Origin of the sequence: Coraliomargarita sinensis, assembly GCF_003185655.1 — a bacterium.
GTDB classification, from domain to species: Bacteria; Verrucomicrobiota; Verrucomicrobiia; order Opitutales; family Coraliomargaritaceae; genus Coraliomargarita_B; species Coraliomargarita_B sinensis.
Genome location: NZ_QHJQ01000004.1, coordinates 57,410 through 115,080 on the forward strand (window position 1 = coordinate 57,410; position 57,671 = coordinate 115,080).

Genomic DNA, 57,671 nt, shown 5'->3' on the forward strand with positions numbered 1-57,671 from the left:
CGCTTGATGGCTGCTTCGGCACTCAGCAGGGCATCCCGGTGGGTGCGGGCAACGAGCCTGCTGTCCGAGGTGTAGGCACGGTCGGCGAAACCTTCGGCCCAGACCCGAATTCCGGCGTTTTGCGCTTTCTTCTTAAAACTGCCGCCTGCCAAAGCGAAAACTCCCAGCGGTAATTCCAACGAAGCCAGCACCTCCAAATAAATGTCAGCATAGTCATGATCCGCTTCCACAGCATGATAAAGACTACCATGGAGTTTGACATATTCGACCTCGACACCGTGCGACTCCGCATAAGCGATAAAGTCGCACAACTGGGCGCTGAGTAGATCACGAAAAGCCCCGGGACTGGGTAATATCTCTCCTCGCCCTCCTTCACTTGCCATACCGGGATGCGCGCCGACCATCACGGCGTGCTCAGCTGCCAGTTGCAGCGTCCTCCTGGTTTTGGCGGCGCTGCCGGCATGCACACCACAGCAGATGTTCGCGGCGTCAACCTGAGCGAGCAGCCGCTCCGTCCGCTCGTCGGACTCGTCTTCACCCAGGTCGCAGTTGATTACAATTCGGCCCATTGAAAGCTAATCTGCGTGCCGGGCGCACATTGTGCAAGTCGATCCCTGTCGGCATCCTTGAAGACAGCGATCTTGGGGTAGCCTCCCACCGTGGGGCCGTCCGCCATGGTCACAATCGGTCGCCCGCTACCGGGCACTTGAATACTACCGGGCAGCACCGGTTCACTCTTGATGCAAGCAGGCACATCAATCGAGGGGCCTTCCAGACGATAGCCTGTCCGGTCGGAATGCTGCGACACCGTCCATTCGGAAGCGACCAGTGTGCTTCGGGCTTCTTTGCTGAAATCCTCGTATTGCGGTCCGGGAAGGAGACTGAACAACTGATTGGAGGCATACCGGCGGCACATCTTTTCAACCAGAATACGACGCGATATTCTTTCGGTCGATACCGGGGGCAGCTTTCGACCGAAAACCAGTTCATCCCCCCGCTTCAGGGCGGCGCCCAGCCCGATGCGCAAATCGGCGGACACACTCCCGAACCATCGCTCGGCTTGGAACCCACCCGGAACGGCTAGATAGGCGAAAAGTCCGCCGGCTTTTGCAGAGCATTCGATCACCTCGCCGGCCTTGAGCTCCCTAGCCGTCCAGGCAGGCACGGCAGGACAAACATCCGCACCCGTCAAAGCGACCCAGGCATCTTCCTGCACCCGAAGCTTCGCCCCCTGCATTAAAATTTCCAGCACCGGCGCATCGGGCGGATTCCCCAGCAAGTGGTTGGCGGCACGCATCGCATGTCGGTCGAGCGCTCCGCCCCGGGGCACGCCGTAACGGAGTAAGCCAACCCGGCCCGCATCCTGCAGCGCCATTCCGGAACCCGGTGATAGGATCTTCAGCGACATTAAAAACAATCAACAGGTTTAAAGCGAAGCCGGTCCCCCGGCGTAAAGAAAAAGACCGCCTCAAAATCCGGCGCGTCCCCCTGCGCGGCCTCAGGGTCGAATAAAGCCCTATCGATTCGCCCTAATAAGTGCCAGCCACCCGGACTGGCCACGGAGTAAATACCACCATGCGCCCCACCAATCGCGACTGAGCCCGGATCGATACGCTTTCGCGGCACTTTCCTGCGGGGCAAATGGAGCCGCGGGTCCAGGCCGTCGAGGTAAGGAAAGCCCGGGGCGAAGCCCATCATACGCACGGTGTAGGTCGACGAGCAGTGCATTTCGACCACCTGATCGATACTCAGGCCAATTTGTTTCGCCACCGACTTGAGGTCAGGACCGTCGTAAGTCACGGGGATTTCGACAATGGCACGCCCCACCTGCTTCGCCTCGTTTGGATCGATCGTTTTCAGCCATGCTGCCAGCTCGCTGACCGGTAGCGGCTCTTTGAAAATAAAGAGGACCGTATCGTAGCCCTCAACGTATTCCAAACACCCCCCGGGCATTTGCCCGCGCAGACAGTTGCAGAGCCCAGCGCGTTCCCCCTCGCTCAAGTCATGGGCCAGTATGCCCGTCTCCCCGTAGGCTTTCAGCGCTACATCCATGCTCACGTCAATCCGTTCTCGGCAGGGTTTGAATCGGGCTTTTCGTGTAGGCGATGGTGTTTGCTTTCAGGGTTTCGCGGAAGGACGTGTTGGGCATCACCACCGAGCGTTTGCCGATAATCGAGCCGGGGTTAAGCACCGCATTGCAGCCGACTTCGGCGTGATCGCCCACCAAAGCCCCGAGTTTACGCAAGCCACTGGAGATGCGTGACCCGTCCGCTAGTTGCACCGGCACATCGGCCTGATCGAGGCGCAGGTTCGAGCAAATCACGCCCGCTCCCAGATGAGCCTTGTTCCCTAAGATCGAATCGCCCACGTAGCTGAAATGCGGCACCTGTACCCCGTCAAGGAGCAGACAGTTCTTAAACTCGCAGGAATTGCCCAGCACACAGTTTTTCCCCGCAATGACATTGCCGCGGATAAAAGCGCCCGGGCGAATTTCACAGCCCTCTCCGATGTAGACCGGCCCCGTGATCGAACAAAAGGGCGGCAGCTTGACGCTGGGATGCAGGTAGACCTGCCCCTCAATCGAGCAGCCGGGCGGTATTTCCTGGGAATACTGAAACTCGCTGCCATCAAGCGATGCCAGTGCCTGCTTGATTAATGGCACCCACTCCCAAGGCCCAAGATCCGGTTTGAAAACCGACGCAAATGGAAGGGACCCGGGGAATTCAAAAAGCTCGTTCGCAGTCTGCATGGTACCACGGTAGCATGCTTCGACCCGACGTGAACAATATTTTGCTGGCATTCGCCGGAAATTTTGTATCCCTGACAGGCTTGCACGACGTAAAAGAAAAACCACGCATGGTGGAACGGGCCATGCTGATCGGCATCACCCTTCCGGGCGAAGACAAACAAAACACCCGCGGGTTGCTGGATGAACTGCGCGAGCTCGTCGCCACACTCGAGATCGGGATCGTTCACGAGCGCGAAGTCGCCATCCGCAAACCACAGGCCAAGTATCTCGTGGGCTCGGGTAAGGCGGAAGAGTTGATCGAGGAGGCCAAGTCCCGCGACTGCGATGTCATCATCTTCGATAACGAACTCACCCCGGCTCAACAGCGCAACTGGGAGCAGGCCGCCGAGGACAAGATTCTCGTCATTGATCGCCAGGAGGTCATCCTGGATATTTTCGGACGTCGAGCGCAGACCAAGGAAGCCGTTCTCCAGGTGGAACTGGCGCGGCTGGAATACAACCTGCCCCGCCTGAAGAGCGCATGGACCCACCTCAACCGCCAACGCGGCGGTGGCGCCATCCAGCGTGACGCCGGTGAGACTCAATTGGAACTCGACCAACGTATGGTCCGCACCCAGATCTCCCGGGTGAAGCACCAACTGGAGAGCGTCATTCAACACCGCGAAGTGCAGCGTAAAAAACGGATGACCGTTCCGGTGCCGACCTGCGCCATCGTCGGCTACACCAATGCCGGCAAATCCTCCCTCCTCAACAAGCTGGCCAATTCCGATATTCTCGCCGAGGACAAGCTTTTCGCCACACTCGACCCCACGTCACGCCGCTGTCCCCTGCCCAGCGGGCAACCGCTGGTGGTGACCGATACCGTCGGCTTCGTCCGCAATCTCCCCCACCGCCTGGTCGATGCCTTCAAGGCCACACTGGAAGAAGCCATCGTATCGAATTTTTTAATACATGTTCTCGATGTGAACAGTCCCGACGTCGAAGCGCATGCCGAGACCACACTGAAAGTGCTCGGCGAGCTTGGGGCCAAAGACAAAAAGATCATCACCGTCTTCAACAAGATCGACGCACTCTGGGACGAAAGCACCCGCCATGAACTGGCGCTAAGATACCCCGATGCCTACTTCATCAGCGCCCACACCGGCGAGGGACTGGACAGCCTGATCGACAAGATGGAGGCGATTATCGAGGAGGACTTCGAGCAGCTCAAACTGCTCATCCCCCACGACCGCTACGACCTTGTGGCCCGACTCCACCGTGAAGGTGGCGTGCGAAAAGAGGAGGTGCGCGATGAAGGCACCTACGTGACCGGCTCCGTGCCCGACCGCTTAGTCACTCTGGTCGAGCCCTATGTCGTGAATGACTAATAGATTTGACCAGTTTCGCGATGTCTCTAGCACGAATTTAACGAAGGGCCTTGCTTCTACCTACCCACTGTCTGGCCTATTATACCAGTGCGAGTTTTATTCGGTCAGCCTCATGTTGGCTATAAACATATGAGCAAGAAGAGCAAAGCTGAACGAAGGGCCATCGTGAAGGAGCTTCAGAGAAAAGAAGAAGAAGAGAAGCCACAGCGCTGGGGGAGGAACCGTTCATTGACGTTAATTAACGTCAATGAACGGTTAAAAGTGAACCCATGCGTATACGAGGTAAAGCACTCGACCATGGGACTCCATTTGACCAGACTGGATTACATCTAATCGGAGCTGGTCAACACCATTGTTCGCCGCCCGGTTTTCGACAATCACTTGAAATCCAAAACACACAAGCTCGATTGCCAGTCCTAATCGTTCGCCAAAAAATGAAAAAAGTAGCTATCTTCGGAACTCTTGCTGCGATCATTGCAGGCTTATTCTTTATTATTTCACCCTTAATAAAACGTACCCAGGCCTTCTTCATAGAGGATTCCATCCACGGTCGCTACTTTCCCGTCGTCCGAGCCATACTAGAATTCACAGAAGAGAAAGGTGTCGCACCGAGAGAATTAGCTGAATTGATCCCTGAATACCTGCAGAGTCTCCCGGAGAGCAAACATGTTGACCGTCTAAAGATCATGAGTGAGGGAGAGAATTGGACTCTGACACTTTACAGCGAGGCTACTGGCCAACACCGAACCTATCAAGCGAGACGACCGAACTTCACCGACAAAGAAATTGAATCATCTTTGCTTTTTTATCATGACACATGGCTCGTCGAGGGAGACTAACCATTCGATGTAGAAAAGAATGACGGAGGTCTGCCGGAGATGGCGAAGCAATGAAACCACCCGCTTCCTTCTTCGCTCTTAGAGCTACGCAGGACAGGACGCTGGACATGGAGAATAAAATGAAAAAGGTAATATCCTATTCTTTGATGGCCCTGGGATTTCTTTGGATATTGGGCATCGCTTTGAGTTCTTACCATCACACCGCATGGATGTCTCATTCCCAGAGTCTGGGAACAAACGAAGAAGTCAAAAGAGTTGAAGCGACTCGTGCCATGCGTGAGCTTTCTCTCAACATCAAGGACCACTACAGAATAATCACCGTACCAGCTTCTTTGATTCTTATTGGTGGAATCTTAAACACATCCAGGACTGAAAGGTAGCAACCTCGTCCGGGAGAGGCCGGCGCGCGGCAAACAACGACCTGGCAGCTGTCGCGATTACGCCTTCAGCCTGAAGGCACACATTGCGAAGGGCGGCACATCCAGCTTGATGGAGTACGGACGGCCGTCCCACTCGATCGCCTCGGCTTCGATCCCGCCGCAGTTACCGTAGCCCTGGCCGCCGTAATCCTTGGCATCCGTGTTGATGACTTCTTTCCAGAAACCTGCGTGCGGCACGCCGACGCGATAGCCTTCCCGACGAACCGGGGTAAAGTTACCGACGGCAACGATGCCATCCGTCTTCTTCTTACCTTTTCTCAGGAAGCTGAGCACGCTGTTGTCGCCATCGGTGCAGTTGATCCACTCGAAACCGGCTTCCTCGTTATCCAGTTTCGCGACGGCGGGCATCTTGCGATAAAAATGGTTCAGGTCGCGGATCAGCATCTGAATACCCCGGTGGTCGATGTACTCGAGTAAATGCCAATCCAGGCTGGCGTTGTATTTCCACTCGGCGGACTGACCGAAGTCACTCCCCATAAAGAGGGTCTTCTTGCCCGGCCAGAGCCACATCAAGGCGTAGAGCAAACGCAGCTGGTGCGCCTTGTTCGACATGGGTTCGCCGGGCATTTTCATGATCATGGAGCCTTTGCCATGCACGACTTCGTCGTGGGAGAAAACCTGGGTAAAATGCTCGGAATACTGATAGAGCATCCCGAAGGAGAGCTGCCCGTGCTCATACTTCCGGTAAATCGGGTCCTTGCTGAAATACTGCAGCGTGTCGTGCATCCAGCCCATATTCCACTTCATATCGAAGCCGAGGCCGCCGTCTTTTACCGGCTTGGTCACCCCGGGAAAGGCGGTGGACTCTTCGGCAATCATTAAGGTACCCGGAAACAGTTCATGCGCAAGTACATTGGTTTTCTTGAGAAACTCGATCGCTTCGAGGTTTTCCCGGCCACCGTGTTTATTGGGGATCCACTCCCCTTCTTCCCTGGAATAATCGAGGTAGAGCATGGAGGCCACCGCGTCGACCCGCAGGCCGTCGATGTGATAACGTTCCAGCCAGGCCAGCGCGGAGGCGATGAGAAAGCCGCGCACTTCATCGCGACCGAAGTTGAAAATCAACGTGCCCCAGTCGTGGTGAAACCCCTGGCGCGGGTCCGCATGTTCGTAGAGCGCGGTGCCGTCGAACTGTGCGAGCGCGAAGCTGTCGGTGGGAAAGTGTGCCGGCACCCAGTCCATGATCACCCCGATCCCTTTCTGGTGCAGGATGTCGACCAAATACATGAAATCCTTGGGCGAGCCGAATCGATGGGTGGGCGCGAAGAAGCCCGTCACCTGATACCCCCAAGAGCCATCGAACGGGTGTTCCGAAAGCGGCATGAACTCAACGTGGGTGTAGCCCATCTCCTTGACATAATCGACCAGCTCTTTGGCCATTTCGCGATAGGTCAGGGGGCGATTGGCATCCTCCACCACCAGCTTCCATGAACCGGCATGCAGTTCATAGACCGAAATCGGTTCCTCCATCCAGTTGGTCTTTTCGCGGCGCTTGATCCACGCCGCATCGCCCCACTCGTAGTCGTCGACTTCGCAGATGATGGAGGCATTGTGCGGGGGCGCTTCGAAGAAAGTCGCGTAAGGGTCGGTCTTGAGCTGCGGTATCCCCTGTGCGGTGGCGATCTCGAATTTGTATTTCATGCCGGACTCCAGGCCGGGGATAAAGAGCTCCCAGACACCTGAATTGCCGATACGGCGCATGGGATGGTAACGCCCGTTCCAGTGATTGAAATCACCAACTACGGAAACCCGCTGTGCATTGGGGGCCCAAACGGCAAAGGACGCCCCCTGAACACCGTCGACCTCGCGGAGATGCGAACCCATTTTGTGGTGTACCCGGGTGTCCGTGCCTTCACTGATGAGATAGAGATCGTCGTCGGAAATAGTCGGCAAAAACCTGTAGGGATCGAAGAACTGGCGAATCTCGCCATTGAAACGCTCGATCCGAAGACGGTAGCGGAAAACGTCCTTGCGGTCCTCGATCAAGCCCTCGAAAAAACCGTCCTTGCTGATTTTCTTCAAGGGGTAGCGCGCCCCCTCAGGCTTCGCGACATCGACGACCTCGCAGCTTTTGGCGTCATCCAAGTATGCCCGGACCAGGAGGCACTTCTTACCATCCTTCGTTTTGTGAGGATGCATACCAAGAATGTCGTGGGGCTGGGCGCACTTCACCTTGGTGACGGAATCGAGCTCTGCTTTTGTCGTAATCACGACACAGAGAAAACCACTCTGCCGCGGACTGGCAAGAACCGTTCCTCGTGCAAAACCCTGTCGATCCGAATGGCAGGTTAAGCGGTCGTAGTGTGTTTGTTCTGCTGCTGGACGTAGGTGACCCGCTTTAGCCGGTCACCCGAGCGGGCAAGTGCTGCCGTTTGGCCGATTCAGGTCGCACGGCTTCCGCCTTGGCATATAGATACGGCGGACAGGCAAGCAGGGCGACTACGGTAAATACGCTTAACTCAGTTTCATCGCGGCTGATTCTGCTCCGATCATGCTCGCAGAAGCCCGCAGAACTGCTCGCCATGACGATAAAAGGCTTGTCGATGGAAATACGCCTGCTCATATTCCGCCCCCGTGCGAAAAATTGCCCGGTTAACAACACTTTGTCTCATCACAGCCCTTCCCGGGCTGGATGCTGCCCTACCCGAGCTGAGCGCTCTGGAACCGCTCGAATTCGATGAAGAATCACAACGACTGGTGGCGCGGGGCGATGCGATCCTGAGTTTCGAGGATACCCGTGTGCGGGCCGACAGAATCACTTACTACCAGGAGTACGGCCTTGCCGACGCCGAAGGTAATGTTGCCGTGACTCAGGCGGGCAACCGCCTCATTGCCGACCGCCTGAGCTACGAAGCCGATAAGGATGTTTTTGCCGTGGACCTGCTGCGTACCGGGCAGTGGCCATTTCATATCAGCGGGGTATCCGCAGGTGGCACGACCGATGATATTCTGATCGAAGGGTCGACCCTTTATTACGGAGAACCGGGACCCTTTGCACTCAATGTCAGTTCCGATCAGGTTGAATACGTCAACGCCGAGTCTGAATACGTCAAGATGGACGGCGCCACCTTCCGGGTGGGCAACATCCCCGTTTTCTATATTCCGGGCTACACCTATTACTTAAACAATTCCCCCTACTACCTCGATCTTGATGCCGGTTATGACAGCGAGCTGGGCGCTCACATTCAGAGCACGGCAATGTTTCCGGTAAGTTCCTTCATGCGATTGGGCGCCAACCTCGATCTCTACAGCAACCGTGGCGTCTTGGTGGGACCCGCCGCGCAATATGTCTACAACTCGGAGAACCAGCAGATCGTGGGCGCTCTCAGCACTGGCTGGATTGAAGACCAGGGTGATGACGAAGAGTTGGGCCTGGATATCGTCGGCCAGCAAATCGACTCGACCCGGGGCTTCGCTGAGTGGCGCCATAAGCACCACATCGGCGAGCGTATCAGTATGACCGCCGTGGCCTCCTACTGGTCGGACTCGGAGGTTACTCGCGATTTTCGTGACGATTACTACGACGATAATCAAACCCCCGACAACTTTGCCGAAGCGGCCTACAGCGGTGACAATTTCATCCTCTCGGCCTTTGGTCGCTTTCGCCCCAACGACTTCATATTGACACAGGAACGTCTGCCGGAAGTGCGGTTCGACCTGCTGCCGGTACCGATTTTCAATACCGGTGCCTACCACAAGGCCTCGGCCAGCTATGCCCAGCTCCGGGAGAACTTCGATCTCAATGCACCTCTAATTGAAGGTGAGTCGGATCGTTACGACCTGAGCTACCGGATTGAGCGTCCGATCCACCCGACTTCATGGCTCACCTTTACCCCTCTTGCCGGAGCGCGGTTCACCGGCTACGACAACCAACAGGTGGATCCTTTCCTGCTGCCCGGCGCGGCGCTGGTCGACGATAATTTCACACGGGACATCTACGAACTCGGCTTCGACCTCGAAATGCGGGCCTTCAGCAGCTACGATACGGTCAACCGCACCTGGGATATTAACGGACTTCGCCATATCGTTCGCCCCGTCATTCGCTATCGCTACTACACGGATCCGGAAGATCTCAACGAAATCGCAGCCATCGACCGCAGCGTCTTTGACCTTGAGCGCCCTCTGCTCGACCTGAGCGACCTGCGCAACATCGACCAAATCTCGGAAAGGCACCTGACACGCATCGGCTTTGAAAATTTATTTCAAACACGCGCTAAAGGATACGGCTCGCGCACATTGGCCGCACTCAACTTTTATCAGGACGTCCTTTTCGACAAAGACACCCGCTACGACGGAAGCGACCAGGACACCTTCAACGCTTCCTGGGTCGAAATCGTCATGGAACCTGCCCCCTGGCTGAAGTTCGAACTCGCATCGCGTTTCCGCACCGAATCGATGAGCATGGAGGAGCTGCGCACCCGCACTACCCTGCGCAGCGGCGAGATCTGGGAACTCGGGCTGTCGACCGACCTGCTCAACAAGCGGATCGATCAATACCGCCTCGACTTCATCTACCGGCTTAACGAGCGCAACGCGTTACTGACCGACCTTCGCTTCGACGCTGACAGTGGCGAGTTTACCCGCTTCCGCCTTGGGCTCCGCTCCAGAGTCGGCAGCACCTGGCAAATCATCTACTTCCTCACCTTCCGCGATGGGGCGCGTCGTGAAAGCGATGTTGAATTCGGAATCAACCTTACCCTCGCCGATCCGGAATCGGGCATTTAAGTCATGGAAGAAGCACTTGTTCCCAATAATGATTTTGCGATCCGGCTGCCCGCGTTCGAGGGGCCTTTGGATCTGCTGCTGTACCTGATCCGGAGGAACGAAGTCGATATCTACGACATCCCCATCCAGCGGGTGACCGAGCAGTATATCGAGATTCTGGGATCCATGGAAAAACTCGACCTTGAGATCGCCGGGGAGTTTTTCGTCATGGCTTCGACCCTGATGTATATCAAAAGCCGCATGCTGCTGCCCAAAAAGGACCAGGGAGCCAACGAGGATGTGGAAGACGAAGAGCTCGATCCACGCTGGGAACTCGTCCAACAGCTACTGGAATACCGCAAGTTCAAGGAAGCTGCGGAAGACATCCAGAAACTGATCCTCAACAGCAACGACCTCATTGCCCGCATCGGCCCGAAAGAAGCGGTCGAAGCCGTCGAACGCCCTTTGAAACCCGTCGACCGGGTCGACTTATGGAATACCTTCAATCAGGTGCTACGCCGTTTGGCCGAGCGCATAACCGAGGGGGAAATCCATGCCGAGCAGGTGACGGTGGCCGACCGGATGGAGTTGATCCTGAAACGGATCGAAGAGGAACCGAATTTTCTCTTTTCCGAGCTTTTCGAATCGACCACCACATTGACGACCATCGTCGCCTCCTTCCTGGCCGTTCTGGAACTGACTCGACTCGGTAAAATCCGCCTGCAGCAAGATGTTGCTTTTGCCGATATACGTTGCGAACGTGCGGAATAATTCCATAGCGAAAACCTCTCAATCACCATGAAACGTATACCACAGCAAAACGACCAAAGTCAGCCAAAGGCCAAGGCCCACTTGGTCGGCGTCGGCCTCGACAACTCAGACGGCCACAAGCGTATCACCCAGGCAGAGCGTTTCGCCATTGTCGGGGGATCCGAGGAGACCCACGGCCGCATGACGGAAACCGTCGTCAAAACCTTTGAGACCCTCGACCGAAAGGGAAAAAGTCTCGAAGAAGTTGAAAAACAGGAACTCGCGGAGATCATCCATAAGAATACGCCGAATTAAGCCACTGGCTTGACAGTACGGCTTGCACTTAATATCACACCTACCAATGAGCGATACCCCAGACCCAAACAAACCGCAGTCCGAATCCTCACAGGATTCGGCACCTGAAAGCACCCCTCAGGAGCCGCAGGCTGCGTCTCCAGTCAAAGCGCCTTCCAAACCGGTCAAACCACCCTCGAAGCCGACGCCGAAGCCCATTTCCATCACACCGACGGAAAAGAAGGAAGCGCCTGCCAGCAAGCCCGACACATCCATCACTTTTGATGAGGGGCCGGCAGATGACACCCCGAGCACGGCTATGCTGGTCGTCGACGGCCTGGCGGCCGTCATCGCAATTACCTTCACCGTCCTCATCGTACGGGACGCGATGCCTTTCCTATAAGTAATACAAAATAAGATACGACACATGTCTGATAAAATCACCGAACTCGACAGTTCTAACTTCGAATCTACCGTATCCGCTGGTTCCGCTCCGGTCGTTGTTGATTTCTGGGCGCCATGGTGTGGCCCCTGTAAAGCAATTGCTCCCATTCTCGAAGAATTGGCGGATGAACTCGGCGACGCCGTAAAAATCTGCAAGGTCAACGTGGACAATAACAGCGATATCGCTGGTAAATATGAGATCCGCGCCATCCCCACCATCCTGATTTTCAAGGACGGCAAGGTAGCCGACACCGTTGTCGGCCTTTCCTCCAAAGAAGATCTCAAGGCAAAGCTGGCCTAGTTACGGCACAAGACCGCAGTTCTAAACTTTATCCAAACCGCCGAGCGCAAACTCGGCGGTTTTTTTGGGCACAGCGTCAAAGGATCCGTTGGTGAAATAAACAATCAAACCACCCGGCTCGCTTCGCATATCACTCTGAACCTGTTCCAGAAGAGCTGAATTTTCGTCAAACGCACGGGCGGCAAGACCGCCGGCAGCCAGACGGCTGGCTATGTGACCGGTGTCCAACCGCTCCTCCGGTGGTATGCGTTCCGCGCGATGAACCGGGCCCAGATAGACGCGGTCGGCTCCGCTCAGCGCCTCGGTAAAACCGGATTCAAAGCGTTTGGTCACGGCGCTGTTACTGCGGGGCTCGAAACAAGCGGTCAGAGTCGCCTCCGGGTAAGCCGCGCGCAATGCTTCGATCGCTCCGGCAACGGCTGTCGGGTGATGCGCGAAATCCTCGATCACCGTCCAGGCCGGGGTCCTGGCCAGCACATCCTGTCGCCGCTTGACTCCGTTAAAATGATCCAGACTGGATAAGTCCAGCTGGGTCGGGTCTTCAAGCCCCTCTGCCAGTGCCGCCGCCAGGGCAGCCATCGCGGCATTGCGTGCGTTAAAAAGACCGTGCATCGACCAGCCGACCTGAGCCCACAGCTTTTCCTTCCAGACCAGATCAAAACTTGCCCCCTCGGGACTGTCCCGGAAATTGCGAATCAGCAGATCACTCTCTGGACCAGTACCCACGCGGTGAACTTGGGTCCACGAGACCGGAAGCAGACTGGTCAGATTCTCGTCGTCCGTATTGACCAGCACATGGCCGGAGCCGGGCACAATACGTAAAAAGTGCCGGAAGGTCCGCTTCACATCTTCCAGATCCCGAAAGATGTCGGCGTGATCAAACTCCAGGTTATTCAAGACTGCGACCTGTGGACGATAATGGATGAACTTACTGCGCTTATCAAAAAAAGCGGAGTCATACTCATCCCCTTCAATCACAAAAGGGCGGCCTTCCCCCAGACATGCGCCGCTGGATAAGTCATTCGGCAGACCACCGATCAACCAGCCGGGCCGGGCACCGGTCTGTTTGAGTAAATACGCAGTCAATGTCGAAGTCGTTGTCTTGCCGTGCGTTCCGGCAATCACCACAGGCCTCCGGCCCGCCAGAATCGTTTGATGAAAGAGCTGAGGAAGCGACACATAGGAAATGTCTGATTGATCGAGCACCCACTCGACCTCAACATTCCCGCGGCTCATGGCATTGCCGATCACGATTTGATCGGGCTTGAGCTCCGCCAAACGCTCGGCACTGAAGCCTACCAGGACCTCGATGCCCGCATCGGCGAGAACATCCGACATAGGCGGGTAAATCCCGCTGTCGGCCCCGAGCACTTCATGGCCCTGCTCTTTGAGCAGCAATGCGGCGTTGCCCATGGCCGTCCCGCAAATGCCCATGAAGTAGACGCGCATCAGTTTATCCGGTAATTTCTGCGTACTCCGCCACCTGAGACACATTCAGTGTCTTATCGATGCGTTTGGCAAAGCCGGCCAGCACCTTGCCCGGTCCGCATTCGTAGAAGTCGGACAATTCGTTTTCGGAAGCCATGTTACGCAAACAGTCTTCGAAACGAACGGAGGATACGATCTGCTTGACCAGGCAATCTTTGATGGTGTCCGGTTCCGAGACACGCCCGCCGGTCACATTGGTGTACACTTCGACCGTGGGGGCTTTGAATTCAAAGTCCTCAATGAATTGGGCAAACGCATCGCGCGCCGAAACCATGAGGCGGCTGTGATAGGCACCGGCCACATTGAGCGGCTTGCAAAGCTTGAATCGGCCCTTGGACGCGGCGACCGCTTCCATGACCTTATCGTGCTCACCAGAGATAACGATTTGTCCGGGGCAGTTCAGATTGGCGATCTCGATATCAAACTCCTCGCAGAAAGCGCGCACATCCTCGGCGCTTCCACCGATGACCGCCGCCATGGTGCCCTTGGTGGCATCACAGGCGAGCTGCATCAGACGACCGCGCTCGGCTACAAGCTTCAAGCCGGTGCTGAAGTCGTAAACACCTGCGGCTGCAAGCGCCGTCAGTTCACCCAGGCTCAGGCCGCAGGCCGCTTTGAATTCCTCGAGTTTTCTCTGCTCCTGCAGCAGGGCGAATATCGCGTAGCCCTGTACGTAGAGGGCCGGCTGGCAGACCTTTGTCTCGGTCAGCGCCTCGTCCGGTCCCTCGAAACAAATTTTCTTCAAATCCCATCCGAGCACCTCGTTGGCCTGATCGTAAAGTGCCTCGGCGGTCTTTGAATGTTCACACAGGGAGCGGCCCATGCCGATCTGTTGTGCGCCCTGTCCGGAAAAAAGTAGTCCTATTGCCATAGTTATCTCTGAGCTAGCGTTAATCTGGTTGAAAAGATGCTAGCGAAACGTTCTGGACTGCAAGAGCAACAAGGAAGTCACAAACAGAAAGGAAGCTTTACCTGACTGTCCTCTTGAGGTCTATTCTAACGAAACTTCTGACCTAATTTTTTTGAATGAATTCTATCGACCTTGAAGCCCACTGGACGGAACTGCGTGAGCGTGCCGAACAAATCGTGGCGCAGGAACCCGTTCTGCAAATTCTGCTCAACGAAACCGTGCTGGACCGCAGCAGTTTTGCCGAGTGCCTGACCTATCGCATCACGCGAAAACTTGTGAATCACGGCGCCTCGATCGAGGTTCTCCACAACGTTTTCATGGAGGCCTTCGAGAATTCCCCCTCGATCCTCGAACAGGTGGCCTGCGACATGATTGCCGCCAATGAGCGCGACCCCGCCTGCCCGGACGTGCTGACCCCCCTGCTCTATTTCAAGGGATTCCAGGCGCTGGTCTGCTATCGAATTTCCCACTATCTTTGGAAAGTCGCGCGCAGGGACTTTGCCCTCTACCTGCAAAGCCTCATAGCCGAGACCTTCAGTGTCGACATCCATCCGGCAGCGGAAATTTCCTGCGGCATCCTGCTCGACCACGCTACCGGGTTTGTGGCCGGAGAAACGGCGGTCATCGAGCACGACGTCTCTATCCTCCACGAGGTGACACTCGGCGGCACCGGCAAGGAACGCGGTGACCGGCACCCCAAGGTTCGGTCCGGAGTGCTGCTCGGTGCCGGTGCCAAGATCCTCGGCAATGTGGAAATCGGTGAAGGCTCGAAAGTCGGTGCCGGCAGCGTGGTGCTGAAGGATGTGCCGCCCCATGTCAGCGTAGCCGGCGTCCCGGCTAAAATCATAGGCAAAATGAAGGTACCCAACCCGGCGCACGACATGCGCCACTAAGAGCAACTCTTTCCGATTTATGACTACCTTTCTTGCGGTTACTGAAACACAAGGTGCGCTCTGGAGCATCTGCTTCGCCGTCGGTGCCGGATGCCTGCTGACGGTTCTTTCCCGGCGCTTGCACCTCCCCACCATTGTGCTGTTGCTCCTGGGCGGTTTTGCCATGGGGCCGGAGGGTCTCCACCTGATCGAGCCGGATGCACTCGGTGCCTATCTACCCATGATCGTCTCGATGGCGGTCGGCCTAATTCTTTTTGAAGGGGGGCTGACTCTCGATCTGAAGGAGTTTACCCACACCTCCGCCGTGATCAAACGGCTTCTTACCGTCGGGGTTCTCATCACCTGGTTTGGTGCCGCACTGACCGCCTGGCTGGTGTTCGACACCTCCCCCTCCTATGCACTCCTGATGGGGAGCTGTGTGATCGTGACCGGCCCCACCGTAATCGTGCCACTACTGCGCCGGGTGCGCGTACACCAAAAGCTCAGCAGCATTCTCCACTGGGAAGGTGTCCTGATCGACTCGATCGGTGTCTTTATCGCGATTCTCTGTTTCGAGTGGGTGGTCGAAGGCGGCGGCACCGTTGCCCTGCCTAATTTTATCATCCGTGTGGTCAGCGGGGTTGGTATCGGCATGGCCGGGGGGTATGCCATTTACTGGATGATGAAGCGCGGCTGGGTGCCGGATAACATCGTCAACGCCTTCAGTGTGGCCAGCGCAATGCTGATCTTTGGCGCAACTGAGATCATCAAGCCGGAAGCCGGCCTTCTATCGGTCACCATTGCCGGCCTGATCGTGGGCCTGAAGAAGCCGCGCCAGTTGCGGGAAATTAAAGCTTTCAAGGCTGAAATCGTCGACCTCTTGATCGGGATGCTTTTCATCCTGCTGGTCGCGCGACTTGAGCTCCAGCAGTTCAAAGACTTCTTCCTCATGGGCGGTGGCTGGATTTTATTCTCTGTCATTTTGCTCATTCGCCCGGCCAGTGTGATTGTCTCATCCTGGGGCACGCCGCTGAATGCCAGGGAAAAGGCGCTTCTCAGTTGGGTCGCCCCCCGCGGCGTGGTCGCGGCCTCGATGGCCTCGCTGTTCGCCCTCTCCCTCGGAAAGCAGGAAGAACCGGTCGGCGATCCGGCCTTACTGGAGTCTTTTGTTTATTCGGTAATCTGCGCGACGGTTTTGATTCAGGGTTTATCCGCCGGAATATTTGCCCGCTTACTTCGACTGCAGCGCCCTGCGCCCAGCGATCTTGTCATCATTGGTGCACACTACTTCGGCCGTGAGCTCGCCCGCAAGCTGGCCCGCGAGGGAGAAGAGGATGAACAAGCCGTCATCCTGCTGGATACGAATTCGCGCAACGTATCACTTGCCCAAAAAGAGGGACTGAACGCGATTCGTGCCGACGGCATGGAAGCGGAAAAACTTTATGAGAATGAGGAGCGCCTCTACGGCACGGGGACCGTTCTCGCACTGACCGACAACGTGGAGCTCAACCAGCTGCTCATGCAGCGTTGGGCCGAGCAACTGGACAACGAACGCGTCTTCGGCTGGGTGCCCAAGGACAGTCCGACTTCCGAGGACCAACTGACCGGACAATCTGTCTTTGCCAACCTCGCCCGGCCGGCCGTCATCAGCACGGAACTAATGCAGGGAGAAAGCAGTCTGGAATCGATTGAATGGGATGAAGAGAAAAACCTGCCGACCGGGGACTGGCATCCGCTCTATCTGCTCCGCGGGAGACAGCTGAAGCCGGTGCCAAGCGATGCCGCGCTGAAAGAGATCGCGAAGGCGGAGGACGAGGTCTTATGCCTGCGCCGCTCCGAGGGCTTCCTTTATCGGGCCCTCAATAGCGGGCAATACCTCGATGTTGAATGCGATTCAGTGCAGGCGCTCTATCGACAACTCGTCGACGTGGCCGTCGAGGATAACCCCAAGCTGACCAAAGAACAGATCCTGGACGATCTGATGGAACAGGGAGGCAACAAACCGGCCTTCTACAAGCGAAGTATCGCCATTCCCCACGTATATTGCGATGAACTCGAATCACGTCTTTGCTACGTAGCCAAATTAAGGCAGCCACTGCATCTTAGTGAAACGCAACAGGACCTGAGTTTCGTCTTCTTCCTACTCAGCCCGTCGGGCGACACCGAAGGTCATCTCACCGCACTCTCCGAAATTGCCCGCTGCTGCCGCGCCGAGCGCAAACGCCAGTTGATTACCGATTCCAAATCCCTCGACGAGGTGATGCTGGCCATCACCGCGTAAAAGGCAAAAGCTCACGCCAGTCGCTAAGGAAAAAGCCCCTCATCCATACCGAGGGTAGATTTTACTACCCGAAGCATTAACAGGCATTCCATGCACAGCAATGAATGGCCGCTTTACGCTCGGGTGGTGATCCGAGTCCCGCCCAACGGGACGACAACCCTTAATTGGGAACCAATTTTACCACCCAAAGCATTGACAGGCATTTCATGCGCAGCAATGAATGGTCGCTTTACGCTCGGGTGGTGAAATTGGCAGACACGCCAGATTTAGGTTCTGGTGCCGCAAGGCGTGAGGGTTCAAGTCCCTCCCCGAGTACTTTTCGCTCCGCTCATATTGGGAGTGACTTTCGCCCTAAGGGTGGTCCGATCTGCTTTGCAGGCGGTCTTGTCGGCCTGCGGCCTCGGAACAAGTCCCTCCCCAAGTATTTTCTTTTGTTCGGTGGTGTTAGGATACTTAATCGCAGCATGAGACCTGTTACTTTTACTCTGCTGCTTACCCTCCTACTCCCGATTGCTCATTTATCGGCTGACAAAAGTGAGCAAAGCTACCGCACATGGACCTCTTTGTCCGGATCGAGCGTCGAAGCCAAACTGGTCAAAAGAACACCGAACAACTCGGTGACTTTAAAAAAGAAAAACGGCGCTGTCCTTCACGTCGACTTTCAACAGCTCAGCCACAGCGACCAAAGCTACCTGAAAAAGCTCTCTGCGTTGGAGGGTCGTCCCGAGCGGATTCTCTTTATCGGCAACAGCTACACGGGGCAGATTAAAGGCAAGGTCACACAGATGGTGGCCGCGTCAGTTTACAAGGACTGCGAGTTGAGCTTCGTCCATCCCGGTGGTCGAACCCTGAAGCAACATCTGGAAAACGAGAAGACCATGCAGCGCATTCGCGAGGGCGGTTGGGACGTCGTCGTCCTTCAGGACCAAAGCCAGACTCCGGCGATCTTCCCGGAGAAGTTCATGGATGCCGCCCGTGAAATCGACCGCATTATCGACCGCTCCGGCGCCGAAACGGTGTTCTATGAAACCTGGGGGCGTCGTGACGGCGACAAGATGAACTTCGAGCGCTTCCCCACTTATGAGAAAATGCAGGATGCCCTCTCGCACTCCTATGCGAAAGCAGCACGCCAATATGATGCGAAAATTGCACCGGTGGGTCAGGCTTGGGCAGTCCTGCGCAAAACCAGTCCGGAACTGGGGACGCAACTCTATCGTGGTGATGGCAGCCACCCTTCCGCTGTTGGTGCCTATCTTGCCGCCTGTGTGTTTTACGCGACCCTGTTCGACGCCGAATTTTCGGAAGTCCAATTTGATAGCGGCCTTTCCGATGACCAAATTAAAGCCATCCATGCAGCCGTGTTCGAAGTGATCGAATAGATTAACTTCGCGGCACCAGCCAAAGCGCCTGATAGGGCTTGATGGTGTAACCTTTGCTGTTCGGCTTCAGCTCCCGTGCACGCAGGATGTCGTAAAAGACCTCAGCCTCGGTAAACTTCGGATCCGGGCAAAGCTGCTTCAGTTGCTTCGTCTTGCCGGTCAGGTTGAAGATACAGAAGACGGCCTCCTCGCCATCCAGCGAAGTGCGGCGGTGCACGAAGAGGTCCAGATTCACATCGAAGACTTCCTGCGGCGCGTCGGGGTGAAAAGCCGGGTGCTCCGTGCGGCGCCGCAGCATGCGCAGGTAGCGATTGAAGACGAGCTTACCGACACCATCTTTTAAATGCTCCTTCAGTTCCGGCAGTTGCCACTTGCGGCGGTTGATCGTCCGGTTTTGGCCGCTTGCTTCGACTCCCTCGGTATAATTCTCCGTGCCGGTCAGACTGTGGAAGTAAATTCCGGGAATGCCGCGCATGGAGAGGGCGAGCGCCTGCGAGCAGAGGAAGCGTGCGGCACCCAGCTTGGTGTCCCCGGGTATTGAGAGTGCAGAATAGTAAGTGATATTGAGCTCATAGGGTTGTTTCGAACCGTCTGGCATGGCGCGCCAGCTTACCCGCCCTCCCGCTTCTTCCACGTGCTTGATCAGAGCGTCGCGTTCGTCGTTGGGGAGGAGACCTTCTACCGGACGAACGCCCACTCCGTCATGACTGGCGGTAAAGTTAAAGTAGGTGCAGCCTTCCGGGGGCGGTTCGAGTTCCATGGCCCACTTCGTCAGATAGGAACCATTACCCGTCGTGAAGGCGTGGAGCAGAAGAGGCGGCAGACTGAACTGATACACCATGTGGGCCTCGTCCCCCTGGCCGAAGTAACTTACGTTTTCCGCGTGCGGGACGTTGGTCTCGGTCAAAATAATGGCTTTCGGTGCGACGATCTCACAAACATCGCGGAAGAGTTTCACCATCTCATGGGTCTCGGGCAGATGCAGGCAATTGGTGCCCAGTTCCTTCCAGAGGAATGCAACGGCATCCAATCGTGCGATGCGCATCCCTTTCGAGAGATAAAGGAAGAGAATGTCGAGAAACTCAAAGAAGACTTCCGGGTTCTGCCAATTAAGATCGACCTGATCAGGCGAGAAGGTCGTCCAGACGTGCGACTCGCCGTCGCGGGTGCGTGTCTTGGTCAGTAGGGGCGTCGTGCGCGGACGCACCACCTCGCTGAAATCCTTCTTCGGGTTCATGGGCAGGAAGTAGTGACGGGCCGGCTCAATTCCGGCCACGTAATCCTTAAACCAACTGCTTTTGGCCGAACAGTGATTGAGCACAAAATCGAACATCAGATCGAAGTTTTGCCCGAGGGCCACGACATCGCCCCACTCGCCGCAATCCGGGTCGACCTTGCGGTAATCGATCACGGAAAATCCATCGTCCGAGGACCAGGGATAAAACGGCAGCAGATGTATGGTACGAATCGCGCCGGTCAGATGCTTGCGTGCAAACCTATTGAGCGCCTTCAGCGGCACCGCCTCTCCCTCGTGGCAAACCGTATCCGCATAAGTGATGAGGACGCTATCCCGCTCGTCCCACTTATCGACTTCGGGGGCCACATCCACACCGACACCGTAGCGCCCGATCACCATGACAAAGCGCTCAAGTAGCTTCTCCGCCTGGCTACCGTATAGGCGCTCAAAGCGCTTCCGTATGGTTTTCAGCTGTTCTCTGGAAATGGCCTTGATCATTTGGAGCTCTCCTTGGTTCGGGGCGAAGCATTGGGTGCATCGCCAGTGAGCATCGCGATATGATGGCGCAGCACACGTCGAAGCACAGTGTAGCTGTAGTAGCGGCGCGCGACCTTGTAGTTATGATCCACAATCGACTTTCGATGCTCTTTGTCTTCGATCACACGGCGCACCTGGTCGAGCAGGTTTTGCGTAATAAAACCATCCATCTCAATCAGCTTGAACCCCTTTGGTTCGATATCCTGTACATAAATCGAGTAGCGGTTGATCACGACAGGCACCTTGAAGTAAATCGCTTCAAGGAGCGCATTACCAAAGCCCTCATAGGTGCTCGGGTACGTCATCAGGTCGGCATGCTTGTAAATATCCCAGAGCGTGTAGATTTTATTCCCCTGGTGGTCGACCTGGCGGACTTCACCGATACGTGCGGCGAAAAAACGCAGGTCCACGCCCTCTTGTTTCGCCATCTCTTCAAGCTGGTGCTTGTAATCCAAGCCCTCGTCGCCCGCATCGTGGGAAATGACAAGTTTGTAGCGGTCGTCGTTGAGCATACCGACCATCTTGATGGCATGCTCAATCCCCTTCCGCGGCACGATTCGGGTGGGTTGAAGGATGAGAAAATCGTCCTCGCTGATACCAATCTCTTTTCGAATATCCGAAGTATACCGGTCGGCCTGCGGAGGTGGATTGTCAAAGTCGAAGACGTTCGGCATCAGTGTGGAGGTGACGCCCTTACGCAGGGCGAGCTGCTCGAGCGCAGCCTGATTGATCCCGATATGATGCAGGTGCGGCAAACTGGGTGGAAAGGCCATGTCTAGGTAGTCCTTAACTCCGCCAATGGAGAAACGGGTCCGCTCCCAGTAAAAGTCGTGATGGTGCGCGATGGCCGGCATCTGGGTCTCGGCCAGGAACTCGGTCAGGGCGATGCCGAGCGGCACGTGCATGGGAATCGCGAGTACATTCTGTGGAATCAGAATGTCGATATTGTGATAATTAACGAAATCATACAGCGTCTGCTTGAGGTAATCGGCCATCGCATTGATACGCTCCGTCACTTCAGGGTTACGCCGTGGATGTCCCCAGATACGCTCATTAATCCACTCGTTTTCCGGATGCCCGAAATAAGCCTCCGGGACACAATAGCTGCATCCCGGATCGCGGTCGTTGCGCCCGCTATACCAATAGCTCACATGCTTGTCATCCCAAAGGACTTCGGCCCACTTGGCACTTTCGAGAGAAACCCCGTCTGAACCGGCAAAGCGCGTGGAGATAAAACCTATATTCTTCGACATGGAGCTGCTTCCTTACGAGATCGAGTAGTATTTGCATCGCATCGACACTCACAAGCATTATTGGGGCCAGTATGCTTTTGTTTTTAATTAAGAAGCAGGTATCCGGACTTACCGTAGCACAGGCGTCCTGCCTGTGCCGATCCCGGCGCAGGCTTTCGACTACTTCCCCGACTTCCCCCGGGGATGGTAAAGCGCGTGCTCGTCGGCCAGGCGCGAGGACTGCACGGCCGTATAAATCTGTGTCGTGGAAATATCGGAATGCCCCAGCATCTCCTGAATGGCACGCAGGTCCGCCCCGCCCTCAAGCAGATGGGTGGCAAATGAGTGCCGCAGCAAGTGCGGTTTAATGGTTTTCTTGATTCCCGCTTTGCGGGCACAGTCCTTGATCATGACCCAGACCATCTTACGGGAAATCGCCTTCCCCTGCTGGCTCAAAAACAATTCACTCCCGGTATGCGGCTTCACAAACTGCCCACGCCCGCCGGATAGATAATCTCTCACCGCCTTGATCGCGGCCCGACCGATGGGAGCGATTCGTTCTTTGGAGCCCTTACCAAAGACCCGCACGTAGCCTTCATCCAGATTAATGCTTTGCAAAAGCAGCCCGCACAGTTCGGAGACGCGCAGCCCGCTACTGTAGAACAATTCGAGGATAGCACGATCACGCAGTCCGTGCGGGGTCGACATCGCAGGGGCTTCGAGCAAGCGGGTGATCTCGTCCATCGTGAGTACATCGGGCAGCTTGCGTGATAGCTTGGGCGAGCTCGAAAGCTCGGTGAAATCATCCTTACGCAGGTTTTCACTCACGAGATGGCGCGCCAGCATTCGCACAGACGAAAGTTTCCGTGACTGGCTCGTTCTGGCATAGTCTTTTTGACTCAGGTCCGCGGTGAATTTACTCACCAGCTTACTATCCACCGATGTCCAATCCGCAGCGCCGTGCGCCTGCATAAATTGAGCGCATTGCACAAGGTCGCTGGCATAGGCTTGAATCGTATTTGCCGATAAGCCCCGCTCCAGTTCCAACCAGGCGAGAAAACTCTCCACGGGCTCGGCGAAGCTTGGTGGGATGGCATCCAGTGGGTCCGCAGGCATAATGGAGATCTGTTCTAAGTTTGAACAACCGCCTTGCAAGCTCCCAAGCATGTTGGTCGATGCATGTTTAAATTTACATGTAAACTGTATTTGCAAGCTCCCAGCGCAGCCCCAAAGTGGGTGTATAGTATGAGCGTCGACACGACAAGCGATCTAACGATTAAACCCACTGACCTTCGCGGCATTTTGAAGTACGTGCCCATGTTCCGCGGGCAGGTCTTCGTCATCGCCGTCGACGGCAGCCTGGTGGCACATGAGATGTTTCGCAATGTTCTGCTCGATATCGCGGTGCTGCGTTCGCTGAACATTAAGATCGTTCTCGTACACGGCATCGGGCAGCAACTCAGGGAATTGGGTGAATCCCGGAACGTGGAGATCTCGGATGCCTACGGAGAAGGCGCCACCGACGAAATAACCCTGCAACTGGCGACGGAGGCCACGGCGACGGTCAATTTGCAGATCGTGCAGGGCTTGACGAAAAACAAGCTGCGTTGTGCCGCGACCAACGCAGTCCGGAGTAAAGAGATTGGCATACTCAGGGGCAAGGATCAGCAACTCAGCGGCAACGTCGATAAGCTCGATATCAAGTTGATCCATCAATTGCTCGACAACGACACCATCCCCGTCGTTTCACCGATCGCATTCAACCGGGAAGGCAATTCCCTGCGCATCAATTCAGACCTGCTGGCCGCCGAATTGGCCTCGAATCTGGACGCGTCCAAACTGATCTACCTGACCACACATGACGGACTGCAATTGGAGGGCAATCTGGTGACTAATCTTCTGGTGGCCGACCTTGAGGCTCTCCTGAAAGATTCCGCTTCCAGCTCCATCCCCGAACGCCTGCGCAGCAAATCGACTTACGCGATCAAAGCCATCAGGGGCGGGACTCCGCGCGCCCATATTCTCGATGGCCGTATCTTCGGTGTCTTGCTCAATGAGATTTTCGATAAGGTGGGTATCGGCACCATGGTCTACAACAACGACTATGAGTCGATACGCCCGGCCATTCCCGCGGATGCCTATGCCATCTTCAACATCACCCGCAATGCGGTGCAAAGTGATGCGCTGCTGGAACGGACCCAACAGTATGTGGAATCCGAGATCGCGAATTTCTACGTTTACGAAATTGATGGGAGCATCATCGGCTGCATCCATCTACGTAATTACGAGGGTGGCAAAACCGTCGAAATAGGCAGCGTCTATGTTCAGACTTTCTATCAAAAGAAAGGCGTCGGCCGCCGCATGATCGAATACGTCTGCCAGGAAGTGAAACGGAAAGGAACGACCCGCGTTATCGCCCTGACAACTCAAGCGACGAAGTTCTTTACCGCCGTCTGCGATTTCAAGGAAGGCGGCTACAAAGACCTGCCAGCCGAACGTGCGGATGAAGCGCAACGCAACGGTCGAAACTCGAGGGTATTCTATCTGGATTTAAACTGAGCACGTTTGGCCATGGACCTCTACCATACCACCGACGCGGATGGGGTTACCCTGCTCAACCCTGACACTCAATCCATGCGTGACCTTTTGGCCAAACTGGATGAACCGGCTGCCGATGAAGCGGAACACCCCGATGTTTCTCTCGTTCACGATCCCAGTGCCTGGTCCATGTCGGTATTTCCCAGCGGTACGGTTACTTTTGAAAACCTCGACGATGACGACGACGCACCGCTCTACATGAACAACGTGAGTCGCAAGGAAGCCCTGCAGATGTGGCTGGAACTTTCGCGCGGTGAGATTGATCGCCTTCGTGGTCGCAACTGGTCGCGGGAAAAATGTTAATCCCTGCACTTTAACCAGCATACTGAGATGACGAAGTCCTCAACGTAGCTGAAGCGAAAACGAATCTGATCCGCGAGTGCGCGCAGCTCCCCGGGGAATCGCTCTGCCATGTTTCGAACCGTCAATTCCCCGCTGGCAATATCGACCGCCAACTCCAGGTCATGGAAATTCGCGTGGGTCTGCCAGAGGGGAAACTGCGCCTTATAAAAAGCCTCTTTTGCGCAAAATATTAGCGATGCCTTTTTCTGTTCGCCTTGAACGAAGGACTGCTCGCCCGGGTGTACTGTGCGCTCAATCGCCGCTGGACTCAGACGATCAGTCTTTTCCAAATCCAAACCGAGGGCAGAATAGTCCGAACTTTTGGCGGCAATGGCAGCACAATAACCACGCGAGTGTGATATCGCGGCTATCGTACCATCCGGCCAGACAGGCACACCATCGGCATTCGGCAGGATTGGTCCTCGGGGAAAGCCGAGCGCCTCGAGTGCCGCCCGCACACATTCACGACCTCCAATGAACTCGCACTTCCGGTATTCGCCCGCCGTTTTCAAACAGTCGGCTTCCCGTTCATAATCAAAATCAACCGATTCGGGAATTGGACCGGTGGAAAACTCGACACCGCGAGGGATTAACCCCGCCAGGGCTGAACTCAACAAATGCCTGTAATCCGGTGTGCTCATTCAAACTATCCTACAAGAACATCCCGAACTTGTTCCCGTCTGCAAGAAATCTTGCCTGCATTGACAAGGAGCATAGTTGTGACGCTATGCGTGTCTGTATCTTACTTGCCCTGTTTGGCAGCATAATCGTTTCACTGCATGCCGCGAAACAAGAAGTCAAGGATTGGGAAACGCTCCGGGGCTGCCAACTGGTGTTATCTGACCAGAACGACGGGGACAGTTTTCTGATTCACCATAAGGACGAACAACATGTCTTTAGGATCTACTGGGCCGACGCCCCTGAAACCTCGGGCCGTTCAACGGAGGTCGTCCGTGACCAGAGCCGGTATTTTGCCGTACCGGTCGAAGAAGTGACTGATGCCGGCCAACTGGCCAGTCGATATTCAAGGCGATTTCTCCGCGGCGAGTTTACAGTCCACACCCGTTGGCAAGACGCACGCTCCGGTCGTGAGCAGAGCTATTTCGCGATCCTTGAAAAGGACGGAGAATATCTATCGCAGTACCTTGTGGCGGAGGGTCTGGCACGAATCCACGGCATGCCGACAGAAGGCAACTGGCCGGAAGGCCCGACTGCCCGCGCTTATCTCGGGCGTTTGAAAAACCTGGAGCGTCAGGCACAACGTGAAAAAGACGGCATCTGGGGTCTCGCTTCCGACTCCATGCAAATGTCGGGCCTGGAGGCTTTGTTGACAGCGAGCGAAACTTCCGGCGACGACGCGCTCCTGTTAGGGCGTAAGCAAATCCCGGAAAAGGCTAAGGTCGAGAGAATCAATATCAACACGGCTTCGCTGGAAGAACTCGAAACCTTGCCCGGCATCGGGCCGGCACTGGGCCAGCGGATCATTCGGGCCCGCCCGATTCAAACCGTCGATGCCCTCGTCGAAATCTCCGGCATTAGCATCAACACCTTGTCGGGCTTCAGGCATATGATCGTTACCGAAGATCCGCCGCCCCCGGAGAAAACCGTGGCATTCTACAAGGCAGATCTGGAGCGCTATCTTGACGAGGAAGTTGTCGTGGTCGTCGACAGGGTCGGCTCGCTCGACGTAACAAGTCCTCAGGGGTTTCGTGCCGTCAGGATGCACACGGCCTACAGGGGTGAGTCTGGCGGAGCCATCACTGCCTTCATTCCGGATGAATTCTACGAGTCCTTCACGAAATTTTATGCCGAACCCGGAAAAGAGTTCACAGGTCTGCTCTACCGGCAGAATGATGACGTGGTTCTGGTCTATCGTCGCGATTAGAAAACCAGATGAACAGTTGACGGGTATACACAGATCGCGAAACTCGTTGATCCTGACTTATGAGCATCTGTGACTTCAATCACTACCTCATCCGACCCGGCCAAAACATGAAACTGGCTGAAGTGTCGTCCGATCCATGGGATGACCTCCCGTCAAAAAAAAGCGAGGCCAAGGAGGAACTCTCCCGCTTGCAGGAGAGACTATCGGACCTGCAGCAACGCTTCTTCGTCGACCGCCGCAAGAAAATGCTGCTCGTCCTTCAGGGCATGGACACCAGTGGAAAAAACGGGACGATCCGCCATGTTTTCCGCGGGGTGAACCCGCAGGGCGTACACGTTGCCAGTTTTGAACGCCCCTCTTCGCGCGAACTCGCACACGACTACCTCTGGAGAGTCCACAAGCGCGCGCCATCGGAAGGGGAAATTATTATTTTCGACCGCAGCCACTACGAGGACGTGCTTGCCGTGCGGGTAAACAACCTGAAACCCGAAACCGTCTGGAAAAAACGCTACCGCCATATTCGCGATTTCGAACAGCTCCTCTACGATGAAGAGACGGTGATTTTGAAATTCTTTCTCCACATCGACCGCGATACCCAGAAAAAGCGCTTACAGGAGCGCCTCGATGTACCGGCCAAAAACTGGAAATTTGATCAGTCTGATCTGGTCGCACGAAGCAAGTGGGACGCCTATGTTCAGGCCTATGAAGATGTCTTCGCCGAGACTGCCTGTGAACACGCTCCCTGGTATGTGATCCCCGCAAATAAAAAATGGGCCCGTAACCTGCTGGTAGCCAGAATCGTCGTGGCCTGCCTGGAAGATATGCACCTCAGCTATCCCCAGGTCGATTACGACCCGGCTAAAATTGTCATCAAATGACACATACCAGATTTCTTAATGGCGACTGACCTTCAATCCATCCTCGACAGCATACACCCGCACCGCAAGGAGCTGCACTCGATCCGCGAGTTACTCCTGGCCAATGCCATGATGATTGGTGAGATTCCTGCCCCGACGGGTGAAGAGGCCGATCGGATTACCTTTCTGGCCAATCGCTACACGGAGGACGGACTACAAAATATCTCCATCGATGAAGCCGGCAATGGAATGGCCGTGCTTCCCGGCAAACGGGGTGAAAACAACATTCTCGTCTGTGCGCATGCCGATACGGTATTCAGTCCCAACGTGGACCATGCCATGTCGGTTACCGCCGACAAAATCTTCGGCCCGGGCATCGGGGACAACAGCCTGGGACTTGCCGCCATTGTCACCTTGCCGGAAATCCTCAAACGCTTGAAGATCAGCTTTGACGACAATCTCATCCTTCTCGGCTGCTCACGGAGCCTGGGCCGGGGGGACCTCGGTGGTATCCGTTTCTTTCTGGAAAACAACAAGCTGCCCATCCGCGCCGGCATCAGCGTCGAGGGGATACAGCTCGGGCGGTTAAGCTACAGCGCGATCGGCATGCTTCGCGGGGAGATCTCCGTGCACATGCCCTCCGCTTATGACTGGGCGAAATTCGGCGCGACCGGATCCGTCGCCACACTGACAAAGGTTGTCCAGCGTATCATGGAGATCCCCATCCCCATGCAACCGCCAACGCAAATCATCTTCGGCTCCATTAACGGGGGCACCTCATTCGGCACCCGCCCGAGCAGCGCAAAACTGCGCTTCGAGATCCGCAGTGAGAAAGCCGGGATGGTGGCCGAGTTGAAAGAAAAGATCATCGATATCGTCGAAGAAACCGCCAACACCTCGAATGCGGAAATAAAGTTTTCCTCCGTCGCCGAACGCCAGACCGGCGGGCTTGATTATGGGCACCCCATGGTGAAAGCCATGCGCAAAATTCTTGAGACACTTGAAGTCAAACCACGAATCGAACCCAGCGTCGGCGAACTCAGCCAACTTATCGACCGGGGCGTCCCCAGTGTGACGCTCGGTCTCACCCGGGGCGAAAACAAGAACGAGTTGGATGAATCGATTGATATTCCACCCATATTTGGCGGGATCGCACAGATGATTGCGCTTCTCGAATCCATCGACGGAGGACTTTGCGATGAGCAGTAAAATTGATCAATGGCTGGAAACGAACACGTTTCACCACGGCGAGTTCTGGGACATCCTGAAGCTGGTTCAGGAGAAGGAAAAGAAGGGGCTGAAGATCTCCCTCTGCATCCCTACCCTGAACGAAGAAAAAACCATCGGTAAGGAGATCGTCATCCTCAAGTCCGAACTGATGGAGCGCTACCCCTTGATCGATGAGTTTGCTGTCATCGATTCCGGATCCGAGGATAAGACGCTGGAGGTGGCGGCCTCGTTTGGAGCGGACACGTACTTGGCCGCGGATATCCTGCCCGAAGTCGGGGACAAGCGCGGCAAGGGCGAAAACCTCTGGAAGGCGATCTATCAACTCGACGGTGATATCATCATCTACGTCGACGCGGACATTAAGAATATTCATCCGCGCTTTGTCACCGGTATTGTCGCGCCCTTGATCAACAACGACACGATCAAATACTGCAAAGCTTTCTATGATCGCCCCATGGCCTACTCGAGCGGAATCCGTTCCAGCGGCGGCGGCCGGGTGACTGAAATCCTCATCCGACCCCTCTTCTCCCTCTTTTTCCCTGAACTGACATCATTGATCCAACCCCTTTCCGGCGAGTTTGCCGTCCGGCGCGAGGTGTTGGAGCGTATCCCCTTCCCCATCGGCTATGGCGTCGAAACCGCACATATTCTCGACGTCTATCGCGAATGGGGTCTCGAAGCTTTCGGCCAGTGTGACCTCGACCAACGGATCCATCGCAATCAAAGCACCAACGCCCTCGGCAAGATGTCGTTCGGGATTCTGCAGACCTTTATCAATCGCCTGAAAAGTTACGGCATGGTCGACAAGCTCCCGGAAATGGCGACGATTTACCGCCAGTTTCAAGCCGAGGGAAATCGCTACGAGCAACTGACCCGTGAGATCGTGGAATACGAGCGCCCCCCGATGGTGACCATTCCCGCCTACCGGGAAAAATACGGCATCAAGGAGTAGTCACGCTACTCGGAGGCTCCTGTGCGATCATTTCAACCTGTACAGGCACAAAGGCCAGTGCGCGTGTTTCTCATCGCAAACGTGGGAACAGTCCCCCGTGTTGACATCGGGTCGTAAGAGAATTCCAAAATTCAGTGTTGGATGTTCAACGTCGGACGTTCAAATCTATCGCCTACCTTCCACCTTCATCACCTTCCGACCTTCCTACCTTCTACCTTCTACCTTCCCACCTCCTACCTTCCCACCTTCCCAAGATCCCTTCCGTGCTTCCCTGGTTCCAGAACGATCAATTCCCGCTCTACCTCGCTCCGATGGCGCGGTTCACGGACATCGTGTTTCGCGATTTTTGCAAGCGACAGGGCGCGGATGTCATGGTCACCGAATTCGTCCAGGCGGATGCCCTCAACCGGGAGGACCCGAAACTTTGGGAGACCGTCGATTTTACGGAGGAGCAACGTCCCATGGGCGTGCAGATTTTCGGATCGAATCCCGAGACCATGGGGCAAGCCGCACGGCTTCTGACCGACCGCCTGCGACCCGATTTCATCGATATCAACTTCGGCTGCCCGGCGGATCGTGTCGTGTGCATGGATGCCGGCTCCTCCATGCTCCGAAATCCCGGCAAGCTCGGTGCCGTCGTTGCCGGTGTGGTCAAAGCGGTACCGGAAACCCCCGTCACCGCCAAGATTCGTACCGGCTGGGATGATGACACCATCGTCGCCAAAGAAGTCGGGCATATTGTCGAGAGTGAAGGCGCCCGCGCTCTTGCGATCCACGGCCGCACCAAGGTGCAGGGCTACCGGGGCGACGCCAACTGGCCCGTCATTGCGGAGGTAGCGGAAGCGCTCAGCATCCCGGTCATTGGGAACGGCAATATATCCAGCGCAGAGGACGTCATCCGCATCCGGGAGACCACACGATGCGCGGGGCTTATGATCGGCCGGGCCGCTCTGGGCTATCCCTGGATTTTCCGCGATATCAAACACACGCTCAAGCACGGCACCGTCCCCGAGTCACCCACCATTGAAGAACGCTGGGCCACGATTATCGACTATACCCGCCAGATCATGGCCCGCCCTTTCCGCGAACAACGTCACACCGACCTGCGCTGGATGCGGCCCAAGCTCATCGCGTTGACCAAAGGTATTTACGGCTCCCGCCGGATCCGTGGCGCCCTCACACAAGTCGTGCAGATCGAAGACCTCGAGCGCGTCGCCCAAGAGCATATTGAACAGTTTGCGAACGTCGAAAATTGAACGGACAATTGCCACAATTCTATGTTCGACCTTCCATATCCGATCCTCAGCGTTCGTCACCGACCATGAAACGCATCCTTTTTCTCTGTATGGGTAACATTTGCCGCTCGCCGGCGGCACACTGTGTCTTCCAGCACATGGTGGACGAAGCCGGGCTCAGCGAAGAATTCGAAATTGAATCAGCCGGCACGATCGGTTTTCACGCCGGCAATCCGCCCGACAGGCGTATGCAAGAGGTAATGCGCACGAGAGGCATTCCCGTCATCGGCCGTTCCAAACAACTCGATAGCTTCGACATGGAACATTACGACCTCATCCTCGCCATGGATAAGGACAATTTCGAAGGGGCCACCGTGCTCGCCCGGGGTGACGCGCAGCGCGCCAAAGTTAAACTTTTCTGCGACTACTGCAGCGAACACTCCGAGACCGAAGTGCCCGACCCCTACTACGGTGGTGAAAACGGCTTTGAACATGTGATGGACCTGATTGAGGACGGCTGCCGCGGACTGCTGGAAAACCTAATCCGAAGTAAATAATTATACGTTCGCATGTCGCCGTTCGATCGGGCTAGTTTTTAACGTATACGCATTCGCATGGCTGAACCACTACCGACAGACCCGACACAAGTATCGCCCAACCCGAACGCCGTTGAAGGGAGCGGCGAGCCCGCTCTTCCGGACATCGAAGCAGAGCCGCTGTCTTTGGACCGCGCCGTCGAACTACTCAGCGACAAAATGGTGAACTGGTCTGATTCGGCGATCGCACTCCTGCCCAACCTGGTCGTTGCGGTGGTTATTTTCATTCTCTTCTACGCAATCGGTTCGGTTGCCGGACGGGCGGCGATGAAGGCATTCAACCGCACATTCGATTCCAATGCAGTCGCCAGTCTGCTGGCCGCTCTGGTCAAAACATTGATCGTCGCGATCGGGCTTTTTATCGCCCTTGACCTCGTCGGCCTGCAAAAAGCGGTTGTTTCGCTTCTGGCCGGTGCAGGCATCCTCGGGCTGGCTATCGGTTTCGCCTTCCAGGATCTGGCTGAAAACTTACTCGCGGGCCTGCTTTTGAGTATCCGCAAACCCTGCGTCCCCGGAGACCTCATTTCCTCCAACGGGCACCTGGGCTTCGTACAGCAGCTCAACCTGAGAAATACGATCATTCGCAACTTTTCCGGACAGGTAATCTACATCCCGAACAAAGAGGTCTTCAAATCCGTCTTGGAGAACTATTCAAAATCGGGCGAGCGGCGTATCGATATTGCGGTCGGCGTCTCCTACGGCGAGGACCTCGACCAGGTCACGGAAACGTTGAAAAGTGCTGTCTCCGGCCTCGACTTCCTGAGAGAAGATACCGAGGCGAGCGTGTATGCCCTCGAATATGGCGACAGCTCCATCAATTTTACGGTCCGCTACTGGATCGACTACCCGGACGGCAAAGTCGGGTATTTTGATGCCATCGACGCAGGTGTCAAAGCGATCAAGCGTGCTTTCGACGAAGCCGACATCCTGATCCCATTCCCGATCCGAACCTTGGACTTCGACGCCAAAGGCGGTATCAAGCTGGCCGAATCCCTGCAAACAGTCATGGACCACAAGGCAAAGGAAAGCAAAGGACAGAAAGCGGGCGACCAGGCCTGACTTGTCCCAAGCCTTTGAAAAACAGGCTGCTATAAGCATTGACTTCCCCCTTGCTAGTCCACCTTATCCCGCGCTTGCCCTGACATGCGCTGCCTCGACTGTAGCGCTTGCCGAAGGGCTTTCGCATTTTGGAGCGACCACCCTCTCCACTTTCCAACTATCAATTTTATTCTCATTTTCCCGTGAACGCCGAACACATCCGTAACATCGCCATCATCGCGCACGTCGACCATGGCAAGACCACACTTGTCGATTGCCTGCTCCAGCAAAGCGGAACTTTCCGCGAGAACCAGGCCGTCGAAGAACGTGCCATGGACTCAATGGATCTCGAGCGTGAAAAGGGCATCACCATCAAGGCGAAGAATACCGCAATTCGATGGGAGAATCCCAAGGACGGAATCACCTACACCATCAACATCGTCGACACTCCCGGGCACGCCGACTTCGGTGCCGAGGTTGAACGTGTCATGAAAATGGTCGACGGCGTGCTGCTCTTGACCGATGCCGTGGGCGGCCCTCAGGCCCAGACCCGCTGGGTGCTGCGCAAGGCACTCGATGCCGGGCTCAAGACCATCTGCGTGATCAACAAGATCGACCGCGAGACCTCCCGCCCTGACTGGGTACACGACAAGGTGCTGGAACTCTTCCTCGACCTCGATGCGGATGAAGATCAGTTTAACGCGCCATTCCTCTATGCTTCCGCTAAGAACGGCTTTGCCGACCGCGAGGTGGACGGACCACGCGAGAACATGACCGACCTCTTTGAGACCGTGGTCGAGCGCATCCCGCCCCCGGTTATCGAAGAAGGCGACTTCCGCATGTTGGTTTCGAATATCGACTGGGACGATTATGTCGGTCGTATGGCGATCGGACGCGTTCTTTCAGGTGATGTCAAACAGGGCCAAAGTATCCACGCGCTCCGTAAGGACGGCCGGAAAGAGCGTGTCAAAATCACCAAATTGAAGACTTTCTCCGGGCTCGCGACAGATGACGTGACGGAGGCTGTTGCCGGCGATATCGTCGGTTTGGCCGGGTTCGACGATGTTGATATCGGTGACACACTCGCGGCTACGCCCGAGGCCGAAGCCCTCCCCTTCGTGGAAATCGACCCGGCTACCGTGCAGATGGAGTTTTCCGTCAACAACGGCCCGCTTGCCGGCAAGGACGGCAAAAAAGTCACTTCCCGCCAGATTCGCGAGCGTCTCATCCGCGAAACGCAGTCGAATATCTCCATTTCCATCGAAGATACCGACGATGGCACGCGCTTCCTCGTCAACGCGCGCGGCGCCATGCAGATCGCGGTGCTGGTCGAGACAATGCGGCGCGAAGGCTTTGAAGTCCTCGTCTCCCGCCCCACCGTACTTTACAAGGAAATCGACGGTACCCGCTGCGAACCTTTCGAACAGGTTTGGGTGGAAGTCCCGGAAGATCAACTCGGCGGGGTCATGGAAAACCTTTCCAAGCGCAAAGGCAAGGTCACCAACATGGAGCACCATAATGCCGGCGTGACGGTCGAGGCCGAGGTCCCCACCCGCGGCCTCATCGGCTTCGAAAGCGACCTGGTCACCATGACCTCCGGCCACGGTGTCATGAGCCACTCCTTCCTCGAATATCGCCCGCACTGCGGCGAAATTATCACGCGCCAGACCGGAACTCTTGTCAGTATGGAGCAAGGCAAAGCCATGCCCTACGCCCTGGATATGATTCAGAACCGCGGAAAGCTCTTCGTCGGCCCCGGCGAGGAAGTTTACGGCGGCATGGTGGTCGGCGAAAACCCGCGCAAAGAGGACATGCCGGTCAATCCCGCCAAAGCCAAGCAACTGGACAACATGCGGGCCTCCGGTTCGGATAAGGGCATTCAGCTCGCCCCGCCGGTTAAATTCTCTCTGGAGCGTGCCATCGAGTACATCGCCCCGGACGAACTCGTCGAAGCAACGCCCAACTTCTTGAGAATGCGCAAACGCGAACTCGACGAAAACAAGCGCCGGAAGATGGCTAAAGCGGCCAAGGGATAAAAGTGAACAGAGGCGGGATTTTCCCGTGATACACTGAGGCAGAATTCAGCGAAAATCGACTTCCGGCCCAACGGTAAATTGACCTTCCCCGTCGAGAATGAGCACCACACCCTCGCCCGAAGCGGGGACAATACCTGTCAAAGCAGTTATCGTAACCTGGTGCGTCACCATTATAAGCAGTTTCTCATTTAAGGGCTGTTTGGCCAAAAATTCCCTCAGGGCAGCCATGCGTTCTTTCTTTTTCGAGCGCTGCTGAAAAAAAGAATTCAGCGCGGGCATTTCATGTACATGCCCAAGCTTCATCAACTCTGCCGTTTCTATACAACGACACCACTCACTGCTGTATATTTCAGCCTCATCAATACCCTTACTCCGCAGCCATTCTCCCATCGCAACTGCCTGTTTGCGCCCCGTTTCGTTGAGGTTTCGCTGGGTTGAGCAGTCACCCAGCTTGAATTCGGCCGGATCTCCAAATCCAGGGGCCAGTGCGTGACGTATGAGTAGAACCCGGCCCGTACCGGCAAGGGAATTTTCGTGGCCCGCCGACTGTGCATTCACCCCGACGAAGCAGAAAGCAGCCAATAGAACGGCTGACGAAAAGACGCGGAAGATATTAAGATTTCTAATCACTTGTCATACCATATTCATAAGACTTCGCATTGGCAATGCGGGCGTAGAAAATACGTGGGGGAATACTTAAAAATACCGAAACGTTACAAATCCGCTAAAACTCGATTGTAGAAATTTAACTTTGCAATGAGTAGTTTGCCCTAAATACTGATACCATGGACTTCGGCGATATTCGCGCAAGCGAACTGCTGGACACTTTACAAGTAGGTGTTGTTGTCCACTCGTGCGACACCTCGGTCCTCTATGCGAACCCCAAAGCACTGGAGTTGTTACGCTTGACGAAAGCTCAGGCGCTCGGGGTCTCCGCATTTGATCCCTTATGGCGCTTCCTGGACCAGTATGGGAAAAAGATGCCTAACGAGGACTACCCGGTGAATCAGGTCGTGGCCAGCAAATCAGCTTTGAAGGACTTACAGGCCGGGATTTGCGATTCTTCCGGCAGGATTACCTGGGTGAACTGCAATGCCTATCCCGAACTTCGACCCGATGGAGAGATCGACCGCATTATCGTCAATTTCATCGATATTACAGAACAGAAGGAGTCTATTCCATTTAAAGATATCGTCACCCTTTCCCATGATTCAATAATCGTCACCGATGCAAAGGCTTCCGATGAGTCAGGCCTTAAAATCGTCTACGCCAACCAGGCGTTCTACGACTTTACCGGTTACACCGAAGATGAAGTTATCGGGAATAGCCCACGTATGCTGCACGGAGACAAAACCGACCCTGAATCACGTAAAAGAATCGAAGAAGCCATTACGCAAAAGAAACCCGTCCGCCTGACTTTAATTAATTACCATAAGGATGGCACGCCGTTTTGGAATGAGGTCAGTATCTTCCCCTTGAAAAACAAATATGGTGAGGTGACTCACTTCGTGGGAATTGAGCGCGATGTTACCGCCCGAAAAGAACGGGAAAACGAGGCAAATATAACCAATAAAAAACTGCATAACCGCAACCTGGAGCTCAAAAAGATCAACGATCAGAAAAATCAGATTCTGGGAATTGTCGCGCATGACCTGCGAAACCCGCTTTACGCACTCACAACCTCCTTCGAATTGATCGGCGAATTTGTTGACCGCAACGACCCTGAGTTGTTTGGCATCATCGACAGCTCAATCAACAATATGAATAAGATCATCGAGGACCTGGTGGAAAGTCAGGCACTGCACTCCGGAGATACCGAACCGTCGAAGGAGCCTCATGAACTGGACGAATTAATTCACGAGGTGACTCGACTGAATCATCAGAACGCCCGAAAAAAAGGCATCTTTATCCGGGTCAAGGTTCCCGAGCAGATCACTGCATCATTTGACTACGGGAAACTACACCGTGCCTTGGACAACCTACTAAGTAATGCCGTGAAATTCTCTCCGAATCAGTCCGAGGTCACGATCGGGTGTGAAATGATTGATGCGGACACGATCCGGCTCTACGTGCGTGATAATGGACCGGGACTGACAGATGACGACAAAACCAAGGTTTTCGGCCCCTTCCAGCGACTCTCCGCACAACCGACAGGCGATGAACCGTCGACTGGCCTCGGGCTCTCCATCGTCAAAAGGATCGCCGAACTCCATGGAGGCGACGCCGGCGTGATAAGCGAGTATCTCAAAGGGGCTAAATTTTACCTGGATCTGCCGAGATAATACTTTCTTCAGAGAGGTTTGGTCCGATTAATTGATCGTAGCGATGGTACGCCAGTACCGTCGATTGCTTCTGAGAGATCAGAACTTCTTTAAAACGTGTACTACCTCTGCGAAAAGGCACCCCGCATAGACAGGGTGTCCACATTGTCAGGCAGTGTCTTGCCCGTGGCGAAGCTGTAGAGATAGGCCTTAAATACGGCATCCGCGGTAGCACTGAAAAGAACGGCGAGAATCCCCAGAGGCACGCAAATGGCCAGGGCCACAGGGATGCTCACGTACAGGCCGAGTACGATACCGATTCCGATAACCGGCAGCATAAGAAGGAAGCCGAAGGTACCCATTGAGAAGTTCCCCATCAGGGCGGTGCCCCACTCTTTTTTCAGCGTATTCATCGAACTTTTGATGGCGGCTACAGGGCCGAGGCCTTCGGCCACGATGACGGGAATGACGAAATAAGTCAGGGCCGTCCAGGCTGAGCCGAGCAAGCTGGCGACAATCCGCCCGATCTTATCATTCCGCTCCAGAGCATTAAGAATCATGCCCACACAGGCGGAAACCAAAGCCCAACCGAAGATGGCGTGAATCCGTTTCATGGCGAACTTGAGCCCGAAACCGATCCTCCCCTGTCCGCCTTCGAAGATATCCATCACCGAAGCGATCAGGGCTGTATTGAAGAAGACGATGCAGAAGTAATTACAGAAATAAAAAAGAAAGGCGGTGACATACATCGTCGGGTCTTCGGAACCCGATGCCTCACTATCGATACTGGCCAGCCACGTATCCAGCTGCCCTGTCATCTCCAGAGGGAGTAGAAAACTCATCAGGACGAGAATCGTAGCCGTCGTCGAGATGGCGGGGAAAACCATCAAATGCTTGTGGTCGAAAAGCGTGCTGTAGCTGAGCTTGGCGAACTCCCAGGAACGTGACCAAGTACGAAATATCATGCGCTAGGCATAGAGCCGCTAGCTGTATTACGCAAGTCAGGAATGGGGAACAGTAGAGACTCCGCTTGCGGATGCCAGTATGCAGAAAATATTTTGTTCAACCGCTATCGCTTTACCAGAACCGCTTGCTTTGAGCGTATGCAACCAGATTACATAGCCGGAAGAAATGAACTTCCAAACCAGATCATGGCACCCGCAAGCGGAGCCTGTGCGGGAACAGCTACTTATTCCTTCCAAACGGACACACCGCCCGGGGGAAGTTCTTTTTCGCCAATGACGAATTTCGTCTGTCTCGCAGTCGGCAAGGTATAGGTTTGGTCCGTGTAGTTCACGCCCACCCAGAACCCGTCGCGGAAGTCGGCGAACACGTAAGGCGGCAGATCGAAGGGCAGGTCTCCGGCGTAACGGCTGTAGAGCTTACGCAGGACGTCATATTCCATTTCCGAGTCTTCAGACCAGGTGCCAACGTAAGTGCTGCTGCCCTTGCCGTAATCCTGATGCGTAATGGCGGCACTGCCCTCATAAAACTGGTCCGCAAAGCTGCCCCAGACTTCGGTCTCGGCATACGGCTCGACCACGGTGCCCCAAAGATGCCAGGGATACGCCTCACCTTCAAACGCAACCGTACCGGGCCGATTCGCGGGCAGGTGGTCGTAAAACGGAATCTCGCCTCCGACCAGCGGCCAGACAGGCTCTTGTTTTTTGGCCTCCCAAAGGTGTCCCCGGTCGTCCTTGAGCCCGGAGCGGGTGCTCATGATCAAGTGGCCACCTTGCTTGGCATAACGCTCCAGTTTATCAATCAGCTCACGGCTCATCATCTGGTAAGACGGAACCACCAGGAAGGGCGTTTCTTCGGGATCGAAGGTGTCATCCGGCTGGAGAAAGACCACATCAACCGCCATGCGTTTGAGCCCCTGATACCAGGTGTAGAGATGCTGCCAGGTGTCCCAGGCCCGGTTGTGTGGATAGCGCTCAATGTCCATGACATTGCGCTGACTCCAGAGGTATCCGGTTCGGGTGTTTTCAACAAAGGGATGGGTCGCTTCCGGATCGAGCTGATCTTCAAAGTCGTTGATTTCGTTAACGGCTTGTACGAAATCCTTACCGTTGAAATTAACGCTCACCCCATCGGTCTGCATGATCCCGCTGTGAAACTGCTCCAAACCGTAGAGCGGCTGACGAAAACGGTAGGTGCAAACAAAGCGCTCCCCCATCCCGAAGGCGTGCCAGACCCACATGCGCACGGCCCCGGGTAAAGGAATGGCATTAAAGCGCCCCCAGTTGATCTGGCCGGGCTGCAGCTCCATGATGCCGGTGTAGCCACTGACGGAAGCCGCGATCTCGGTCCCCATACTGAACTCCATGCCGGCACCCAAGCGGTGCGCGAGCGAATCACCCGAATCGAGGGAGATGTTGTGGGAGATATACATGGTATGGCTGGCAAAATCGAGGGTGTCACGAGTCAGGAATGGATCCACGTTTTTCAAGCCCTTGAAGTAGGCATAGTTCGTCGTGATCCACTGGCTGCCGTCACCGTGGGCACGAATAATCTCGGCCTGATCACTCAAATCGCGCGCGATCTCCTCTGATGTGTAGGTCTCAAAATCCAGATAGACATGGGGATTGGAGGTCGGGACGTTGACCTGACTGAAGTCATTGAGCGTGTAGCTCCAAAAGGCCGCGCCCCATGCTTCATTGAGCGCTTCGATAGTACCGTATTTGTCCTTTAACCACTCGCGAAAGGCCTTGATGGCGGAGGGACTATAATCGGAGCCAACCTGAATATGGGGCTCATTCCCGATCTGCCATCCCCAGACCCGGTCATCCTTGGCGTAGCGTTCGGCGAGCAAAGTCACAATGCGGTCCACATACTTTTGGTAGATCGGGTTGGCCAGCGACCCGGTCAGCCGGGAGCCGCTGTGCTGCAGCCGATCGCCCTCGGCATCCATCGCGAGGATCTCGGGATGCTTCGTGGCCAACCAAGCGGGCGGGCAGGGAGACGGTGTGCAAAGAATAACCTTGAGCCCGTTCTCATCAGCCAGAGCGATCACTTTGTCCAGCCAGTTGAAGTCGAATTTGCCCTCCTCCGGTTCCAGCCGGGCCCAGGCAAACTCGTTGTAATGAATAAAATCGAATCCGAGTTCGGCGACGCGCTTGATATCCCGCTCCCACTGTTCTTCAGGCCAGTGCTCCGGATAGTAAAAGACCCCGAAGTGCGAGCCTTGCTCCGGGAAGAACTTTTCTTCCGAGGCCCCCGCATACGAAGACAACAAAACGCAAAAAAGAAGTGAGAATATCCAGTGCTTTAAAACCATTATTATTGGGATGAAGTATTTCGTTTAGTATCTGACAGCAACTAGCCGGCTAATGGTCCGAGCTTAGTCCAGACTCAGCCAAGTCAAGCAGACCTTGTAGATAATCGGCTTTTACCTGATCCAGGTCCTCCTCAAAAACGAGCAGGTTGGGCAGAGATGTGGCGAAATAGTCGATTTTTGCCGGCTTCTGCATCTCGGCCTTGATGTAAGCCATCATCGCACGAAGTACCTCCTCCGCTTTTGCATCGTACCCCAGGGCGTACAGCGCTTGGGCTTTGAAATAGGTGAGCTCGGAATATTTGCTCACGGCCATGCCTTGAAAGTCACCCGATTCACTGGCTGCCGCTTCAAACTCCCTGACCGCCTCTTCTTCACGCTGGAGAGCACGCAAGGCACGTCCTTTCCAGTAAAGCACGTCGGCCTTGGCCTGTAGAAGATGATACTTCTCGCCGAGTGGCTCGGGGGTTCGCATGGCCAATTCGAAATGCTCCAGTGCTTCCTCGGCATTACCATCAGCCAATGCAGCCTGGCCTAGTTTCAGCCGAGCGGTCGTGTATTGCCGGAGAACTTTACCCTCCCCGCCTTCCCACGGGTGGAAGCTGCGCGAAAGCAAAAGATCGAGTGCTTTTTGTGATTGTTCAGTCTCGTTATAAAGTGTCGCCAACTCAACGGTCGCATCGTCGCGATCCAGCACGAGATCCATGCGGGCTTCGAGAAATGCCAGGAGTCTGTCCGACGGGTCCCCCAACTTGCGGCAAAGCTGAACATATTCCGTAACCAACCGCGGGGCATCCGGCTCGCAGTCGAGCGCTTTTTCATAGCTGTCACGGGCGGCATCGGCATCACGGTGTGCGTTCCAATAAGCCATCCCCAGATTTCGATGCACCGTGCTAAACGATGGATCCGCGGCACGGGACATCTCCCATGCTGTCATCGCGTCCTGATGGCGCTTCTTGTCATAATAATAGTTACCTAGACCGTAGCCGGCATTTCGGTCGGACCCCTTCTGTGCCAGGGCCCACTGCAGAACGACGACTTCGTGAAGGCGCGAGGGGAAGCAATACCCCGGCGAAGCGACACGGGCAGCCTCCAGTGCCTCGTGAGCTTTCCCGGCGTCGCCCTTCTCCGCAAAAAGCCACGCCAGCGCATAATGGGTCATCAAGCTTCGCTGCAAGGGGTTCGGCACCTGCACTGTTGTGACCTCTGAGTCGTGGTGTGCTTGTAAAAGCTCAATGGCCTCCTCCAGGCAGCCAAAGTCAGCATAATCAAATGCTATGTCCAAGGCAGTCTGCGCATCGTTACGACTCTCCTCTGCCAGTTGGGCCACTCCCCTGGCCAGTTTGGCTTGCTCGGCCAGAGCCCAGTGATCCAGCGGATCGACCTCAAGCAGTTTCTCCAGGACCAATGAGGCCGCTTCACTGTCACCGCTCTTGCGCAGGCAAATCGCTTTCGCCACATGAGCCTTGTTGTGTTCGATATTCGTATCGAGCGACTCTTCCAGGTGCTGAAAAGCCGTATCCGGTTTTTCACGACGCATCGCTAGACAAGCGAGTTCGTAAAAAGCAGCGCTGCGCCAGGCATAATTCCAGGTGGACTTGTAGAACAAACGGTAGGCTTCATCGAGACTGCCCTGATAACGCCTCACCAGACCCAAGAAATAATGCGCTTCGCCGGTTTCAGGATTGGGGTGCCGGAAAGTCAGCCGGGAAATCGCACTTTCAAAATGCGCCGCAGCGGCGGAAAAACCGGCGCGCGACAATTTGAGCCGTCCGAGTGCAATATTACACCGGGCATCGAGTGGATCGCGCTTCAGGCCTTCCTCCCAGTAAAGTTCCGGATAGCGGGTCGGGTGACGATACTGGTCGAGATGCTCGCCGGTAAAGTAAAGTTCGTCCGAGGACACGATCTCTTCCGGCATGGGCGGCTCAGTTGCCAATGCCCGATCTCGGGACAATTTCGTTTTATCCACCGGCCGATAGCCAACCAGCGCTTCTCCTTCTGCATTAAAGGCCCATATGGAAAGTGCGGTGTCATTATCCCCCTCAAAGCTGAGCGAATGATTCTGCCAGGGCCGGTCGGGCGTAATGCGGACGGTTTCCTCCAGAATCACCCGACCCGCATTTTGCACCACGATGTTCACCCCATCCATGGGACGGGAGACCGCCAGACCCAGGTCGATGCTGCGGTCCTCTTCGATCACGCAACGAATGGCAGCCAATCCGTTGGCCTGCTGCACGGGACCAAGCTTTTGATAAGGCCACCAGAACTGGGAAAACGTCTTGGTCTCGTAAGGAGCCAGATAGGAAAAATCCGGTTGATTGTCGGTATACACTCCAGCCATCAGTTCGATGTAAGGGCCGTTTGCATCCGTTAATTCCCTATCCCAGGCCCATCCGAATTCGTGGTTTCCCCAGGTCCATTGTTTCTTACCCGGACTGATGTGCCTGTTCGCCACATGAATAAAACCTCCCTCCTTGTCGTAGTCGTAACCACCGAAGAAGTTGTCCTCCGTCTGGCACACCATGTAGCTCGTTGGCACGGGGATATTGCTGTAGCGTGACAAGTCGTTCGCACCCGGACGTGCGGCGTAATCGACCCCGTAATACTCGTTCTCCGCAATCGGAAACGATGACATGGCGCGCACGGCGTGATCGGCAACGTAGTGCACGTCTGTGGGGAAAAAGCTTTGATAGTTTTCGTGCACCCGTGCGGCCACATTGGCCCACCAGAGGAAGGTTTGCGTCAATGGCGTGCGGTTGTAGAGCCGTCCACGCAGCTCGATCAATGCACTGCCGGGGCGCAGGCGAATACCATGCATGCCCTTCATGCGATTGAGGGGATCCAACTCGCTCTGCCAGACCGTTGCGCTGCCATCGGGCTCTTCCTCAACGAAAACGTCCGCCGGTAAATAAGTTCCGGGTCGGTGATGCTGCGGCCAATTGAACTCCACACCGCCGGAGATCCACGGTCCGGCCAAGCCCACCAGAGCCGGCTTAATCACCTCCTGCCGGTAAAAAAAGTCATAATCCCGGTTGGCTTTGTCCTGCCCCAGGAAGATGCGCCCGCCAATTTCGGGCAACATCACAAGACGCACGAATTCATTCTCAAGGCGGGCCGCCTGATAATTCGTATCCACCGGAGGTTCATCCTGCAGGACCTTGTCGATGAAGGGAACGGGATACACCTTACCGCAGGAACCCTGATAAACACGTTTCTCGAAAAAGAGCGGGTTCTTTTCGGGCTCCCCCAGACCATAGGTCGGGATGACCATCGATTCCAATTCAGCCGTTACTTTACTCATCAAATTAAAATACTTTTCTTCCGTTCTGTTTCAAAAAACACTCAAGGCTTCCTTGTTTACCAGAAGACGACCACAAAAACGACGACACTCAGGATAACCGCCGCACCGAGCAGCTTCACCTTGGGATCGGTTTCCAGATCAAGGTCTTTCCGCTCCGGTAAAACCTTCGCCTCGGGCATGGGGCTCAGCGTCGTCACCAATGCCATTAACGCACAGACGGCGACAAAGGCGATCAGGACCTGCAGCAGGAAATGAATGTCGGTCGCGAAAGCTTGGAGAATGCCATAGAGCATGGGGCCGGCTACGAGCGCAAGCACCCCGGCCGCCGGTGGCGCTTTCGGCACCAGCATACCGAACAAGAAGGCCGCCACCACGCCGGGCCAAATGTAGCCCTGGAACTGCTGGATAAACTGGAAGACCCCGCCGAATTTCGGATCGGCCAACATTGGTGCGAGCAGGCAGCCGATAACGACAAAAACAATGACCATGATACGGCCGAGCCAGACCATTTGTGACTGCCTGGCATCTTTGCGAATTAAACGCTGCACCACATCCAGCGTAAAGATCGTGGAGGCAGAGTTGAGCATCGAAGCGAGCGAGCTTGTAATCGCCCCGGCCAGAGCTGCCAGCAGGAAACCACGCATACCCGAAGGTAAAAGATTTGCGATCAATGTGGGATAAGCTTTGTCCGGCGTCTCGGCCAATTCACCGGGAAATAACTGGAAGGCCATGATACCCGGCATGACGATCGCAAAGGGCACCAGCAACCAGAGGCCGCCGGCAAAAATCATCCCCAATTGACCGTCTTTCAAAGTCCTGGCCGCGAGGTTCCGCTGCACGATGAATTGATTGAGACCACAGTAATAAATCAGGACAATCCACATACCGCCGAGTACCCCCGTCCAGGGAAGATTCTCATCACTCGCCGGTAAAACCATGTGCAGCTTATCTTCGTTTGCCGCAGAGAACTCGCCCCAGCCACCACAGGCATCCAGACCAAGGGCAAAAACCAGTAGCCCCCCGACAAGCAGGGCAAGGCCCTGAATTAAGTCGGCATAGGCCACCGCCTTCAAACCACCGATCGCGGTGTAAAAGGCTGCCGCGCCGCCGATCACCCATACCGCTAAACTTAAATCCAGGTCGAAGATGGTATGCAGGGTAAGTCCACCGGAGAAAAGCACCGCTGTCAGTAGCACCACCACGTAAATCGCCACCGTCAGAATCGCAAAAATCGACCGTGCGTAGACATTGTAGCGGTATTCCAGATATTCCGGCATGGTGTAAATCCCGGCTTTCAGGAATCGCGGTAGCAGCGTGAAGGCGATCAGGACGATCCCCACCGAGCCGATCAACTGCCACCAACTGACGGCGAGACCGACCGCACCAGCCCCCTGCCCCGCCATGCCGACGAACTGCTCGGTCGAGATGTTGGCCGCCACGATGGAAATACCGATCAGCCACCAGGGAAGGCCCCGCCCGGCGAGGAAGTAATCTTCTTCGGCTTCGGCTCCACCGCGGCTTTTAAACAAACTGAAGCCAATGACGGCGGCAAAGAAAGCGAGGAACAGAATCCAATCAAAGGGGGAAAGTACCATGATCAAAGAGGTATGTTGGGATGAAAGGACATGCATCATAGCATTTGACGCAGTTCGATGGGAATAGCTATATTTCCGGCACGCATGGACAATATTACGGACCATAAAGCGGAAGGTTTTGCCGGCCAGCGCTTATACCGACTCCCTAAAATGGCATTACAGCGCCTTCGGGAACGCCCCTTTACCAAGGATTTTATAGTCACCGACCTCGGCTACTTCCCGACCGTAGAAAAACACAGCGTGACCCGTCCCGACGGGGTCAAGCAATGGATCCTGATATTCGTGAACGAAGGCAAAGGCTGGTATGCAAGCGAAGGCAGAACACATGAGCTGGGAGCCAACGAAGTATTGCTTCTTCCGCCGCGGCGTAGTCATTGCTATGGTGCGGATGCCAAGGCACCTTGGAGTATCTTCTGGTTCCACTTCGAAGGCAGGGGCCCGGAAGAGCTATTGGATTGGATCATAGCGAAGCCGGAGCCACAGACCATAGTCTGCCGTTCGCCCGATACACTCCGGCGGCAGTTTCATTCGATTCTTTCGGCGGTCGAGCGAGGCTACCACGAGCATACCCTATTGGAACTTTCCCGGGTGCTCATTAACGTCTTAACTTTACTTCACCGAAATCCGATCAGTGAACCCAATGACATGAGGCTCGAACGGATCGAAGCCACCATGGACCAGATGCGCCGGGACATTGGCCGGCCCAGAACGCTTCGCGACTATGCCTCGACCTCCGGATTATCGGTCAGTCAATTCAGCCACTTGTTTAAACAACATACCGGTATCAGCCCGATGAATTATCAGACCGAAATTCGCATGCAACGTGCCTGTGAATTTCTCGATACCACTTCGTCGAGCATCAAGGATGTGGCCTGGCGGCTCGGCTACGACGACCCGCTTTATTTCTCCCGCACCTTTAAAAAATGCACCGGATTGTCCCCTTCCCAATATCGCGACCGCATTTAGAGCAATACGATCACAGGCAAGGGCCTTCGGAGAGGGGCGGTATTGAAGCAAGTCTTGGCAGTCAGGATGCAGCCACAGTTCCCCGCGCGCAACACCCGGAGGGATTGGTTCGCTGCGCTCAGGGCTGCGCCCCCATCCTGTGGATGGCCCATCTCCGGTCGCCTGCTCCCTCCGTCGAACCGGGGGGTTCAAATCCCTCGATATTGCACAAAAAAAGCCGCAACTTTTGTCGCGGCTTTTATGGTACACCCGGAGGGATTGGTTCGCTGCGCTCAGGGCTGCGCCCCCATCCTGCGGATGGCCCATCTCCGGTCGCCTCCTCCCTCCGTCGAACCGGGGGTTCAAATCCCTCGATATTACACAAAAAAGCCGCAACTTTTGTCGCGGCTTTTATGGTACACCCGGAGGGATTCGAACCCCCGACCTTCTGGTTCGTAGCCAGACGCTCTAATCCAACTGAGCTACGGGTGCATCGGAAATGCGGGATAAAGACAAAGCCTCGGGCACAGATCAAGCCCTAGTTTAAAAAAAAGTTATCCCGAGAAAGGGCGGGCATATACCATGATGGCGGCAATTAGTCCGAGGACCACCAAAAGCCACCAAATAAGCGGCGCCGAGGCCGGTTTGCGGTTGATCACTGCGATCAGTCCACCGAGGGCAAACCAGATGACTAACTTCACAATAATCCAGGGCGTGGTAAAACTGTAGCCCATTTTGGAAATCAGGGCAAAGCCGGCGACAAAGATCAGAAGCAACCCGATGCCGCTGGTAATGGAACCGAGCTTTTTGACTCTGGCATCGTCACTGCCCGCGAGGCTGCGCCCCAAAAGCGCGCCATAGCCGAGAAAGAGCATGACGAGACCGGTGAGATGAAGAATGTGATAAATGTATGGTGGCATGTTGTGGATCTTACAGATTGAGCCCAAAAGGCAAGCGCGCACAAAAAAACCGCCGGTGATATGCCGGCGGTTTTGAAAATGACTTTTTCAACAGGCCTTTAGGAAGCGTTTTCCTGAAAGACGTGGAGGTCGCGCTGCGGGAAGGGAATACTGATACCTTCGGCGTCAAAGCGTTCCTTCACTGCTTTTTGGAAGTCACACTTGAACTGCCAGTTGTCCGAAGACTTGACCCAGGGGCGTACCACGAAGTTGATACTGCTGTCGGCCAGTTCGCTGACGCCAATAAAGGGCGCCGGTTCTTCGAGGACACGTTCGTCTTTGGAAATCATGTCCTGAAGCACGTCCATCACTTTGGATAGATCGTCAGAGTAGCTCACCCCGATCACCATATCGGCACGACGGGTATCGTGAGCGGAAAAATTGGTAATCGCACCGCTCATGACCTGGGAGTTCGGCATGATGATTTTGATATTGTCCGGAGACTTCAGTTCGGTCTGCAAAATGCCAACCTGCACCACGGTTCCCAACTCGCCCCCGATCTTTACAAAATTACCCGCCACAAATGGCTTGAAGATGATCAGCAATACCCCGGAAGCGAAGTTCGACAGGGAACCCTGCAAAGCGAGGCCGACAGCCAGGCCGGCGGCACCAAGCACGGCGACAAAGGAAGTTGTCTGCACGCCAAGTTTATCAATTGCCGCGATCACGACAAAAATAACAAGCGCGCCATAGAGAAGACTTGAGAAAAACCCGACGAGCGTTGCGTCGATTTCTTTCTTCTCCAGGGCGGATTTGAAGAGTCCGCGCAGTTTTCTCGCCACCCACAAGCCGGCAACGAGAATGATAATGGCAAACAGCACTTTCATGCCGTAGCTGGCGATGGCATCTACGATCTTATCAATGTCTTCCATAGTAATTTTCTGAATCAGGGTTGAGTAGTTAACTCTATCGAGTTGAGAAAAATATTAGCAATTAACAGGCCACATCGGCGTGGAAATTGTTCCCTGCCGTGGTCGCTTTGATATACCCTTTGCGAATCGTGAAATCGCCGAATCGCTCCCCTTCGTTACGCTCCTTGGCATAATCGAGCAGGATAGGTTTGAGCTCGTCGATAATTTCTTCGTGGGTAATCGAATTCCGGTAAAGCTTGTTCAGGCGCTCACCTTCAAATCCCGCTCCGAGATATAGATTGTATTTACCGGGCACTTTACCGACGAGGCCGATTTCCCCCAGATAAGGACGGCCGCAGCCATTCGGGCAACCGGTGGAACGAATAATGATGTCATCCTGCTGCAAACCCGCCTCCTCGAGAATAACCTCGAGATCGCTGACAAGGCTGGGCAGATACCGCTCCGACTCGGCAAGCGCTAGGCCACAGGTCGGCAGTGCCACACAGGCAATCTGGTTGCGGCGCATCCCACTGGCCTTTTTGTAGGCGTCGAGCTTGTACTTTTCAACCAGGCGATCGATTTGATCGCGGTCTTCCGCGGCTACGTTGGCGATAATGAGATTTTGATTCGCAGTCAGCCTGAAGTCTCCTTTGTGGACCTTGGAAATTTCCAGCATACCGGTTTTGAGCTGCTTGTCATCCTTGTCCACGATACGACCACCTTCGATAAAGAGCTGCAGGTTCCACTTGCCGTTGGTGCCTTCGTTCCAACCGTAGCGGTCACCGGTGCTTTCGAATGAATAGTCGCGCGGGTCCTCGAGTTCGTAGCCCAAGCGTTTTTCCAGTTCCTCGCGGATCCAGTCTTTGCCAAGGCGCTCGACGGTATATTTAAAACGGGCGTTGGCGCGGTCGACGCGATTGCCATGGTCACGCTGAATGGCCACGATCTTCTCGGCCACACTGACCGCCTGATCGGGTGTGCAAAATGCAATCACATCCGCAAGGCGTGGAAAAGTCTTCTCATTTCCATGCGTCATCCCCATCCCGCCGCCGACGGTGACGTTGAAGCCGGCAAGCTTTCCGTCTTCGATGATAGCAATAAAGCCCAGACAATGGGCGAACACATCCACATCGTTGCGCGGCGGAATGGCCACTGCGATCTTGAACTTACGCGGCAAGTAGGTCGGGCCGTAAAGCGGCTCGGTCGCATCGCCGCCGCAGTCCTTGGAGCGCTCGGCTGCCTGTTCCACGCCGAGTTTAATCGGCTCGCCATCCAGCCACATTTCGGAAAAGGCGGGCGTTTGCGGCTTCAAATGTGCATCAATTTCAGCAGTCACCTTTTGCACCGCTTCATGCACCTCGGACGCGAATGGATTCGGGTTACACATCACGTTACGGTTCACATCGCCGCAGGCAGCCAGCGTCGTCATCGCGACATCATTGCAGGACTTGATGACATCCTTCAGATTGCCCTTCAAAATGCCGTGCAGCTGAAAAGCCTGTCGAGTGGTCAATTTAATGGTGTTGAAGGCGCAAAAGTTGGCCAACTCATCAACCACCTGCCACTGCTCCGGTGTGCAAACGCCGCCAGGCAGGCAAATCCGTGCCAGAAAAGAATATGCTTTGTCCAACTTGTGTTTACGGCGCTGCGCGCGAACATCGCGGTCATCCTGCTGGTAAAGACCATGGAATTTTGTCAATTGCTGGTCGTCCGCCGCAATCGATCCCGTGGATACATCAGCCAGGCCTTCAAGAATCGTGCCGCGCAAATACTCGCTACGGGTCTTGATGCCCTCGTTTTTGTGAAGTTGTGGTGCTGTCTCGCTGTCGGATATCATAGATAAAAATGAACTAGAAAAGCGCTTCCGTGCAAACTGGCAAATCCAGAGCGCACATGAGGTCAAAAATTATAATTTAAAGCTTACTTGTATTCTTAGGTTTGTCACTCAAAAACCAAAGAAAAGCCCGAAAAGTCGAGAAATGACTAGCTTTTAAACAGATCCGTGTTTTCATTCCCTCTTTTTTTAGAGCTTCGAAGCAATATGAGTAACAGCGATTCCATTGTTCCCGGCAACAACCCGCTCCGTCCCGAGCAAGCCAATTTATTGAATCAACTTCTTCCCGGCCTGGCCCCGGAACAAATGATGTGGTTGGAGGGTTTTGTCAGCGGTCTGCGTGCCGGTCAAGGCGGTCCCGCCGCTGCAGCAGCCCAACAACCGGCAACCAGCCCGGAGCTTACTGTGCTTTACGGCACCGAATCCGGCAACTCCGAGAGTCTCGCCGACCAGACGGTCAAGGCTGCCAAAGGTTCCGGCTTCAAGGCAAAGGCCGTCAACATGGCCGACCTTAAAGTAGCCAAGCTCAAGGACATTCAAAACCTGTTGGTGATTGTCAGCACCTGGGGTGAAGGAGATCCGCCGGAAACAGCGGTAGATTTCTACGAGGAATTCATGAGTGACAAGGCACCGAAGCTCGAGAACACACGCTTCTCCGTACTGGGACTCGGTGATACCAGCTACGAACACTTCTGTAAGATGGGCAAAGACTTCGACAGCCGTTTGGAAGCGCTGGGTGCGAAGCGGATTTATGACCGCAAGGATTGTGACGTTGATTACGACGACGATTACGAAGCCTGGCATGCCGGAGCCCTCAAAGCCCTTGAAGCTGAGGCTGGAGCCAGTGCGACTGCGACCGCTCCAGCTGCAGCCACAGCAGCGGCTGCTCCTGTCAAATATTCCCGCAAGAACCCCTTCCCCGCCGAGTTAAAGGAGCGCGTCCTTCTCAACGGCAAAGGCTCGGCCAAGGAAACCATCCACTTGGAATTTGACCTCGAAGGATCCGGTTTGACCTACGAAACCGGTGATGCCCTGGCAGTCATTCCTCACAACGCATCTGATGTGGTGGAGGATTTACTGAAAGCGTCAAAACTCGACGGTGATACCAAGGTAAGCCTGAAAGACGGTGAGTTCAGCCTGCACGAAGCACTCACGAGCCATCTTGATATCACCGCACTTTCCAAGCCGGTCCTGAGCCGCTATAATGAATTCGCCAAAAGCGATGAACTCGATGCCGTCATCAATGACAAAGAGAAGCTCAGCGACTTCATCTATGGCCGGGACGTGGTCGACCTACTGACCGAATATCCGGCGAAAGAACTCACAGCAGACGCATTGGTCGGCATTATGCGCAAGCTACCACCGCGCCTATACTCGATTGCTTCCAGCCCGAAAGCTCATCCGGATGAAGTGCATCTGACGGTAGGCGTGGTTCGTTACAGTTCGAACAGCCGTCCCCGCAAGGGCGTCTGCTCCACCTATCTTGCCGAACGTATCGAAGAAGGTCAAAAGGCCGAGGTCTTCGTCTCGCCCAACAAGAACTTCAAACTGCCTGCCGATCCGGACACGCCCGTCATCATGGTAGGGCCCGGCACGGGCATCGCGCCCTTCCGTGCTTTTATCGAAGAGCGCCAAGCGACCGGAGCCAAAGGGAAAAACTGGCTCTTCTTTGGCGACCAGCATTACCTGACGGACTTCCTCTACCAGACTGAATGGCAAAGCTACCTGGCGGACGGCATTCTGACAAAACTCGATGTCGCCTTTTCCCGCGACCAAAAGCACAAAATATACGTGCAGGACCGGATGCGAGAGAATGCGAAAGAGCTCTACGCCTGGTTGCTGGAAGGGGCCAAGTTCTATGTATGCGGCGACGCCAACCGAATGGCCCACGATGTCGACCAAGCCCTTCATGACATCGTCGAACAGGAAGGCGGGTTCTCGAAAGAGGAAGCCGCCGACTACGTCAAACAACTGAAGACGGACAAACGCTACCTGCGCGACGTCTATTAGGGCTGAAGCTTGTAAAGAGCTCAACCCGCCACTGCCTGTTCCCTCCTTCCCGCAAGGAACGAGAGCTACTTTCACTTTTATTTTTCACCTTTATTCTTATGGACGTCCTTTGCGCAGGCTACGCTTGTGTCGACATCAACTTTAAGGCCAAACATCATCCGGTGCCCGACGAAAAACTTCGGGCGATCGACATGCACAGTTGTGGCGGCGGGCCGGCAGCCAATGCAGCTGTCGCCATCGCGCGACTGGGCGGTCAGGCAGGCTTCGCCGGATACTTGGGTAACGATGCCTTCGGTGAAGCGCATTTATCTGAATTAAGAAAGGAAGGAGTCGATTGCTCCGGAATCTCGCGTGGCGAGTCCCCCACTCCCATCGCCTGTGTCACAATCAAACCGGACGGCCAACGCTCGATCGTTGACTATTTCCCCGCACAATCCACCGCCCCCGAAGATGCGGCCAGCCTGAAAAAACAGGCTGCCAAGGTGCTTCTGATTGACGGGCACCAACCTCTTCTCTCTGCCAGACTTCTTGATGAAGCCAGAGAGCTGGGCATTCCCAGCTTGCTCGACGCCGGCTCGGTCCACGATGGCACACTGATGCTCTATAACAAAGTCGACTACCTCATCACCTCGGAAAAGTTCGCACGGGAAATGAGTAAGGAAGATGACCCACGCCTTGCCCTGGCTGCCCTGGACGGAGCGGCCCCCTTTATTGCCTGCACCTGGGGTGAGGATGGCGTCTATTGGCAGGATGACGATGGCCAGCACCACATGCCCGCCTTTGACATTGAGGCCGTTGACACCACCGGAGCGGGAGACGCATTCCACGGAGCCTTTGCGCTTGGTTTGGCCGAGGGCCTGGGGGTTCGAGATAACTTGCGACGTGCCTCGGCGACCGCGGCCCTGACATGTTTAAAAAACGGCGCTCGAAGTGCTTTGCCCAACCGTGATCGGGTCCTGGCATTATCACACGCTTACTAAGGGACACAGGAGAGCCGCCACGCGATTGCAGTCCAGATATCTATATTTGCAAGGTATCGACCATGATCCCGTGCAGCTCATTATTACGGATGTATCCGGGGAGTTGTTCCGGGCCCGCACCCATTAAGAACAAGTCGACGTTTTCCGAAGTGTGGTTGTTCGACGTCCATCCCACCGAGCAGATCTTTTTTAGTTCATCGTCAAAAGCACGCGTCATGCGACTGTTTAAATAATTCACTCTGGGGTTGTCGATTGCGGCCTGAATATCGGCAGACTGTTTTTCGGCAGGTGTGATACCGGTCGCTTCCCTAAATAGGTCCGGATTGAATTCTCCGGCCGAACGAAAGCGTTCTTCCAACCACTCGAAGCTGTATTTAAACTGATTGATTCGATCAAGCGCCGGGCCACTGTCACGGTAGCCGCGCCCGCTTCCATCAAGCTGACAGCCACCCGTACCGTGGTCCGTTGTCACGATCAGCATGGTATCCGGATGCTTTTCAATGAAATCCAGGGCGATTGGAATACAATTATCGAACTCCAGAAGCTCGTGCAAGATGGCTCCGGGATCATTGGCATGACCGGCATGATCCACCCGACCCGCTTCGACCTGAAGCGCGAACCCACTCGGCGACCCCTCAAGATTCGTCAGCGCCGCCTTGAACATTGCCGCCAAACCGGGCGTGTCTGCCAGAGAGGTGTCGTTTTTACGGTCTATCGCATACGGCATGTGCCCCTCCGCAAAGATACCCAGCAGCTTCTTGTCTATTTTTGCCTGCTTTTTGAGTTGCTCACGATTCCGGGCCACCCCGTAACCCGCATCGGCGAAAGCGTTGAAGTAGTCGACCTGCTTGCCGCCTTCCTCGACTTGTGTAAAGAATTTGGAGCCACCGCCCATCAGTAGATCGATTTCGCGATCAAGATATTGGGCGACAATAGCCTCTTGATCACTACGATTCGCCGCATTGGCAGCAAAGCCGGCCGGCGTGGCATGCGATACCGTACACGTCGTGACCAGGCCCGTTCGTTTACCTGCCCGCTTGGCCCGAACAAATAATGGTGTCAGTGACTCACCATCGGGAGCAGTATTGATCGAACCATTATTCACCCGGTGTCCCGACCCCCAGGAACTGGCTGCCGCAGCCGAATCCGTTACCGGAGAGTTCAGTGATGCCGTATCCTGAGTGCACCGACGCAGGTCGGCGCGTTGACTCAGATTCATCCAATTCAAGAGCTTGCCCTTGTTGCGCTCGTTCCAGTGATGCGCCAGCCCCAATGTACCATGGCACATGCCATCGACAACGAGGAAGATCAGGTTCTTGGCCCTGTTGTCAGGCTTAACCTGCGCGGATACGGCTTGCCCCGGCAGGAGCGTGCCAGCCAGACCGGCCAGACCGGCACCTTTGATGAAATTTCGACGGGAATGGGATGATTGAACTTGAGACATCTATTACGGGGGCAAGGTGAAACTATCATGCATCACTGACGGCGCATTTCAAAGACACAAAAAAACGCCGTCACTTATTAAGAGACGGCGTTGTCAAAGAATATCAACTGCTTAATCGCGGTAGCCTTCAATCTGACCGGACTTGTAACGCTCCATCAGGAGGCCGGAACCGGTAGAACCTTCGTAAGCAGTCTTATTGCTCATGGAGCCGGAAGAATCTTCAGCCGATGCAGGTTCTTCGCTGCCAGCTGATTCGGTGCCACCGCTGGAAGCACAACCCAGAACGAAGAGGCTAAATATCAGTAGTGGGAGAATGTATAGGAGTTTCATAATGAGTATAGGATGGATGAGACATAGACTATTTAAGATTTTCCTAAGTATTGCAATCACTTGATTGAAATTATTTGCCGTTAGAAAGTTAGCTTCGAATGTCACAATCCCAGCCTTGTCTTGCCATTAAATCGGGATAATTAACTTAGTTATACAAAACGACATGCCCACTACTTCCAAAACGAAAACACGCTTTCCATACTTCAATCGCGAACTCAGCTGGCTGGCATTTAACCGCAGAGTGTTGGAGCAGGCCGAGTCCGAGGATTATCCCTTGTTGGAACGAATGAAGTATCTCGCTTTCGTCAGTTCCAACCTGGATGAATTTTTCGAAATTCGCGTGGCCGGGCTCCTGCAGCAGGTCAAGTCTGGCGTCATCGAGCGCGGCCCGGACGGACTTGGGCCCAAGGAACAGTTAAGGCGCATTCAGCTTATTGTGAAACGTCTGGTCAACGACCACTACAGTTGCTGGGAAGAGCAAATCATGCCCGGCCTTAAGAAGGAAGGCGTCATTTTCAGTGACTACGATGGCCTGACCAGAAACGAGAAAAAGTGGGTCGAACGGTATTTTGAAGAACAGGTATTCCCGGTCCTCACGCCTCTGGCGATTGATCCGGCCCACCCTTTTCCCCAGCTGACGAATAAAGCACTTTATATTCTGGCCTCGATCGATGATCCGGAAACGCGCATCATCGAGCGCATGATGGCGATCATCCCGGTTCCCCGGGTGTTGCCACGCATTGTCAAAATCGAAGCGCCGCGCAGAGGCAACCCGGATGTGTATATTTTTCTCAGCGATATCATTCAGCGCTACGCGAAACGCCTCTTTCAAGGCTACCGCGTCAGTTCGGCCGTGCCCTTCCGCATCACCCGAAACAGCGACCTGTATATTGATGATGAAGAAGTCGAAAATCTCCTTCGTAAAGTTGAAGAGGAGTTGATGAATGTACAAAAGGGGGCAGCTGTACGCCTTGAAATATCCAAAGGAGCCGACCCCGTGCTCGTGCAGCAGCTGCTGGAATCCATCGACCTGAAACCTCAGAACATGTTCACAGTCGACGGCCCCATCAACCTGCTTCGGTTGATGAGTGCTTATGATCTGATCGACCGGCCCGATTTGAAGTTTGCCCCCTTCACGCCTCATGTGCCGCGGGAGCTAACCCCGCCGGAACGCATTTTCGACAGTATCAAGCAGAAGGACATTCTGCTCCATCACCCGTTCGACAGTTTTCAGCCCTTCGTTGATTTTCTGAATCAGGCTGCGCGCGACCCGGAGGTTTTTGCCATCAAACAAACCCTCTACCGCACGTCAGGGGATTCCCCAATTGTGGAAGCCCTCATGGAGGCCTCGCGCCGGGGCAAACAGGTCACCGTGCTGATCGAAATCAAAGCAAGATTTGACGAGGCCAATAATATCCAATGGGCCCGGCAACTGGAAGACGTCGGCGTGCATGTGGTTTACGGTCTGGTGGGCCTGAAAACGCACTGCAAAACCTGCATGGTTGTCCGCCGCGAAAAAGGCAACCTGAGGCGCTATGTCCACCTCGGCACCGGCAACTACAATCCCAAAACGGCAAAACTTTATACCGACCTCAGCTACTTTACAGCGAAGCGCGAAATCGGGGCTGAAGTGGCTGGCCTTTTCAATACGCTCACCGGATTTTCCCTCACCCCTACATTCAAGAAACTGTTGGTGGCTCCGTTCACCCTGCATAACCGCATACAACGCTGCATCCGTGCGGAGACGCGTAACGCCAAAGCCGGACTACCCGCACGAATCATCGCTCAAACCAATAGCCTGGTCGACCAGCAGACAATTGATAACCTCTACTACGCTTCTCAAGCGGGGGTAAAAATCGATCTCATCGTCCGCGGCATCTGTAATTTGGTGCCAAATGTCAAAGGCGTGAGCGAGAACATTCGGGTGCGTAGTATATTGGGCCGCTATCTGGAACATAGTCGGATTTATTATTTTGAAAACAGCAACGGCTCACAACCGCTGATGTATGCCGGCAGTGCCGACTGGATGCCCCGTAACTTTTATCGCCGGATCGAGGCTGTCTTTCCGGTCGAAGATGTCGAACTGCGGGAAAAACTTTATGACATTCTGGAAAAACAACTGCAGGATAATAAAAACGCCCGCCTTCTCCGGGCGAACGGCTCTTATAAAAAAGTATCGTCCAAAAAGATCGGAACTCCCTATTCGGCACAGGAAGCTTGCATGGACGAAGCCAATGCGAATCGCCAGGAACTGGAAAAAGAATTGTTGGAAGAAACCGAACAGTAATACCTTTTCCCGTTTCCGGCAGTGTCCTGACCGGTCAATATGCCGGAACTTTGCGTGGAAGTGGCACTCTACAGTTATGTCCATGGCCGGAATCGCCCGTTTATTCGGACGAATGGCCTTTTAACTGGACTTAACATTCGCTCAGAAACATAACCTTCGGACCGAAAAATTATGAAAAACCAGCCTCAAAATCAGTCTCGCCGAGACTTCCTCAAAGCATCCACCGCCCTCGGGGCATTTACCATTCTCCCCAGCTCGGGCTTGTTCGGTAACAATGCCGTCAGCCCGAACGAAAAAATCAATTTAGCCGTAATTGGTTGCGGCAATCAGGGAAACAACGACCGCAGATCGCTACTGGGGTCCGGCCATTGTAATGTCGTCGCTCTTTGTGACGTGGATATGGAGGGCGGCCACACCTATCAGGCACGATACCAACACGGCCTTGCGCCCGCTCCCGCCGGTAAGGAGAACGAAGTTTACCCCCACAAGGCCAAGGGCTACACTGATTTTCGGGTCATGTTCGATGAAATGGCCGATGAGATCGACGCCGTACTTGTCGCCACACCGGACCACTCCCACTTTGCCGCGGCCATGCTCGCCATGTCACTCGGCAAACACGTTTTCGTGGAAAAGCCGCTTGCTCACACTTTCGGTCAGTGCGAACGCCTGATCAAGATGGCTGCCAAGAACCCGAATCTGGTGACCCAAATGGGCAACCAGGGTTTTTCCGGCGCCAATTACTTCCAATTCAAAGCGTGGTCGGAAGCTGGAGTGATTAAAGACATCACCCGCATCACCGCGCACATGAACCGCCGTCGTCGCTGGCACGGCTGGGGCACCACCGTGGCGAATTACCCCGAAGATCCCATGCCGGAAGATCTCGCCTGGGAAGTCTGGCACGCGACCGTCCCCACCAACCGCCCCTTCAGCAAGCGGCTCCACCCGCAGGAATGGCGCAGCTGGTACGACTTCGGCTGCGGCGCGTTCGGCGACTGGGGGCC

The 57,671-nt window shown here is 55.1% G+C and carries 49 protein-coding genes and 2 tRNA genes (2 of these 51 running past the window's edge); 28 read left to right on the forward strand and 23 right to left on the reverse strand.

The genetic code is table 11. From position 1 onward, the window contains the following. The 4 genes in view from DDZ13_RS06875 to DDZ13_RS06890 are tightly spaced (at most 7 nt apart) and all read right to left on the reverse strand, a layout consistent with a single transcriptional unit that may run on beyond the window. Window positions 1-569, reverse strand: partial view of a LamB/YcsF family protein gene (locus DDZ13_RS06875; protein ID WP_110130708.1) — the 5' portion only. It extends 142 nt beyond the left edge of the window; the window shows 569 of its 711 coding nt (coding positions 1-569); its start codon is at window positions 567-569; the stop codon falls past the left edge of the window. Then, the gene (locus DDZ13_RS06880) at window positions 554-1,408 is read right to left on the reverse strand and encodes a 5-oxoprolinase subunit C family protein (protein WP_110130709.1); all 855 of its coding nucleotides are present in this window, start codon (window positions 1,406-1,408) and stop codon (window positions 554-556) included. Before DDZ13_RS06880 ends, DDZ13_RS06875 begins: the two co-directional genes overlap by 16 nt. After that, a complete protein-coding gene (locus DDZ13_RS06885; RefSeq protein WP_110130710.1) occupies window positions 1,408-2,052 on the reverse strand; it encodes a 5-oxoprolinase subunit B family protein in 645 nt (214 codons plus the stop codon). Before DDZ13_RS06885 ends, DDZ13_RS06880 begins: the two co-directional genes overlap by 1 nt. Window positions 2,053-2,059: 7 nt before the next feature. Then, window positions 2,060-2,749 (reverse strand): acyltransferase, encoded by a 690-nt coding sequence (locus DDZ13_RS06890; RefSeq protein ID WP_110130711.1) that lies wholly within the window; start codon window positions 2,747-2,749, stop codon window positions 2,060-2,062. 14 nt (window positions 2,750-2,763) lie between these two features. Between DDZ13_RS06890 and hflX the strand changes: the two genes are divergently transcribed. The 3 genes from hflX to DDZ13_RS06910 all read left to right on the forward strand — a co-directional run bounded on the left by hflX (window position 2,764) and on the right by DDZ13_RS06910 (window position 5,335). Then, window positions 2,764-4,116, forward strand: a complete 1,353-nt coding sequence (gene hflX, locus DDZ13_RS06895; protein ID WP_233246109.1) for a GTPase HflX — start codon at window positions 2,764-2,766, stop codon at window positions 4,114-4,116. Between the two features lie 434 nt (window positions 4,117-4,550). Beyond that, window positions 4,551-4,955, forward strand: a complete 405-nt coding sequence (locus tag DDZ13_RS06905; protein ID WP_110130713.1) for a hypothetical protein — start codon at window positions 4,551-4,553, stop codon at window positions 4,953-4,955. 50 nt (window positions 4,956-5,005) lie between these two features. Further along, a complete protein-coding gene (locus DDZ13_RS06910; protein WP_110130714.1) occupies window positions 5,006-5,335 on the forward strand; it encodes a hypothetical protein in 330 nt (109 codons plus the stop codon). Between the two features lie 57 nt (window positions 5,336-5,392). On the opposite strand, the gene glgB is transcribed toward DDZ13_RS06910, so the two are convergent. Further along, on the reverse strand, window positions 5,393-7,606 hold the full coding sequence (gene glgB, locus DDZ13_RS06915; protein WP_233246110.1) for a 1,4-alpha-glucan branching protein GlgB: 2,214 nt from the start codon (window positions 7,604-7,606) through the stop codon (window positions 5,393-5,395). Window positions 7,607-7,733: 127 nt separating this feature from the next. Continuing rightward, entirely contained in the window at window positions 7,734-7,958 is a 225-nt protein-coding gene (locus DDZ13_RS06920) for a hypothetical protein (RefSeq protein WP_110130715.1), read from the reverse strand. Between the two features lie 11 nt (window positions 7,959-7,969). Between DDZ13_RS06920 and lptD the strand changes: the two genes are divergently transcribed. Genes lptD through trxA form a run of 5 tightly spaced genes read left to right on the forward strand, consistent with a single transcriptional unit; the run spans window position 7,970 to window position 11,888 of the window. After that, on the forward strand, window positions 7,970-10,120 hold the full coding sequence (gene lptD, locus DDZ13_RS06925; RefSeq protein ID WP_110130716.1) for an LPS assembly protein LptD: 2,151 nt from the start codon (window positions 7,970-7,972) through the stop codon (window positions 10,118-10,120). 3 nt (window positions 10,121-10,123) lie between these two features. Further along, the gene (locus DDZ13_RS06930) at window positions 10,124-10,870 is read left to right on the forward strand and encodes a segregation and condensation protein A (RefSeq protein WP_110130717.1); all 747 of its coding nucleotides are present in this window, start codon (window positions 10,124-10,126) and stop codon (window positions 10,868-10,870) included. Window positions 10,871-10,897: 27 nt separating this feature from the next. Next, window positions 10,898-11,164 (forward strand): hypothetical protein, encoded by a 267-nt coding sequence (locus DDZ13_RS06935; RefSeq protein ID WP_110130718.1) that lies wholly within the window; start codon window positions 10,898-10,900, stop codon window positions 11,162-11,164. Window positions 11,165-11,210: 46 nt separating this feature from the next. Continuing rightward, a complete protein-coding gene (locus DDZ13_RS06940; RefSeq protein WP_110130719.1) occupies window positions 11,211-11,546 on the forward strand; it encodes a hypothetical protein in 336 nt (111 codons plus the stop codon). A gap of 24 nt (window positions 11,547-11,570) precedes the next feature. Beyond that, complete coding sequence (trxA, locus tag DDZ13_RS06945) at window positions 11,571-11,888, forward strand: thioredoxin (protein WP_110130720.1); 318 nt, start codon at window positions 11,571-11,573, stop codon at window positions 11,886-11,888. 21 nt (window positions 11,889-11,909) lie between these two features. On the opposite strand, the gene DDZ13_RS06950 is transcribed toward trxA, so the two are convergent. Then, window positions 11,910-13,337, reverse strand: coding sequence for a UDP-N-acetylmuramate--L-alanine ligase (locus DDZ13_RS06950; protein WP_110130721.1), 1,428 nt, complete (start codon window positions 13,335-13,337; stop codon window positions 11,910-11,912). Between the two features lie 4 nt (window positions 13,338-13,341). Beyond that, on the reverse strand, window positions 13,342-14,247 hold the full coding sequence (gene fabD / locus DDZ13_RS06955) for an ACP S-malonyltransferase (protein WP_110130722.1): 906 nt from the start codon (window positions 14,245-14,247) through the stop codon (window positions 13,342-13,344). A 155-nt stretch (window positions 14,248-14,402) separates the two neighbouring features. On the opposite strand from fabD, the gene cysE reads away from it, so the two are divergent. The 4 genes from cysE to DDZ13_RS06975 all read left to right on the forward strand — a co-directional run bounded on the left by cysE (window position 14,403) and on the right by DDZ13_RS06975 (window position 18,818). Further along, window positions 14,403-15,179 (forward strand): serine O-acetyltransferase, encoded by a 777-nt coding sequence (cysE, locus tag DDZ13_RS06960; RefSeq protein ID WP_110130723.1) that lies wholly within the window; start codon window positions 14,403-14,405, stop codon window positions 15,177-15,179. Window positions 15,180-15,198: 19 nt separating this feature from the next. Then, window positions 15,199-17,439 (forward strand): cation:proton antiporter domain-containing protein, encoded by a 2,241-nt coding sequence (locus DDZ13_RS06965; RefSeq protein ID WP_110130724.1) that lies wholly within the window; start codon window positions 15,199-15,201, stop codon window positions 17,437-17,439. Between the two features lie 233 nt (window positions 17,440-17,672). Further along, window positions 17,673-17,754: transfer RNA gene (locus DDZ13_RS06970), tRNA-Leu, on the forward strand. A gap of 149 nt (window positions 17,755-17,903) precedes the next feature. Next, window positions 17,904-18,818, forward strand: coding sequence for an SHD1 domain-containing protein (locus DDZ13_RS06975; protein WP_110130725.1), 915 nt, complete (start codon window positions 17,904-17,906; stop codon window positions 18,816-18,818). Window position 18,819: 1 nt separating this feature from the next. On the opposite strand, the gene DDZ13_RS06980 is transcribed toward DDZ13_RS06975, so the two are convergent. The 3 genes from DDZ13_RS06980 to xerD all read right to left on the reverse strand — a co-directional run bounded on the left by DDZ13_RS06980 (window position 18,820) and on the right by xerD (window position 22,940). After that, window positions 18,820-20,553: a sugar phosphorylase gene (locus DDZ13_RS06980; RefSeq protein WP_110130726.1), complete on the reverse strand. Its 1,734-nt coding sequence runs from the start codon at window positions 20,551-20,553 to the stop codon at window positions 18,820-18,822. Then, window positions 20,550-21,845 (reverse strand): glycosyltransferase family 4 protein, encoded by a 1,296-nt coding sequence (locus tag DDZ13_RS06985; RefSeq protein ID WP_110130727.1) that lies wholly within the window; start codon window positions 21,843-21,845, stop codon window positions 20,550-20,552. Before DDZ13_RS06985 ends, DDZ13_RS06980 begins: the two co-directional genes overlap by 4 nt. A 159-nt stretch (window positions 21,846-22,004) precedes the next feature. Beyond that, window positions 22,005-22,940 carry a site-specific tyrosine recombinase XerD gene (gene xerD / locus DDZ13_RS06990; protein ID WP_110130920.1) on the reverse strand — a complete coding sequence of 312 codons (936 nt, stop codon included), beginning with the start codon at window positions 22,938-22,940 and terminating at the stop codon, window positions 22,005-22,007. Window positions 22,941-23,069: 129 nt separating this feature from the next. Here xerD and argA point away from each other — a divergent pair, with 129 nt between their 5' ends. Both argA and DDZ13_RS07000 read left to right on the forward strand, forming a co-directional pair. Then, window positions 23,070-24,383 (forward strand): amino-acid N-acetyltransferase, encoded by a 1,314-nt coding sequence (gene argA / locus DDZ13_RS06995; RefSeq protein ID WP_110130728.1) that lies wholly within the window; start codon window positions 23,070-23,072, stop codon window positions 24,381-24,383. A gap of 12 nt (window positions 24,384-24,395) precedes the next feature. Beyond that, a complete protein-coding gene (locus DDZ13_RS07000) occupies window positions 24,396-24,725 on the forward strand; it encodes a hypothetical protein (RefSeq protein WP_110130729.1) in 330 nt (109 codons plus the stop codon). On the opposite strand, the gene DDZ13_RS07005 is transcribed toward DDZ13_RS07000, so the two are convergent. Continuing rightward, on the reverse strand, window positions 24,722-25,405 hold the full coding sequence (locus DDZ13_RS07005; RefSeq protein ID WP_110130730.1) for a 4'-phosphopantetheinyl transferase family protein: 684 nt from the start codon (window positions 25,403-25,405) through the stop codon (window positions 24,722-24,724). The two genes, DDZ13_RS07000 and DDZ13_RS07005, sit on opposite strands and share 4 nt — an antisense overlap. Window positions 25,406-25,491: 86 nt before the next feature. On the opposite strand from DDZ13_RS07005, the gene DDZ13_RS15625 reads away from it, so the two are divergent. The 8 genes from DDZ13_RS15625 (at window position 25,492) to typA (ending at window position 34,593) form a co-directional block, all read left to right on the forward strand. Then, window positions 25,492-26,649 carry a helix-hairpin-helix domain-containing protein gene (locus DDZ13_RS15625; RefSeq protein ID WP_199221073.1) on the forward strand — a complete coding sequence of 386 codons (1,158 nt, stop codon included), beginning with the start codon at window positions 25,492-25,494 and terminating at the stop codon, window positions 26,647-26,649. A 59-nt stretch (window positions 26,650-26,708) separates the two neighbouring features. Beyond that, on the forward strand, window positions 26,709-27,527 hold the full coding sequence (locus tag DDZ13_RS07015) for a PPK2 family polyphosphate kinase (RefSeq protein WP_110130731.1): 819 nt from the start codon (window positions 26,709-26,711) through the stop codon (window positions 27,525-27,527). Window positions 27,528-27,545: 18 nt separating this feature from the next. Continuing rightward, a complete protein-coding gene (locus tag DDZ13_RS07020) occupies window positions 27,546-28,715 on the forward strand; it encodes a M20/M25/M40 family metallo-hydrolase (protein WP_110130732.1) in 1,170 nt (389 codons plus the stop codon). Next, window positions 28,705-29,688: a glucosyl-3-phosphoglycerate synthase gene (locus DDZ13_RS07025; protein WP_110130733.1), complete on the forward strand. Its 984-nt coding sequence runs from the start codon at window positions 28,705-28,707 to the stop codon at window positions 29,686-29,688. The genes DDZ13_RS07020 and DDZ13_RS07025 overlap by 11 nt, the downstream gene beginning before the upstream one ends. Window positions 29,689-29,951: 263 nt before the next feature. Continuing rightward, window positions 29,952-30,944 (forward strand): tRNA dihydrouridine synthase DusB, encoded by a 993-nt coding sequence (gene dusB, locus DDZ13_RS07030; protein ID WP_110130734.1) that lies wholly within the window; start codon window positions 29,952-29,954, stop codon window positions 30,942-30,944. A gap of 65 nt (window positions 30,945-31,009) precedes the next feature. Beyond that, a complete protein-coding gene (locus DDZ13_RS07035) occupies window positions 31,010-31,480 on the forward strand; it encodes a low molecular weight protein-tyrosine-phosphatase (RefSeq protein WP_110130735.1) in 471 nt (156 codons plus the stop codon). Between the two features lie 57 nt (window positions 31,481-31,537). Further along, window positions 31,538-32,578 (forward strand): mechanosensitive ion channel family protein, encoded by a 1,041-nt coding sequence (locus tag DDZ13_RS07040; RefSeq protein WP_110130736.1) that lies wholly within the window; start codon window positions 31,538-31,540, stop codon window positions 32,576-32,578. Between the two features lie 182 nt (window positions 32,579-32,760). Further along, a complete protein-coding gene (gene typA, locus DDZ13_RS07045; RefSeq protein WP_110130737.1) occupies window positions 32,761-34,593 on the forward strand; it encodes a translational GTPase TypA in 1,833 nt (610 codons plus the stop codon). Window positions 34,594-34,638: 45 nt separating this feature from the next. Here typA and DDZ13_RS07050 read toward each other — a convergent pair whose 3' ends face one another. Further along, window positions 34,639-35,223 carry a histidine phosphatase family protein gene (locus tag DDZ13_RS07050; protein WP_199221074.1) on the reverse strand — a complete coding sequence of 195 codons (585 nt, stop codon included), beginning with the start codon at window positions 35,221-35,223 and terminating at the stop codon, window positions 34,639-34,641. A 155-nt stretch (window positions 35,224-35,378) separates the two neighbouring features. On the opposite strand from DDZ13_RS07050, the gene DDZ13_RS07055 reads away from it, so the two are divergent. Continuing rightward, window positions 35,379-36,875: a sensor histidine kinase gene (locus DDZ13_RS07055; protein WP_110130738.1), complete on the forward strand. Its 1,497-nt coding sequence runs from the start codon at window positions 35,379-35,381 to the stop codon at window positions 36,873-36,875. A 101-nt stretch (window positions 36,876-36,976) separates the two neighbouring features. On the opposite strand, the gene DDZ13_RS07060 is transcribed toward DDZ13_RS07055, so the two are convergent. The 4 genes from DDZ13_RS07060 to DDZ13_RS07075 form a co-directional block, all read right to left on the reverse strand. Beyond that, window positions 36,977-37,819 carry a DUF6159 family protein gene (locus tag DDZ13_RS07060; RefSeq protein WP_110130739.1) on the reverse strand — a complete coding sequence of 281 codons (843 nt, stop codon included), beginning with the start codon at window positions 37,817-37,819 and terminating at the stop codon, window positions 36,977-36,979. Window positions 37,820-38,043: 224 nt separating this feature from the next. Next, window positions 38,044-40,134, reverse strand: coding sequence for a beta-galactosidase (locus DDZ13_RS07065; RefSeq protein ID WP_110130740.1), 2,091 nt, complete (start codon window positions 40,132-40,134; stop codon window positions 38,044-38,046). A 49-nt stretch (window positions 40,135-40,183) separates the two neighbouring features. Further along, window positions 40,184-43,435, reverse strand: coding sequence for a DUF5107 domain-containing protein (locus DDZ13_RS07070; RefSeq protein ID WP_199221075.1), 3,252 nt, complete (start codon window positions 43,433-43,435; stop codon window positions 40,184-40,186). A gap of 56 nt (window positions 43,436-43,491) precedes the next feature. Next, window positions 43,492-45,030: an SLC5 family protein gene (locus tag DDZ13_RS07075; RefSeq protein WP_110130741.1), complete on the reverse strand. Its 1,539-nt coding sequence runs from the start codon at window positions 45,028-45,030 to the stop codon at window positions 43,492-43,494. 57 nt (window positions 45,031-45,087) lie between these two features. Between DDZ13_RS07075 and DDZ13_RS07080 the strand changes: the two genes are divergently transcribed. Continuing rightward, window positions 45,088-45,996, forward strand: coding sequence for a helix-turn-helix domain-containing protein (locus DDZ13_RS07080; protein WP_110130742.1), 909 nt, complete (start codon window positions 45,088-45,090; stop codon window positions 45,994-45,996). 393 nt (window positions 45,997-46,389) lie between these two features. On the opposite strand, the gene DDZ13_RS07085 is transcribed toward DDZ13_RS07080, so the two are convergent. From DDZ13_RS07085 to DDZ13_RS07100, 4 genes are all read right to left on the reverse strand, one after another. Then, window positions 46,390-46,467, reverse strand: a tRNA-Arg gene (locus DDZ13_RS07085). Window positions 46,468-46,529: 62 nt separating this feature from the next. After that, window positions 46,530-46,895: a hypothetical protein gene (locus DDZ13_RS07090; protein ID WP_110130743.1), complete on the reverse strand. Its 366-nt coding sequence runs from the start codon at window positions 46,893-46,895 to the stop codon at window positions 46,530-46,532. Window positions 46,896-46,993: 98 nt separating this feature from the next. Further along, window positions 46,994-47,806 carry a mechanosensitive ion channel family protein gene (locus DDZ13_RS07095; protein ID WP_199221076.1) on the reverse strand — a complete coding sequence of 271 codons (813 nt, stop codon included), beginning with the start codon at window positions 47,804-47,806 and terminating at the stop codon, window positions 46,994-46,996. A 61-nt stretch (window positions 47,807-47,867) separates the two neighbouring features. Continuing rightward, window positions 47,868-49,622 (reverse strand): NADPH-dependent assimilatory sulfite reductase hemoprotein subunit, encoded by a 1,755-nt coding sequence (locus DDZ13_RS07100; RefSeq protein WP_110130745.1) that lies wholly within the window; start codon window positions 49,620-49,622, stop codon window positions 47,868-47,870. A gap of 204 nt (window positions 49,623-49,826) precedes the next feature. Between DDZ13_RS07100 and DDZ13_RS07105 the strand changes: the two genes are divergently transcribed. Together DDZ13_RS07105 and DDZ13_RS07110 are read left to right on the forward strand one after the other, a co-directional pair. Continuing rightward, on the forward strand, window positions 49,827-51,629 hold the full coding sequence (locus DDZ13_RS07105) for an assimilatory sulfite reductase (NADPH) flavoprotein subunit (RefSeq protein WP_110130746.1): 1,803 nt from the start codon (window positions 49,827-49,829) through the stop codon (window positions 51,627-51,629). Between the two features lie 98 nt (window positions 51,630-51,727). Next, a complete protein-coding gene (locus DDZ13_RS07110) occupies window positions 51,728-52,609 on the forward strand; it encodes a PfkB family carbohydrate kinase (RefSeq protein WP_110130747.1) in 882 nt (293 codons plus the stop codon). A 40-nt stretch (window positions 52,610-52,649) separates the two neighbouring features. Here the strand turns inward: DDZ13_RS07110 and DDZ13_RS07115 are convergent, their stop codons facing one another. Together DDZ13_RS07115 and DDZ13_RS07120 are read right to left on the reverse strand one after the other, a co-directional pair. Continuing rightward, entirely contained in the window at window positions 52,650-54,053 is a 1,404-nt protein-coding gene (locus DDZ13_RS07115) for an alkaline phosphatase (RefSeq protein WP_110130748.1), read from the reverse strand. Window positions 54,054-54,164: 111 nt separating this feature from the next. After that, window positions 54,165-54,383, reverse strand: a complete 219-nt coding sequence (locus tag DDZ13_RS07120; protein WP_110130749.1) for a hypothetical protein — start codon at window positions 54,381-54,383, stop codon at window positions 54,165-54,167. A gap of 163 nt (window positions 54,384-54,546) precedes the next feature. Between DDZ13_RS07120 and ppk1 the strand changes: the two genes are divergently transcribed. After that, window positions 54,547-56,670, forward strand: a complete 2,124-nt coding sequence (gene ppk1, locus DDZ13_RS07125; RefSeq protein ID WP_110130750.1) for a polyphosphate kinase 1 — start codon at window positions 54,547-54,549, stop codon at window positions 56,668-56,670. 171 nt (window positions 56,671-56,841) lie between these two features. Beyond that, window positions 56,842-57,671 carry the 5' portion of a Gfo/Idh/MocA family oxidoreductase gene (locus DDZ13_RS07130; RefSeq protein WP_110130751.1) on the forward strand. The gene runs 610 nt beyond the window's last position, so the window shows 830 of its 1,440 coding nt (coding positions 1-830); it begins with the start codon at window positions 56,842-56,844; its stop codon lies off the right edge, out of view.

Coding starts and splice junctions, on each gene's coding strand:
- DDZ13_RS15625 (WP_199221073.1), top strand. CDS start 25,492: ATGCGTGTCTGTATCTTACTTGCCCTGTTTGGCAGCATAATCGTTTCA.
- DDZ13_RS07020 (WP_110130732.1), top strand. CDS start 27,546: ATGGCGACTGACCTTCAATCCATCCTCGACAGCATACACCCGCACCGC.
- cysE (WP_110130723.1), top strand. CDS start 14,403: ATGAATTCTATCGACCTTGAAGCCCACTGGACGGAACTGCGTGAGCGT.
- xerD (WP_110130920.1), bottom strand. CDS start 22,940: ATGCCTGCGGACCCACTGGATGCCATCCCACCAAGCTTCGCCGAGCCC.
- DDZ13_RS07115 (WP_110130748.1), bottom strand. CDS start 54,053: ATGTCTCAAGTTCAATCATCCCATTCCCGTCGAAATTTCATCAAAGGT.
- DDZ13_RS07105 (WP_110130746.1), top strand. CDS start 49,827: ATGAGTAACAGCGATTCCATTGTTCCCGGCAACAACCCGCTCCGTCCC.
- DDZ13_RS07040 (WP_110130736.1), top strand. CDS start 31,538: ATGGCTGAACCACTACCGACAGACCCGACACAAGTATCGCCCAACCCG.
- DDZ13_RS06965 (WP_110130724.1), top strand. CDS start 15,199: ATGACTACCTTTCTTGCGGTTACTGAAACACAAGGTGCGCTCTGGAGC.
- DDZ13_RS06975 (WP_110130725.1), top strand. CDS start 17,904: ATGAGACCTGTTACTTTTACTCTGCTGCTTACCCTCCTACTCCCGATT.
- argA (WP_110130728.1), top strand. CDS start 23,070: ATGAGCGTCGACACGACAAGCGATCTAACGATTAAACCCACTGACCTT.
- DDZ13_RS06885 (WP_110130710.1), bottom strand. CDS start 2,052: ATGGATGTAGCGCTGAAAGCCTACGGGGAGACGGGCATACTGGCCCAT.
- DDZ13_RS07060 (WP_110130739.1), bottom strand. CDS start 37,819: ATGATATTTCGTACTTGGTCACGTTCCTGGGAGTTCGCCAAGCTCAGC.
- DDZ13_RS06890 (WP_110130711.1), bottom strand. CDS start 2,749: ATGCAGACTGCGAACGAGCTTTTTGAATTCCCCGGGTCCCTTCCATTT.
- trxA (WP_110130720.1), top strand. CDS start 11,571: ATGTCTGATAAAATCACCGAACTCGACAGTTCTAACTTCGAATCTACC.
- DDZ13_RS07025 (WP_110130733.1), top strand. CDS start 28,705: ATGAGCAGTAAAATTGATCAATGGCTGGAAACGAACACGTTTCACCAC.
- DDZ13_RS07080 (WP_110130742.1), top strand. CDS start 45,088: ATGGGAATAGCTATATTTCCGGCACGCATGGACAATATTACGGACCAT.
- DDZ13_RS07090 (WP_110130743.1), bottom strand. CDS start 46,895: ATGCCACCATACATTTATCACATTCTTCATCTCACCGGTCTCGTCATG.
- DDZ13_RS06905 (WP_110130713.1), top strand. CDS start 4,551: ATGAAAAAAGTAGCTATCTTCGGAACTCTTGCTGCGATCATTGCAGGC.
- hflX (WP_233246109.1), top strand. CDS start 2,764: ATGCTTCGACCCGACGTGAACAATATTTTGCTGGCATTCGCCGGAAAT.
- DDZ13_RS07075 (WP_110130741.1), bottom strand. CDS start 45,030: ATGGTACTTTCCCCCTTTGATTGGATTCTGTTCCTCGCTTTCTTTGCC.
- DDZ13_RS07070 (WP_199221075.1), bottom strand. CDS start 43,435: ATGAGTAAAGTAACGGCTGAATTGGAATCGATGGTCATCCCGACCTAT.
- DDZ13_RS06985 (WP_110130727.1), bottom strand. CDS start 21,845: ATGTCGAAGAATATAGGTTTTATCTCCACGCGCTTTGCCGGTTCAGAC.
- DDZ13_RS07100 (WP_110130745.1), bottom strand. CDS start 49,622: ATGATATCCGACAGCGAGACAGCACCACAACTTCACAAAAACGAGGGC.
- DDZ13_RS07095 (WP_199221076.1), bottom strand. CDS start 47,806: ATGGAAGACATTGATAAGATCGTAGATGCCATCGCCAGCTACGGCATG.
- DDZ13_RS07055 (WP_110130738.1), top strand. CDS start 35,379: ATGGACTTCGGCGATATTCGCGCAAGCGAACTGCTGGACACTTTACAA.
- DDZ13_RS07065 (WP_110130740.1), bottom strand. CDS start 40,134: ATGGTTTTAAAGCACTGGATATTCTCACTTCTTTTTTGCGTTTTGTTG.
- DDZ13_RS07110 (WP_110130747.1), top strand. CDS start 51,728: ATGGACGTCCTTTGCGCAGGCTACGCTTGTGTCGACATCAACTTTAAG.
- DDZ13_RS07015 (WP_110130731.1), top strand. CDS start 26,709: ATGAGCATCTGTGACTTCAATCACTACCTCATCCGACCCGGCCAAAAC.
- DDZ13_RS06935 (WP_110130718.1), top strand. CDS start 10,898: ATGAAACGTATACCACAGCAAAACGACCAAAGTCAGCCAAAGGCCAAG.
- DDZ13_RS07000 (WP_110130729.1), top strand. CDS start 24,396: ATGGACCTCTACCATACCACCGACGCGGATGGGGTTACCCTGCTCAAC.
- DDZ13_RS07120 (WP_110130749.1), bottom strand. CDS start 54,383: ATGAAACTCCTATACATTCTCCCACTACTGATATTTAGCCTCTTCGTT.
- DDZ13_RS07035 (WP_110130735.1), top strand. CDS start 31,010: ATGAAACGCATCCTTTTTCTCTGTATGGGTAACATTTGCCGCTCGCCG.
- fabD (WP_110130722.1), bottom strand. CDS start 14,247: ATGGCAATAGGACTACTTTTTTCCGGACAGGGCGCACAACAGATCGGC.
- ppk1 (WP_110130750.1), top strand. CDS start 54,547: ATGCCCACTACTTCCAAAACGAAAACACGCTTTCCATACTTCAATCGC.
- DDZ13_RS06940 (WP_110130719.1), top strand. CDS start 11,211: ATGAGCGATACCCCAGACCCAAACAAACCGCAGTCCGAATCCTCACAG.
- DDZ13_RS06950 (WP_110130721.1), bottom strand. CDS start 13,337: ATGCGCGTCTACTTCATGGGCATTTGCGGGACGGCCATGGGCAACGCC.
- DDZ13_RS06920 (WP_110130715.1), bottom strand. CDS start 7,958: ATGAGCAGGCGTATTTCCATCGACAAGCCTTTTATCGTCATGGCGAGC.
- DDZ13_RS06930 (WP_110130717.1), top strand. CDS start 10,124: ATGGAAGAAGCACTTGTTCCCAATAATGATTTTGCGATCCGGCTGCCC.
- DDZ13_RS06910 (WP_110130714.1), top strand. CDS start 5,006: ATGAAACCACCCGCTTCCTTCTTCGCTCTTAGAGCTACGCAGGACAGG.
- DDZ13_RS06980 (WP_110130726.1), bottom strand. CDS start 20,553: ATGATCAAGGCCATTTCCAGAGAACAGCTGAAAACCATACGGAAGCGC.
- DDZ13_RS07005 (WP_110130730.1), bottom strand. CDS start 25,405: ATGAGCACACCGGATTACAGGCATTTGTTGAGTTCAGCCCTGGCGGGG.
- DDZ13_RS06880 (WP_110130709.1), bottom strand. CDS start 1,408: ATGTCGCTGAAGATCCTATCACCGGGTTCCGGAATGGCGCTGCAGGAT.